General features: G+C 71.9%; 54 protein-coding genes (1 of these 54 running past the window's edge). 39 read left to right on the forward strand and 15 right to left on the reverse strand.

Going from position 1 to position 56,615, the window contains the following annotated elements:
- The 5 genes from pgl to tkt form a co-directional block, all read right to left on the reverse strand.
- Nucleotides 1–711, reverse strand: a 711-nt coding sequence (gene pgl / locus KME79_RS29450) for a 6-phosphogluconolactonase (protein WP_219547666.1), incomplete at its 3' end; no start/stop codon positions are given.
- 10 nt (nt 712–721) lie between these two features.
- Nucleotides 722–1,633, reverse strand: a complete 912-nt coding sequence (locus tag KME79_RS29455; protein ID WP_372452490.1) for a glucose-6-phosphate dehydrogenase assembly protein OpcA — start codon at nt 1,631–1,633, stop codon at nt 722–724.
- A 43-nt stretch (nt 1,634–1,676) separates the two neighbouring features.
- The gene (gene zwf, locus KME79_RS29460; protein ID WP_246640637.1) at nt 1,677–3,278 is read right to left on the reverse strand and encodes a glucose-6-phosphate dehydrogenase; all 1,602 of its coding nucleotides are present in this window, start codon (nt 3,276–3,278) and stop codon (nt 1,677–1,679) included.
- A gap of 65 nt (nt 3,279–3,343) precedes the next feature.
- Nucleotides 3,344–4,435: a transaldolase gene (gene tal / locus KME79_RS29465; RefSeq protein ID WP_219547668.1), complete on the reverse strand. Its 1,092-nt coding sequence runs from the start codon at nt 4,433–4,435 to the stop codon at nt 3,344–3,346.
- Nucleotides 4,436–4,440: 5 nt separating this feature from the next.
- The gene (gene tkt, locus KME79_RS29470; protein ID WP_246640642.1) at nt 4,441–6,471 is read right to left on the reverse strand and encodes a transketolase; all 2,031 of its coding nucleotides are present in this window, start codon (nt 6,469–6,471) and stop codon (nt 4,441–4,443) included.
- 336 nt (nt 6,472–6,807) lie between these two features.
- On the opposite strand from tkt, the gene KME79_RS29475 reads away from it, so the two are divergent.
- On the forward strand, nt 6,808–7,779 hold the full coding sequence (locus KME79_RS29475) for a heme o synthase (protein WP_246640638.1): 972 nt from the start codon (nt 6,808–6,810) through the stop codon (nt 7,777–7,779).
- Nucleotides 7,780–7,844: 65 nt separating this feature from the next.
- Complete coding sequence (locus KME79_RS29480) at nt 7,845–9,008, forward strand: PrsW family intramembrane metalloprotease (protein WP_219547672.1); 1,164 nt, start codon at nt 7,845–7,847, stop codon at nt 9,006–9,008.
- A gap of 135 nt (nt 9,009–9,143) precedes the next feature.
- On the opposite strand, the gene KME79_RS29485 is transcribed toward KME79_RS29480, so the two are convergent.
- A complete protein-coding gene (locus tag KME79_RS29485; RefSeq protein WP_308249094.1) occupies nt 9,144–10,130 on the reverse strand; it encodes a COX15/CtaA family protein in 987 nt (328 codons plus the stop codon).
- 90 nt (nt 10,131–10,220) lie between these two features.
- Here KME79_RS29485 and KME79_RS29490 point away from each other — a divergent pair, with 90 nt between their 5' ends.
- Genes KME79_RS29490 through KME79_RS29525 form a run of 8 tightly spaced genes read left to right on the forward strand, consistent with a single transcriptional unit; the run spans nt 10,221 to nt 17,506 of the window.
- Nucleotides 10,221–11,369 carry an NAD(P)/FAD-dependent oxidoreductase gene (locus tag KME79_RS29490; RefSeq protein WP_219547676.1) on the forward strand — a complete coding sequence of 383 codons (1,149 nt, stop codon included), beginning with the start codon at nt 10,221–10,223 and terminating at the stop codon, nt 11,367–11,369.
- On the forward strand, nt 11,366–11,608 hold the full coding sequence (locus KME79_RS29495; protein WP_148031286.1) for a (2Fe-2S)-binding protein: 243 nt from the start codon (nt 11,366–11,368) through the stop codon (nt 11,606–11,608). The genes KME79_RS29490 and KME79_RS29495 overlap by 4 nt, the downstream gene beginning before the upstream one ends.
- Nucleotides 11,605–12,957 (forward strand): FAD/NAD(P)-dependent oxidoreductase, encoded by a 1,353-nt coding sequence (locus tag KME79_RS29500; protein ID WP_219547678.1) that lies wholly within the window; start codon nt 11,605–11,607, stop codon nt 12,955–12,957. Before KME79_RS29495 ends, KME79_RS29500 begins: the two co-directional genes overlap by 4 nt.
- Nucleotides 12,950–13,843, forward strand: coding sequence for a dihydrodipicolinate synthase family protein (locus KME79_RS29505; protein WP_148031288.1), 894 nt, complete (start codon nt 12,950–12,952; stop codon nt 13,841–13,843). The genes KME79_RS29500 and KME79_RS29505 overlap by 8 nt, the downstream gene beginning before the upstream one ends.
- The gene (locus KME79_RS29510; RefSeq protein ID WP_219547680.1) at nt 13,840–14,841 is read left to right on the forward strand and encodes a proline racemase family protein; all 1,002 of its coding nucleotides are present in this window, start codon (nt 13,840–13,842) and stop codon (nt 14,839–14,841) included. Before KME79_RS29505 ends, KME79_RS29510 begins: the two co-directional genes overlap by 4 nt.
- Complete coding sequence (locus KME79_RS29515) at nt 14,838–15,839, forward strand: proline racemase family protein (RefSeq protein ID WP_308249095.1); 1,002 nt, start codon at nt 14,838–14,840, stop codon at nt 15,837–15,839. The genes KME79_RS29510 and KME79_RS29515 overlap by 4 nt, the downstream gene beginning before the upstream one ends.
- A complete protein-coding gene (locus tag KME79_RS29520) occupies nt 15,836–16,816 on the forward strand; it encodes an ornithine cyclodeaminase family protein (protein ID WP_219547682.1) in 981 nt (326 codons plus the stop codon). The genes KME79_RS29515 and KME79_RS29520 overlap by 4 nt, the downstream gene beginning before the upstream one ends.
- Before the next feature lie 15 nt (nt 16,817–16,831).
- On the forward strand, nt 16,832–17,506 hold the full coding sequence (locus KME79_RS29525) for a GntR family transcriptional regulator (protein ID WP_148031291.1): 675 nt from the start codon (nt 16,832–16,834) through the stop codon (nt 17,504–17,506).
- Here the strand turns inward: KME79_RS29525 and KME79_RS29530 are convergent.
- Nucleotides 17,503–18,414 carry an EamA family transporter gene (locus KME79_RS29530; protein ID WP_308249096.1) on the reverse strand — a complete coding sequence of 304 codons (912 nt, stop codon included), beginning with the start codon at nt 18,412–18,414 and terminating at the stop codon, nt 17,503–17,505. The two genes, KME79_RS29525 and KME79_RS29530, sit on opposite strands and share 4 nt — an antisense overlap.
- Nucleotides 18,415–18,523: 109 nt before the next feature.
- On the opposite strand from KME79_RS29530, the gene KME79_RS29535 reads away from it, so the two are divergent.
- Nucleotides 18,524–19,723, forward strand: coding sequence for an MFS transporter (locus tag KME79_RS29535; protein ID WP_219547686.1), 1,200 nt, complete (start codon nt 18,524–18,526; stop codon nt 19,721–19,723).
- Here the strand turns inward: KME79_RS29535 and KME79_RS29540 are convergent, their stop codons facing one another.
- Nucleotides 19,724–20,449 (reverse strand): ABC transporter permease, encoded by a 726-nt coding sequence (locus KME79_RS29540; RefSeq protein WP_219547778.1) that lies wholly within the window; start codon nt 20,447–20,449, stop codon nt 19,724–19,726.
- Between the two features lie 53 nt (nt 20,450–20,502).
- Complete coding sequence (locus KME79_RS29545; protein ID WP_148031294.1) at nt 20,503–21,411, reverse strand: ABC transporter ATP-binding protein; 909 nt, start codon at nt 21,409–21,411, stop codon at nt 20,503–20,505.
- 196 nt (nt 21,412–21,607) lie between these two features.
- Between KME79_RS29545 and KME79_RS29550 the strand changes: the two genes are divergently transcribed.
- From KME79_RS29550 to KME79_RS29595, 10 genes are all read left to right on the forward strand, one after another.
- Nucleotides 21,608–22,831 (forward strand): multidrug effflux MFS transporter, encoded by a 1,224-nt coding sequence (locus KME79_RS29550; RefSeq protein WP_219547688.1) that lies wholly within the window; start codon nt 21,608–21,610, stop codon nt 22,829–22,831.
- Between the two features lie 91 nt (nt 22,832–22,922).
- The gene (locus tag KME79_RS29555; protein ID WP_148031296.1) at nt 22,923–23,642 is read left to right on the forward strand and encodes a helix-turn-helix transcriptional regulator; all 720 of its coding nucleotides are present in this window, start codon (nt 22,923–22,925) and stop codon (nt 23,640–23,642) included.
- A complete protein-coding gene (sufB, locus tag KME79_RS29560; RefSeq protein ID WP_148031297.1) occupies nt 23,639–25,051 on the forward strand; it encodes a Fe-S cluster assembly protein SufB in 1,413 nt (470 codons plus the stop codon). The genes KME79_RS29555 and sufB overlap by 4 nt, the downstream gene beginning before the upstream one ends.
- Entirely contained in the window at nt 25,051–26,172 is a 1,122-nt protein-coding gene (gene sufD, locus KME79_RS29565) for a Fe-S cluster assembly protein SufD (protein ID WP_148031298.1), read from the forward strand. Before sufB ends, sufD begins: the two co-directional genes overlap by 1 nt.
- Entirely contained in the window at nt 26,169–26,486 is a 318-nt protein-coding gene (locus KME79_RS29570) for a non-heme iron oxygenase ferredoxin subunit (RefSeq protein WP_148031299.1), read from the forward strand. The genes sufD and KME79_RS29570 overlap by 4 nt, the downstream gene beginning before the upstream one ends.
- Before the next feature lie 3 nt (nt 26,487–26,489).
- A complete protein-coding gene (sufC, locus tag KME79_RS29575) occupies nt 26,490–27,236 on the forward strand; it encodes a Fe-S cluster assembly ATPase SufC (protein WP_148031300.1) in 747 nt (248 codons plus the stop codon).
- Nucleotides 27,233–28,495, forward strand: a complete 1,263-nt coding sequence (locus KME79_RS29580) for a cysteine desulfurase (RefSeq protein ID WP_148031301.1) — start codon at nt 27,233–27,235, stop codon at nt 28,493–28,495. Before sufC ends, KME79_RS29580 begins: the two co-directional genes overlap by 4 nt.
- A 2-nt stretch (nt 28,496–28,497) precedes the next feature.
- A complete protein-coding gene (gene sufU, locus KME79_RS29585; protein ID WP_148031302.1) occupies nt 28,498–28,938 on the forward strand; it encodes a Fe-S cluster assembly sulfur transfer protein SufU in 441 nt (146 codons plus the stop codon).
- A complete protein-coding gene (locus KME79_RS29590) occupies nt 28,935–29,294 on the forward strand; it encodes a metal-sulfur cluster assembly factor (protein WP_148031303.1) in 360 nt (119 codons plus the stop codon). The genes sufU and KME79_RS29590 overlap by 4 nt, the downstream gene beginning before the upstream one ends.
- A 303-nt stretch (nt 29,295–29,597) precedes the next feature.
- Entirely contained in the window at nt 29,598–31,415 is a 1,818-nt protein-coding gene (locus tag KME79_RS29595) for a DEAD/DEAH box helicase (RefSeq protein ID WP_219547690.1), read from the forward strand.
- A gap of 708 nt (nt 31,416–32,123) precedes the next feature.
- Here KME79_RS29595 and KME79_RS29600 read toward each other — a convergent pair.
- Complete coding sequence (locus KME79_RS29600) at nt 32,124–33,053, reverse strand: RNA polymerase sigma-70 factor (RefSeq protein WP_219547692.1); 930 nt, start codon at nt 33,051–33,053, stop codon at nt 32,124–32,126.
- On the reverse strand, nt 33,050–33,961 hold the full coding sequence (locus tag KME79_RS29605) for an NAD-dependent epimerase/dehydratase family protein (RefSeq protein ID WP_219547694.1): 912 nt from the start codon (nt 33,959–33,961) through the stop codon (nt 33,050–33,052). Before KME79_RS29605 ends, KME79_RS29600 begins: the two co-directional genes overlap by 4 nt.
- Nucleotides 33,962–34,108: 147 nt before the next feature.
- On the opposite strand from KME79_RS29605, the gene KME79_RS29610 reads away from it, so the two are divergent.
- The 3 genes from KME79_RS29610 (at nt 34,109) to hisG (ending at nt 36,182) form a co-directional block, all read left to right on the forward strand.
- Nucleotides 34,109–34,876, forward strand: a complete 768-nt coding sequence (locus KME79_RS29610) for an SDR family oxidoreductase (protein WP_219547696.1) — start codon at nt 34,109–34,111, stop codon at nt 34,874–34,876.
- Nucleotides 34,877–35,010: 134 nt separating this feature from the next.
- Complete coding sequence (locus KME79_RS29615; protein WP_148031308.1) at nt 35,011–35,274, forward strand: phosphoribosyl-ATP diphosphatase; 264 nt, start codon at nt 35,011–35,013, stop codon at nt 35,272–35,274.
- A 62-nt stretch (nt 35,275–35,336) separates the two neighbouring features.
- Nucleotides 35,337–36,182: an ATP phosphoribosyltransferase gene (hisG, locus tag KME79_RS29620; RefSeq protein ID WP_148031309.1), complete on the forward strand. Its 846-nt coding sequence runs from the start codon at nt 35,337–35,339 to the stop codon at nt 36,180–36,182.
- 73 nt (nt 36,183–36,255) lie between these two features.
- Here the strand turns inward: hisG and KME79_RS29625 are convergent, their stop codons facing one another.
- Together KME79_RS29625 and KME79_RS29630 are read right to left on the reverse strand one after the other, a co-directional pair.
- Nucleotides 36,256–37,545 carry an aminotransferase class V-fold PLP-dependent enzyme gene (locus KME79_RS29625; RefSeq protein WP_219547698.1) on the reverse strand — a complete coding sequence of 430 codons (1,290 nt, stop codon included), beginning with the start codon at nt 37,543–37,545 and terminating at the stop codon, nt 36,256–36,258.
- 9 nt (nt 37,546–37,554) lie between these two features.
- Nucleotides 37,555–38,604, reverse strand: a complete 1,050-nt coding sequence (locus KME79_RS29630; RefSeq protein ID WP_271275617.1) for an EAL domain-containing protein — start codon at nt 38,602–38,604, stop codon at nt 37,555–37,557.
- Nucleotides 38,605–38,723: 119 nt separating this feature from the next.
- Between KME79_RS29630 and KME79_RS29635 the strand changes: the two genes are divergently transcribed.
- Nucleotides 38,724–39,371, forward strand: coding sequence for an acVLRF1 family peptidyl-tRNA hydrolase (locus KME79_RS29635; RefSeq protein WP_219547700.1), 648 nt, complete (start codon nt 38,724–38,726; stop codon nt 39,369–39,371).
- 19 nt (nt 39,372–39,390) lie between these two features.
- Here KME79_RS29635 and KME79_RS29640 read toward each other — a convergent pair whose 3' ends face one another.
- On the reverse strand, nt 39,391–40,209 hold the full coding sequence (locus KME79_RS29640) for an NAD(P)H-binding protein (RefSeq protein WP_219547707.1): 819 nt from the start codon (nt 40,207–40,209) through the stop codon (nt 39,391–39,393).
- A 97-nt stretch (nt 40,210–40,306) separates the two neighbouring features.
- Here KME79_RS29640 and KME79_RS29645 point away from each other — a divergent pair, with 97 nt between their 5' ends.
- The 12 genes from KME79_RS29645 to KME79_RS29700 all read left to right on the forward strand — a co-directional run bounded on the left by KME79_RS29645 (nt 40,307) and on the right by KME79_RS29700 (nt 54,235).
- Nucleotides 40,307–40,873, forward strand: coding sequence for a TetR/AcrR family transcriptional regulator (locus tag KME79_RS29645; RefSeq protein WP_219547709.1), 567 nt, complete (start codon nt 40,307–40,309; stop codon nt 40,871–40,873).
- A gap of 93 nt (nt 40,874–40,966) precedes the next feature.
- Nucleotides 40,967–41,992, forward strand: coding sequence for a LacI family DNA-binding transcriptional regulator (locus KME79_RS29650; RefSeq protein WP_219547711.1), 1,026 nt, complete (start codon nt 40,967–40,969; stop codon nt 41,990–41,992).
- Nucleotides 41,993–42,048: 56 nt separating this feature from the next.
- The gene (locus tag KME79_RS46565) at nt 42,049–42,249 is read left to right on the forward strand and encodes a DUF1961 family protein (RefSeq protein WP_281429528.1); all 201 of its coding nucleotides are present in this window, start codon (nt 42,049–42,051) and stop codon (nt 42,247–42,249) included.
- Between the two features lie 231 nt (nt 42,250–42,480).
- Nucleotides 42,481–43,095 (forward strand): YesL family protein, encoded by a 615-nt coding sequence (locus tag KME79_RS29660; protein ID WP_246640639.1) that lies wholly within the window; start codon nt 42,481–42,483, stop codon nt 43,093–43,095.
- A gap of 56 nt (nt 43,096–43,151) precedes the next feature.
- Nucleotides 43,152–44,651 carry an extracellular solute-binding protein gene (locus tag KME79_RS29665; protein ID WP_308249097.1) on the forward strand — a complete coding sequence of 500 codons (1,500 nt, stop codon included), beginning with the start codon at nt 43,152–43,154 and terminating at the stop codon, nt 44,649–44,651.
- A 74-nt stretch (nt 44,652–44,725) separates the two neighbouring features.
- A complete protein-coding gene (locus tag KME79_RS29670) occupies nt 44,726–45,703 on the forward strand; it encodes an ABC transporter permease (RefSeq protein WP_308249098.1) in 978 nt (325 codons plus the stop codon).
- 13 nt (nt 45,704–45,716) lie between these two features.
- The gene (locus tag KME79_RS29675; protein WP_219547717.1) at nt 45,717–46,628 is read left to right on the forward strand and encodes a carbohydrate ABC transporter permease; all 912 of its coding nucleotides are present in this window, start codon (nt 45,717–45,719) and stop codon (nt 46,626–46,628) included.
- Between the two features lie 5 nt (nt 46,629–46,633).
- A complete protein-coding gene (locus KME79_RS29680; protein WP_219547719.1) occupies nt 46,634–49,255 on the forward strand; it encodes an exo-rhamnogalacturonan lyase family protein in 2,622 nt (873 codons plus the stop codon).
- Between the two features lie 122 nt (nt 49,256–49,377).
- A complete protein-coding gene (locus tag KME79_RS29685) occupies nt 49,378–50,976 on the forward strand; it encodes an ABC-F family ATP-binding cassette domain-containing protein (protein WP_219547720.1) in 1,599 nt (532 codons plus the stop codon).
- Nucleotides 50,977–51,089: 113 nt separating this feature from the next.
- Nucleotides 51,090–51,305, forward strand: a complete 216-nt coding sequence (locus tag KME79_RS29690) for a helix-turn-helix domain-containing protein (RefSeq protein WP_020547488.1) — start codon at nt 51,090–51,092, stop codon at nt 51,303–51,305.
- Nucleotides 51,306–51,424: 119 nt separating this feature from the next.
- Nucleotides 51,425–52,258 (forward strand): enoyl-CoA hydratase/isomerase family protein, encoded by an 834-nt coding sequence (locus KME79_RS29695; RefSeq protein WP_219547721.1) that lies wholly within the window; start codon nt 51,425–51,427, stop codon nt 52,256–52,258.
- A gap of 90 nt (nt 52,259–52,348) precedes the next feature.
- Nucleotides 52,349–54,235: an ABC transporter ATP-binding protein gene (locus KME79_RS29700; RefSeq protein ID WP_148031318.1), complete on the forward strand. Its 1,887-nt coding sequence runs from the start codon at nt 52,349–52,351 to the stop codon at nt 54,233–54,235.
- Here the strand turns inward: KME79_RS29700 and KME79_RS29705 are convergent.
- Nucleotides 54,207–55,088: a sulfotransferase family protein gene (locus KME79_RS29705; protein WP_219547722.1), complete on the reverse strand. Its 882-nt coding sequence runs from the start codon at nt 55,086–55,088 to the stop codon at nt 54,207–54,209. The genes KME79_RS29700 and KME79_RS29705 overlap by 29 nt on opposite strands.
- 51 nt (nt 55,089–55,139) lie before the next feature.
- On the opposite strand from KME79_RS29705, the gene KME79_RS29710 reads away from it, so the two are divergent.
- Entirely contained in the window at nt 55,140–56,033 is an 894-nt protein-coding gene (locus KME79_RS29710; protein ID WP_246640640.1) for a S66 peptidase family protein, read from the forward strand.
- Between the two features lie 40 nt (nt 56,034–56,073).
- A protein-coding gene (locus KME79_RS29715) for a DUF1444 domain-containing protein (RefSeq protein WP_148031320.1) crosses the window boundary here: on the forward strand, nt 56,074–56,615 show its 5' portion. It continues 316 nt past the right edge of the window; the window shows 542 of its 858 coding nt (coding positions 1–542); its start codon is at nt 56,074–56,076; its stop codon lies off the right edge, out of view.

The raw sequence follows: 56,615 nt of genomic DNA on the forward strand, positions 1-56,615 counted from the left end.
CAGGCCGGGCGGGATCTTGCTGGCCGCCGCACCCTGTTCCTGCTGCACCGGGCCGGACTCCTCCAGGGCCAGGCGGACGGCGCCGGACTTCTCCTCGCCGGCCGCCACCACCCACACCTCGCGCGAGCCCTGGATCACCGGCAGCGTCAGCGTGATCCGGGTCGGCGGCGGCTTCGGGGCGCCGTGCACCGCCACCGCCGGGCGGGTGTCGTAGAGCGCCGGCATCCCGGGGAACAGCGACGCGACGTGCGCGTCGGGGCCCATGCCCAGCAGCATCACGTCGAAGCTGGGCGCCGGCCCGTGGTCCTCGGGCCGGGCGGCCTTGGCCAGCTCGGTGGCGTAGGCGTCGGCCGACTCCTCCGCCGACAGGCCCGAGTCGGGCCCGGCCATCACATGGACCCGCGACGGGTCGACGTCGACGTGGTCGAGCAGCGCCTGCCGGGCGCCCGTCTCGTTGCGCTCGGGGTCGCCCGACGGCAGGAACCGCTCGTCGCCCCACCAGATGTCGAGACGCCGCCAGTCGACGGCGTCTCTGGCGGGGGTGTCGCGGATGGCGGCCAGCGTGGCGATGCCGACGGTGCCGCCGGTCAGCACCAGGGACGCGGAGCCCTTCGCGGACTGCGCGTCGACCAGCCGGGTGATGATCCGCGCGGCCACGGCCTTGGCCAGCACGTCGGCGTCGCGGTGCACGACAACAGTGGGAACGCTCACCCGTATCACCTTAGTGTGCGTACGTCCGGGCCAGGCGCTTGACGGCCAGCTCGTAGGTCTCGTCGGAGTCGAGCCGGCGCAGCTCCTCGGCGAGCAGTTCGGACAGGTGGCGCCGGGTCAGGGCCACGTTCCGGTCGGGCTGGCCGGGACGCGACAGGGTGGCCACCCGGGCGTCGTCGCGCGTCACCGACAGCTCGCCGTCGTCGAGCGTGAGCCGGACCTCGGTGAGCCCGGGCCCGTCGGACTCGGCGGTGCCGACCGGCACGTCGAGCCGCTCCGCCAGCCAGGCGGCCAGCAGCGGCGCGCTCGGGTTGTCGGCGGAGGCCGCCACCTGCCCGCCGTACACCTTGCCCACCGGCTGGTCGAACGCGGCCGCCAGCAGGCTGCGCCACGGCGTCAGCCGCGCCCACGCCAGGTCGGTGTCGCCGGCCGAGTAGCCCTTGGCCCTGGCCAGCAGGGCGGCGACCCCGTCGGGGGCGGACCTGGCGTCGGTGAGCCGCCGCTGGGCGAGCGTCCCGATCGAGTCCTCCGACGGCACGTCGGGCGCCCGGCCGGGCCACCAGGCGACCACCGGCGTGTCGGGCAGCAGCAGCGGGCTCACCACCGAGTCGGCGTGGTCGGTCAGCTCCCCGTACAGTCGCAGCACCACCGTCTCGCCCGGCGCGGACTCGCCGATGCGCAGCTCGGCGTCGAGCCGGTTGGCCTCCTCGGTCTCCCTGTTGATCACCACGATGATGCGGGACGGGTGCTCGCGCGCCGCCTCGGTGGCCGCGCGCACCGAGTCGTACTGGTCGCGCTCCTCGCACACCACCACCAGCGTCAGCACCATGCCGACCGCGGGCGCGCCCATCTGGTGGCGCAGCTGCGTGAGCTGGCTGGAGATCTTCCCCGCCGTCGTGTCGGCCAGCATGAAAGTGGTCACGACGCCTCCCGCGCCGGTCTCGTGCCGCGTCCAACGCCTGTCACTAGAGCCTCCTCCACACGCGCCCGTCGCGGGCCATCATCTCGTCGGCCGACGGCGGCCCCCACGACCCGGAGGGGTAGGGCTCCGGCTGCCCCTGGGTGGCCCAGAACTCCTCGATCGGATCGAGGATCGTCCACGACAGCTCCACCTCGCGCTGGTGCGGGAAGAGCGGCGGGTCGCCGATCATCACGTCGAGCAGCAGCCGCTCGTACGCCTCGGGCGACGTCTCCAGGAACGACTCGCCGTAGGCGAAGTCCATGGACACGTCGCGCACCTCCATCGCGGTGCCCGGCACCTTCGAGCCGAACCGCACCGTGATGCCCTCGTCCGGCTGCACCCGCACCACCAGCGCGTTCTGCCCCAATATCTCGGTGTCGTCCTTGCTGAACGGCAGGTGCGGAGCCCGCTGGAACACCACCGCCACCTCGGTCACCCGGCGGCCCAGCCGCTTGCCGGTGCGCAGGTAGAACGGCACGCCGGCCCAGCGCCGGTTGGCGATCTCCAGCTTGACCGCGGCGTACGTCTCGGTCATCGAGTCGGACGAGATGCCGTCCTCCTGGAGGTAGCCGGCCACCTTCTGGCCGCCCTGCCAGCCCGCGGCGTACTGGCCGCGCGCCGTGTTGAGCGCCAGGTCGGACGGCAGCCGCACGGCCCTGAGCACCTTCTCCTTCTCGCGGCGCAGCGCCTTGGCGTCGAAGGAGGTCGGATCCTCCATCGCCACCAGCGCCAGCAGCTGCAGCAGGTGGTTCTGGATCACGTCGCGGGCCGCGCCGATGCCGTCGTAGTAGCCGGCCCGGCCGCCGATGCCGATGTCCTCGGCCATCGTGATCTGCACGTGGTCGACGAAGCTGCGGTTCCAGATCGGTTCGTACAGGTTGTTGGCGAACCGCAGCGCCATGATGTTCTGGACGGTCTCCTTGCCCAGATAGTGGTCGATCCGGAAGATCGAGCTCTCCGGGAAGGCCGACGTGGTGATCTCGTTCAGCTCGTGCGCCGACTTCAGGTCGTGGCCGAACGGCTTCTCGATCACCACCCGCCGCCACGAGCCGTCGGGCGCCTGCGCCAGCCCCGTCCGCTTGAGCTGCTCCACCACCACGGGGAAGAACTTCGGCGGCACCGAGAGGTAGAACGCGTAGTTGCCGCCCGTGCCGCGCAGCTCGTCGATCTCCCGCAGCGCCATCGCCAGCGCGTCGAACGCGCCGTCGTCGGAGAACTCGCCCGGCACGAAATGGATGCCCTCGCGCAGCTGCCGCCAGACCTCCTCACGGAACGGGGTCCGGGCGTGCGTCTTCACCGCGTCATGCGTCAGCTGGGCGAAATCCTGGTCCTGCCAATCACGCCGGGCGAACCCGACCAGCGAGAAACCGGGCGGCAGCAGCCCTCGGTTGCCCAGGTCGTAGATGGCCGGCAGCAGCTTGCGTTTGGCCAGGTCACCCGTCACGCCGAACAGCACCATCACACACGGGCCCGCCACCCGCGGCAGCCGCTTGTCACGCGGGTCGCGCAGCGGGTTGGCGGCCGCCACCTCGATCGTCGTCGAGGTGCCGGCGACGGCGGCCGCGACCGCGAGCGCCTCCTCCGGGGGCCCTGCCGGGTCACTCATCTCAAACCTCCTGTGCGGGTGCGCCGCGGCGGAGGAGCCGGGCTCCTCGCCGCGGCGCCGGCGGTCTAGGGGACCAGGTTCTTGCGTACGCTGTCGAGCAGTTCGTTCCAGGACGCCTCGAACTTCTGCACACCCTCATCCTCCAGCACCCGCACCACGTCGTCGTAGTCGATGCCGGCGTCCTTGAGCTCGGCCATGGTGTTCCAGGCCTGCTCGTAGAAGGGACGCACACTGTCACCGCCGACGTCGCCGTGGTCGGCGGTCGCGTCGAGCGTCTTCTCCGGCATGGTGTTGACCGTGCCGGGCGCCACCAGCTGGTCGACGTACATGGTGTCGGCGTAGTCGGGGTTCTTGACGCCGGTCGAGGCCCACAGCGGGCGCTGCGGCCGGGCGCCGGCGGCGCGCAGGCGCTGCCAGCGGTCGGTGTTCATGATCTCCTCGAACGCGGCGTAGGCCAGGCGCGCGTTGGCGACGGCGGCCTTGCCCTTCAGCTCGGGCCTGCCGAGCTTGTCGAGGCGGCCGTCGATCTCGGTGTCGACGCGGCTGACGAAGAACGACGCCACCGACTCGATCGTCGCTAGGTTGAGCCCCTTGGCCTGGGCGGCCTCCAGACCGGCCAGCCAGGCGTCCATCACGGCGCGGTAGCGTTCCAGGGAGAAGATCAGCGTGACGTTGACGCTGATGCCCTCGCCGATCGCCTGCGTGATCGCCGGCAGGCCTTCGAGGGTCGCCGGGATCTTGATGAACAGGTTGGGCCGGTCGACCAGCCACCACAGCGCCCTCGCCTCGGCGACCGTCTTCTCGGTGTCGCGCGCCAGGCGCGGGTCGACCTCCAGCGACACCCGCCCGTCGACGCCCGAGGTCGAGTCGTACACCGGGCGCAGCACGTCGGCGGCCCACCGGATGTCGTAGGTGGTGATGGCGCGCACCGCCTCGCCGATGTCGACGCCGCGCACCGCCAGGTCGTGCATCTGCGTGTCGTACGCGTCGCCCTTGCTCAGCGCGCTGGCGAAGATCGTCGGGTTGGACGTCACCCCGACGATGTTCTTCTCGCGGATCAGCTGCTCCAGGTTGCCCGTGCGCAGGCGCTCGCGGCTGATGTCGTCGAGCCAGATGGCCACGCCCTGGCCCGACAGCTTCTTCAGGATCTCGCTCATGTCACTCAGTTTCCCGTCGTCTCGCCCTTGTCCTGGCCCAGCTTGGCCAGGGACGCCCTGGCCGCCGCGGCCACGCGCTCCGCCGTCAGCCCGAACTGCTCGTACAACGTCCTGTACGGCGCGGAGGCGCCGAAGTGTTCGAGGCTCACGACCTCGCCGCACTCTCCGACGAACTCGTGCCAGCCGAGGGCGATGCCCGCCTCGACCGCGACCCGAGCCCGGATCGACGACGGCAGGACGGTCTGCCTGTATGCGGAGTCCTGCCCCTTGAACCACTCGACACACGGCATCGACACGACCCGTGCCGGAATGCCCTGCGACTCCAGCAGCTCGCGGCCGTGGATCGCGATCTCCACCTCGCTGCCGGTCGCGATCAGGATGACCTTGGGCTGGCCGTCGGAGGCCTCGCGCAGGACGTAGCCGCCGTGGGCCACGCCGTCGGCGCTGGCGCCCTCCAGGACCGGCAGGTTCTGCCGGGTCAGCGCGAGCGCCGCGGGCCGGTCGGTGTGCTCCAGCACCGCCTTCCAGGCCGCGGCCGTCTCGTTGGCGTCGGCCGGGCGCACCACGTCCAGGCCGGGGATGGCGCGCAGCGACCACAGGTGTTCGATCGGCTGGTGGGTCGGGCCGTCCTCGCCCAGGCCGATGGAGTCGTGCGTCCACACGTACACGACCGGCAGCTTCATCAGCGCGGCCAGCCGCACCGACGGGCGCATGTAGTCGGAGAACACCAGGAACGTGCCGCCGTAGGGGCGGGTGCCGCCGTGCAGCGCGATGCCGTTGAGAATGGCGCCCATGGCGTGCTCGCGGATGCCGAAGTGGAGCGTGCGGCCGTAGCGGTTGCCGGGGAACTCCTTGGTCTGGAACTCCTCGGGGATGAAGGACGGCTCGCCCTTCATCGTGGTGTTGTTGGACTCGGCCAGGTCGGCCGAGCCGCCCCACAGCTCGGGCAGCACCGGCGCGAGCGCGCTCAGCACCTCGCCGGAGGCCTTGCGGGTGGAGATCGAGCCGCCCACGTCGAACGACGGCAGCGCGCCCGCCCAGCCGGCGGGCAGCTCACGGTGGGAGATGCGGTCGAGCTCCGCGGCCCGCTCCGGGTGGGCCGAGCGCCAGCGCCGGTAGCCGTGCTCCCACTCGGCGTGCTCGTGACGGCCGCGGGTGGCCACCTCGCGGGCGTGCTGGAGCACCTCGGCGGGCACGTCGAAGGTCTTGGCGGGGTCCATGCCGAGCACCTGCTTGGTGGCGGCGACCTCCTCGGCGCCGAGCGCCGAGCCGTGGATCTTGCCGGTGTTCTGCTTGTTGGGTGAGGGCCAGCCGATGATCGTGCGCAGCCGGACGAACGAGGGACGGTCGGTCTCGGCCTTGGCCGCCTCCAGCGCCTCGTGCAGCGCCTGCACGTCCTCGGCGTAGTCGCCGGACTGGGTCCAGTCGACGCTCAGGGTGTGCCAGCCGTAGGCCTCGTAGCGCTTGACCACGTCCTCGGACTTGGCGATGAGGGTGTCGTCCTCGATGGAGATGCGGTTGTCGTCCCAGATGACGATGAGGTTGCCCAGCTTCTGGTGGCCGGCGAGCGAGCTGGCCTCGTGGCTGATGCCCTCCTCGATGTCGCCGTCGCTGACGACGCACCAGATGTGGTGGTCGAACGGCGACCGGCCCGGCTCGGCGTCCGGGTCGAACAGGCCGCGCTCGCGGCGGGCCGCCATCGCCATGCCCACGGCGTTGCCCAGGCCCTGGCCCAGCGGACCCGTCGTGGTCTCCACGCCGGCGGTGTGGCCGTGCTCCGGGTGACCGGGCGTGAGGCTGTCCCACTGGCGCAGCCGCCGCAGGTCGTCCAGCGTGAGCCCGTAGCCCGACAGGTAGAGCTGGATGTACAGCGTCAGGCTGGTGTGCCCGGCGGAGAGCACGAAGCGGTCGCGGCCGATCCAGTTGGGGTCGGTCGGGTCGTGCCGCATCGCACGCTGGAAGAGCAGGTATGCGGCGGGAGCCAGACTCATCGCGGTGCCTGGGTGTCCCGAGCCCGCCTTCTCCACTGCGTCCATCGCCAGCGCTCGGACCACGTCGACAGCTTGCTTGTCGAGGTCGGTCCACTCAAGGGCTGGCACGAGTTCGGTGCTCAAGCTCGATCTCCGGAATCTCTTCGTCTGCTGATGGTGCCTGTTGGCAAAATCCCGCCCACACGGGACCCTAACCGAGTGGAGACGGCCATCGATTCCCTATCCACCCGAGCGTGTCCGCGAACAGGCCCACGCACCCCCTTGGCCGGACCGCCCATCCCTGCGACTACAGTTTGCTTGTTCCCAGGGACGCCCCGGCTGCCCTCACGAATCCGCTTCAATCCGAGGTTACGCGTTGACTCCGCACGTGCTGGAAGCGCCTTGACGGTGCTGACGAACAGGCAGGCGAGCAGGCCGCACGACGCCCCCGGCCACCGGGAGACCACCCCGGCGCATCCCGCGCCGCGGTCGATCGGTGAGGTCGTCATGGCCTACGTAGCCCTCACCAAGCCGCGCGTCATCGAGCTGCTGCTGATCTCGACGCTGCCCGTGATGTTCCTGGCGGCCGGCGGCCTGCCGCCGCTGTGGACGGCGGTGTCGGTCATGGTGTTCGGCACGCTCTCGGCGGGCAGCGCCAACGCGCTCAACTGCTACATCGACCGCGACATCGACCAGAAGATGCGCCGCACCCGGCGCCGGCCGCTGGCCAGGCACCAGGTGTCGCCGCGGGCCGCGCTGGTCTTCGGCATCGTGCTGGGCGTGCTGTCCACCGCGGGGCTGTGGCTGACGACCAACTGGCTCGCGGCCGCGCTGTCGACCGCCGCGATCCTCTACTACGTGCTGGTCTACTCGCTGATCCTCAAGCGGCGCACCGCGCAGAACATCGTGTGGGGCGGCATCGCGGGCTGCATGCCGGTGCTGATCGGCTGGGCGGGCATCACCGAGCGGCTCGACTGGGCGCCGCTGGTGCTCTTCGGCGTGGTGTTCTTCTGGACGCCGCCGCACACCTGGACCCTGGCCATGCGCTACAAGGAGGACTACGCGGCGGCCAAGGTCCCGATGCTGCCCGTGGTCGCCACCGAGCGCCGGGTGATCCTGGAGTCGATCGCCTACACCTGGGCGACCGTGCTGTGCTCGCTGGCCCTGTGGCCGGTCGCCGGCACCACGCTGTTCTACCCGGCGGTGGCCGCCGTGCTGGGCGCGCTGTGCCTGTGGGAGGTGCACGCCCTGCTGACCCGGCTCAACGCCGGCAAGACCGGGGTCGACCTGCGGCCGATGCGGTTCTTCCACTGGTCGAACGCCTACCTGGCGCTGCTGTTCCTGGCCGTCGCCATCGACCCGTTGCTGTCCTGATCCCTTGCCGCCTGTAACCGAATCGCAGGTAGGACATCACATTCCTGATCGGTTACAGTCACCGTATGCCGTCCCATGATCCACGCTGGGTGTTCAAGGACCGCCCGTCGTCAGCGTTGATCATCGGGCTGGTCCTCACCGGCATCTGCACGCTCGTGTCGTTCTCCTTCGACGTGCTCAACGGCGAGCCGGTGCAGTTCTTCATCGCGCTGGCCCTGGCTCTGGCGCCGGTGCCGCTGCTGCTGGCCGCCGTGCTCGCGCTCGACCGGATGGAGCCGGAGCCGCGCAGCAACCTGATCTTCGCCTTCGCCTGGGGGGCGGGCGTGGCCGTGCTGGTCGCGGGCGTGGTCAACTCGCTCAACCTGCACTACATCATGGACACCGTCAACCTGTCGGAGGCCAGCGCCCGCAACATCGCGGCCACCTTCGGCGCCCCCGTCGTCGAGGAGACGATGAAAGGGCTCGTCCTGCTCGGGATGCTGCGCTTCCGCAGGTTCGAGCTCGACGGGCTCACCGACGGCATCATCTACGCCAGCATGGTCGGGCTCGGCTTCGCCATGAGCGAGAACGTCAGCTACTACCTGGCCGCGCTCAACTCCGAGGCCGGCGGGGTGGGGCTGGCCGTCACCGTGGTGCTGCGCGGCATCCTGTCGCCGTTCGCGCACCCGCTGTTCACCTCGATGATCGGGGTGGCGGTCGCCTTCGCGGCGCAGCGGCACGGGCCGGAGCGGACCTTCTCCATCATGGCCGGCTGGTCGGGCGCGATGATCCTGCACGGCCTCTGGAACGGGCTCGTCTCGTACGGCGGCTTCACCGGGCTGGTCGTCGCCTACCTGGTGCTGATGGTGGTGCTCGTGGTGCTGATCGGCGTCGTGGTCCGCGACCGGCGCCGCATCGTCGCGCTCATCCAGCTCTACCTGCCCCCGTACGAGCCGACCAAGCTGGTGACCAGGGACGACATCCACATGCTGTCGGCGCTGCCCCGGCGCAGGCACGCCCGTCAGTGGGCCCGCGTGTACGGCGGCAGGAAAGGGCTGCGCGCGATGAGCGACTACCAGCTCGCCGCGACCGAGCTGGGGCTGCTGCACGAGCGCGCCGCCCGGCGCATGGTGGACGAGCAGACCTTCCACGAGGAGCAGCGGGCCCTGCTGGAGTGCATGAGCACCGCCCGCGCCGAGTTCCCGGTGCCGCCCGCGCCCGCCGGCACGGCCGGTTACGCGCCCGGCTGAGTTCCGAGAGGGGCGGACGAATGCCGCGAAAGGCGCCTCGCGGCGGTGGGGGAGTGGCGGACTTCTCACCCCAAAGCCTGACAGACAGGCACGGGTCGCGGAGGACGACCGGGTGGGGGAGTGGCCGGGGCCCGATCAGGCGGGGGCGGCGGCCTCGGCGACGGGCCGGGCGGCGGGCTCGTCCAGCGGGTCGTGCGTGCGCAGCGTGGTGACCACCCAGAGCGCGCAGATCCACACCAGGGTCGAGCCGAGCACGTGCAGCGTCACCAGGGCGGCGGGCACGCCCAGGAAGTACTGGACGTAGCCGATCACGCCCTGCAGCAGCTCCACCGCCAGCAGCGTCCACGCCGCCCGGCGGGCCCGCAGGGGCGCGCCGGTCACGCGCAGCGCGAACGCCAGCGCGAACGTGAGCCCGACCACCAGGTAGGCGACGTCGGCGTGCAGCCGCGCCACGGTCTCGATGTCGAAGCCGAACCGCGAGGCCACCACGTCACCCGAGTGCGGCCCCGTACCCGTCACCACCACGCCCGCGACCACCAGCACGAACACCGCCGCCACCAGGACCTGCCCGAGCCGCCGGAGGTCGCGGTGGACCACCGGGCGGGCCGGCGCGTCACCCTCGCCGGCGCGCGCGTAGAGCGCCCAGCAGGCGGCGGTCAGGCCGATCGACAGCAGGAAGTGCATGCTCACCGTGATCGGGTTGAGCATGGTGCCGACCACCACGCCGCCCCACAGCGCCTGCGCGGCGATGCCCACCGGCTGCAGCCAGGCCAGCCGCACCAGCGACTCGCGCCGCGGCGACAGGCGCATCGCCGCGACGACGCAGGCCAGGCCCACCACCAGCACCAGGAACGTCACCAGCCGGTTGCCGAACTCGATGGCCATGTTGAGGGGGTCGACCTCGGGGTGCGCGACCGGGACGAAGCTGTCGGGGGTGCAGCGCGGCCAGGTCGGGCAGCCCAGGCCCGAGCCGGTGACGCGCACCACCGCGCCGCTCACGGTGATGCCGGCGTTGACCACCACGGAAGCCAGCGCCCAGCCCCGCACGGCCGCGGGTGTCGGCGCCCAGAAGGAGAACAGGCGCCGTACGAGGGGGGAGTGATGGTCCGTGGGTAGCTTCACGTCATCGATGGTACGGGCCCCATGGGCCGGTCCTTTCACCGCCTTTTCAACCTCCGGCGTATGTGACATATTACTGAAGGGAGGTGGGCGATGTCCGACGTCATCGTGGTCGGCGCGGGGGTCGTCGGAGCCGCGTGCGCCTACTACGCCGCCCGCGCCGGGCTCGACGTGACCGTCCTCGACCGCGGCCCCGTGGCCGGCGGCACCACCGGGGCGGGCGAGGGCAACGTGCTCGTCTCCGACAAGGAGCCAGGCCCCGAGCTGGAGCTCGCCCTGCTGTCCAGCCGCCTGTGGCGGGAGCTGGCCGCGACGGGCGGCGGCTTCGAGTACGAGCCCAAGGGCGGCCTGGTCGTCGCCGAGACGCCCGACGTCCAGGAACGGCTGGTGGAACTGGCCGCCGAGCAGGACGTGCCGCACGAGGTCGTGCCCGCGGACGGGCTGCGCGCGCTGGAGCCCGAGCTGGCCGGCGGGCTGGCCGGCGGCGTCCACTACCCGCAGGACGCGCAGGTCCAGCCCATGCTGGCCGCCGCCCGGCTGCTCCGGCACGGCGCCGACAGCTTCGGCCGCGGCGCGCTGAAGGTGCGGCTCGGCGTCACCGTCACCGGCTTCACCCGCTCCGGCGACCGCGTCACCGGCGTGCGCACCAGCGAGGGCGACATGCTGGCCGGGGCCGTGGTCAACGCCGCCGGCACCTGGGGCGGCGAACTGGCCGCCCGCGCGGGGGTGACGCTGCCCATTCTGCCCAGGCGCGGGTTCATCCTCGTCACCGAACCGCTGCCCCGGCCGCTCATCCGGCACAAGGTCTACACCGCCGCGTACGTCACCAACGTCGCCAGCGACTCCGCCGGGCTGGAGACCTCGGCCGTCGTCGAGGGCACCCCGGCGGGCACCGTGCTCATCGGGGCCAGCAGGGAGCGGGTCGGGTTCGACCGGACCACCTCGCTGCCGGTGCTGTCGCGGCTGGCGGCCCAGGCCGTCGCCCTGTTCCCGGCGCTGCGTGAGGTGCGCGCCATCCGGTCCTACTGCGGGTTCCGCCCGTACTGCCCCGACCACCTGCCCGTGATCGGCGCCGACCCGCGCGCGCCCGGGCTGCACCACGCCTGCGGCCACGAGGGCGCCGGCATCGGCCTGGCGCCCGCCACCGGCCACCTGCTCGCCCAGGTGCTCACCGGCCGCCGGCCCGACCTGGACCTGTGGCCGTTCCGTCCTGACCGCTTCCGCTCCGGGGAGGACCGTTGACCTTCGAGATCACCGTCGACGGGCGGCCCGTGCCGGCGCGGCCCGGCCAGACGATCGGCGCGGCCCTGCACGCGGCGGGCATCCGCGCCTGGCGCACCACCCGCGTGGGCGGCCGGCCGCGGGGTCTCTTCTGCGGGATCGGGATCTGCTTCGACTGCCTGATCAGCGTCAACGGCGGGCCCGTGGAGCGCGCCTGCCTGGCCGAGGCCCGTCCGGGGGACGAGGTGACCACCTCATGACCGTCTACGATCTCGCCGTCGTCGGCGGCGGCCCCGCCGGGGTGGCGGGGGCGCTGACGGCGGCGCAGCGGGGGCTGCGGGTGGTGCTCGTCGACTCCGGGGTACGGCCCGGGGGCCAGTATTTCCGGCACCGGGACGTACCGGACGAGCCCGCGACCAAGGGCTTCGAGCGGTTCGCCCGCCAGGTGCGGGCCCTGGAGGACCGCGCCGACGTCATGACGCGACGGCAGGTGTGGGCCGTCACCCGGGAGGACGACGGGTTCACCGTCCACTGCCTGGGCGGGGCCGCCGTCCGGAGCCGTCGGCTGCTGATCGCCACCGGGGCGCACGACAGGCCGCTGCCGTTCCCCGGATGGGACCTGCCCGGGGTGCTCACGGCGGGCGGGGCGCAGGCGCTGCTCAAAGGCCACGGAGTGGTGGCGGGCAGGCGGGTCGTGGTGGCGGGGACCGGGCCGTTCCTGCTGCCCGTCGCGGCGGGCCTGGCCGCGGCGGGGGCCGAGGTTCCCGGCGTGTACGAGGCCAACGGCGGGCTCGGCCTGGCCCGGCACCCCCTGCTCGCCCTGGACAAGGCCGGCGAGGCCGCCGGATACCTGGCGGCGCTGGCCCGTCGCCGCGTCCCGTACCGGACCCGGCACGCGGTGGTGGCCGCCCACGGTGACCGGGAGCTGGAGGCCGTCACCGTCGCCCGCCTGGACCGCGACTGGAACGTGCTGTCGGCCCGCCGCGTCCCCTGCGACACGCTCGCCACCGGCTACGGGTTCGTCCCGCAGCTCGACCTCGGGGTCCAGCTCGGCTGCGCCACCCGCCCGGACGCCGACGGCACCCCGGTGCTCTCCGTCGACGCCGCCCAGCGCACCACCGTCCCCGGCGTCTGGGCCGCGGGCGAGCCCACCGGCGTCGGCGGCCGCCACCTGGCCGAGATCGAAGGCCGCGTCGCGGGCCTGTCCATCGCGGCAGCCCGCGGGACCGCCCCGGCGACACGCGCCGCCGGCGTGCCGGACGTCCTGCTGAGGAGACGGACGCGGATGCGCGCGTTCGCCGCCGCGCTGCTGGCCGCCTACCCCGTCAAGGACGGATGGCGCGGCTGGCTGCGGGACGACACGGTCGTGTGCCGGTGCGAGGAGGTGCCGCTGGCCGGGATCCGCGAGGCGCGCGAGCTGGGGGCCACCGACGCGCGCTCCGCCAAGCTGCTGTCCCGGGCCGGCATGGGCTGGTGCCAGGGACGCGTCTGCGCCTACCCCGTCGCCTGCCTCGCCGGCGGCGGCCAGGCCGCGCCCCGCCGCCCCATCGCCCAGCCCGTCACCCTGGCCGACCTCGCCGAACTCACCCTGGAGGAACCCCATGACTGAACGCACCCGCCCCTGGCACGGCATCATGGTCGCCACCACGCTCCCGCTGCACGACGACCTGTCCGTCGACTACGACGGCTACGCCGCGCACTGCCGCTGGCTGGTGGAGAGCGGCTGCGACGGCGTCGTCCCCAACGGCTCGCTCGGCGAGTACCAGACCCTCACCCCCGAGGAGCGCGCCAGGGTCCTGGAGACCGCCGTCGAGGCGGTCGGCGGCGACCGCGTGATGGCCGGCGTCGGCGCGTACGGCGCGGCCGAGTCGCGGCGGTGGGCCGAGAAGGCCGCCGAGCTGGGCTGCGGGTCGGTGCTGCTGCTGCCGCCGAACGCCTACCGGGCCGAGGAGCGGGCCGTCTTCGCGCACTATCGTGAGGTGGCCGGAGCCGGGGTGCCCGTCGTCGCGTACAACAACCCCTACGACACCAAGGTCGACCTGACCCCGGCGCTGCTGGCCAGGCTGCACGAGGAAGGGCTGATCGTGGCGGTCAAGGAGTTCACCGGCGACCCGCGGCGCGCCTACGAGCTGGCCGAGCTGGCCCCGGGCCTCGACCTGCTCATCGGCTCCGACGACGTGCTGCTGGAGCTGGCGCTGGCCGGGGCCAAGGGCTGGATCGCGGGCTACCCGAACGCGCTGCCCGTCTCCAACGTCGCCCTCTACCAGGCCGCCACGGCGCACGACCTGGCGACGGCGCTGCCGCTCTACAAGCAGCTGCACGCGCTGCTGCGCTGGGACTCCAAGACCGAGTTCGTCCAGGCCATCAAGCTCTCCATGGACCTGGCCGGCCGCCGCGGCGGCCCGTGCCGCCAGCCCCGGCAGCCGCTCACCGCCGAGCAGGAGGCGGCCGTCCGCGCCGTCACCGAGAAGGCGCTCGCGGAGGGCCTGCGATGAGGACCAGGCGGGTCTTCCACGCCGTCGACTCGCACACCGAGGGCATGCCGACCCGGGTCATCACCGGCGGCGTCGGGGTCGTCCCCGGCGCCACCATGGCCGAGCGGCGGGTCCACTTCCGCGACCACCTCGACCACGTACGCAAGCTGCTGATGAACGAGCCGCGCGGCCACGCCGCCATGAGCGGCGCCATCCTGCAGCCGCCCACCCGGCCCGACGCCGACTGGGGCGTGCTGTTCATCGAGGTGTCCGGGCTGCTGCCGATGTGTGGCCACGGCACCATCGGCGTGGCCACCGTGCTCGTCGAGACCGGCATGGTCGAGGTCACCGAGCCCGTCACCACCGTCCGGCTGGAGGTCCCGGCCGGGCTGGTGGAGGTGGACGTGGCGGTCCAGGACGGCATGGCGATGTCCGTGACGCTGCGCAACGTCCCGTCCTACGCCGACCGGCTCGACGCCGTCGTGGAGGTCCCCGGGTACGGGGAGATCCGCTACGACCTGGCGTACGGCGGCAACTTCTACGCCATCGCCGACCTCGACGCGTACGGGCTGCCGTTCGACCGCAAGGCCGGCGGGGAGATCCTCGCCGCCGGGCTGGCCACCATGGAGGCGATCAACGCCGCCGCCGAGCCGGTGCACCCGGAGGACGACCGCATCCGCGGCTGCCACCACGTCTACTTCGCCGCCCCCGGCTCCGACGCCCGCCACTCGCGGCACGCCATGGCCATCCACCCCGGCTGGTTCGACCGCTCGCCCTGCGGCACCGGCACCAGCGCCCGGATGGCCCAGTTGCACGCCCGCGGCGAGCTGCCGATCGGCCGCGACTTCGTCAACGAGTCGTTCATCGGCACCCGGTTCGTGGGCAGGCTGCTGGAGGAGACCAGCGTCGGCGGCAGGACCGCCGTGGTGCCGTCCATCACCGGCCGCGCCTGGATCACCGGCACCGCCCAGTACTTCCTGGACCCGCGTGACCCCTTCCCGGAGGGCTTCGAGCTGTGACCATCCCCACGACCATCCCCACGACCATCCCGACAACCGTCACCACGGTCGACTACCACACGGCCGGCGAGCCGTTCCGGATCGTCACCGGCGGCGTCCCCGACATCCCGGGCGCCACCGTGCTGGAACGCCGCGCCAACGCCGCGTCCGCCGACCACCTCCGCAGGCTGCTCTGCCACGAGCCGCGCGGCCACGCCGACATGTACGGCTGCTTCCTCGTACCGCCCGACGACCCCGGCGCGCACCTCGGCGTGCTGTTCTGGCACAAGGACGGCTACTCCACCGCGTGCGGCCACGGCACGATCGCGCTCGGCGTGCACGCCGTGCGCGAGGGCCTGGTCGAGGCCGCCCCCGACGGCGAGACGGACGTGGTCATCGACGTGCCCTCCGGCCGCGTCACGGCGCGGGTGCGCAGCGCCGGCGGCCGCGTCACCGCCGTCACCTTCGTCAACGTCCCCTCGTACGTGGTCGCGCGCGGCGTCGAGGCCGCCGGCGTGCAGGTCGACCTCGCGTACGGGGGAGCGATCTACGCCTCGGTGCCGGCCGCGGCCGTGGGGCTGAAGGTCGGGCCGGAGCACCTGACGGAGCTGATCGCCTGGGGACGGCGCATCAAGGCGGACCTGGCCGGGCACCCGGCGGCCCGCCACCCGGGCGACGACCGGCTGTCCGGCGTGTACGGGGTCATCTTCCACGAGGAGCTGGACGGGGAGCCCGGGTACGCGCGCCAGCGCAACGTGACGGTGTTCGCCGACGGGGAGGTCGACCGGTCGCCGTGCGGGTCGGGCACCGCCGCCCGGCTGGCGCTGCTGCACGAGGACGGGCTGCGCGACCCGCTCGTGCACGAGAGCGTCGTCGGCACGACGTTCCTGGGACGGGTGACCGGCGTGACCGGCGCCGGGGTGATCCCCGAGATCGAGGGCATGGCCTATCGCACCGGGCGGCACTCCTTCGAGCTCGACCCCGACGACCCGCTCGGCACCGGGTTCACGCTGCGATGAGCGGGCTGCCCTACCTCGACGCGGACGCCGTGGCCCGGCTGGTGCCCGCCGCGCGTGCCGTACAGCTGCTGGAGGACGCGCTGCGCGCCGGGCTCGACCCCGAGGAGACGCCGCGGCGGCCCGTCGTCGAGCTGCCCGCCGGGCAGCTCCTGCTCATGCCCGCCGCCTTCGGGCGCTACGCCGGCGTGAAGGCGGCCACCGTCGCGCCCGGCAACGCCGCCCGCGGGCTGCCCCGCATCCAGGGCACCTACCTGCTGTACGACGGCGAGACCCTGACGCCGCTGGCCGCCATGGACGGCATCGCGCTCACCTCCCTGCGCACCCCGGCCGTCTCCGCGCTGGCGGTCCGCCACCTGGCCGCCCCCGGCGCGGGTGACCTGGTGGTGTTCGGCACCGGCCCGCAGGCGTGGGGCCACGTCCTGGCGTTCGGCGAGGTCCGCCCGCTGCGCCGGGTCACCGTCGTCGGCCGCGACCCGGCCCGCGTGCAGGCCTTCGCGGCTCGCTGCGCGGACCTCGGCCTGGAAACGGCCGCACTCACCGCCCGCCCGCAGGAGCCGGGCTCCCCGGCACGGGTGACGGACGAGGTGGCGGAGGCTGTCCGGGGCGCCGATCTCATCGCCTGCTGCACGACCGCCAGGGAGCCGCTGTTCCCCGGCGGGCTGGTCCGCGACGGCGCCACCGTCGTCGCCATCGGCTCGCACGAGCCGGACGCGCGGGAGCTCGACGGCGACCTGATGGCCCGCTCCACGGTGGTCGTGGAGGCCAGGACCGCCGCGCTCGCCGAAGCAGGCGATGTCGTCATCCCGATCAGCCACGGTACGATCACCACCCACCATCTCGCCGGCGACCTCGCCGACCTGGTAGCCGGCCGGGTGGCCGCCGGGGCCGGGCCGCGCGTGTTCAAGGGCACCGGCATGGCATGGGAGGACCTGGTGGTCGCGGCCGCCGCGTACGAAGCCTGGCATGGTGAGACCTGAGCGAAGGGAAGGGCGATGGCTGCCGAGGACCGGCTCGACCTGCCGATGGTGGGCGAGCGGCAGAGCCTGCGCGAGCAGGTGGCGCAGGCGCTCAGGGCGGCGCTGATCACCGGCGAGATGCGGCCGGGGGTGGTCTACTCGGCGCCGGTGCTGGCGGCCCAGTTCGGCGTCTCCGCCACGCCGGTCCGCGAGGCCATGCTCGACCTGGCCAAGGCGGGCCTGGTGGAGGCCGTGCGCAACAAGGGCTTCCGGGTGACCGAGCTGTCCGAGCGCGACCTGGACGAGCTGACCGAGATCCGCGAGCTCATCGAGGTGCCGACGGTCGCCCGGATGGCCGACGCCGGCCGGGCCGCCGACTTCGAGCGGCTCCGCCCGGCCGCCGAGGAGATCCTCGCCGCCGCCCAGCGGGGCGACCTGCTCGCCTACGTCGACGCCGACCTGCGCTTCCACCTGGAGCTGCTCGGCCTGTCCGGCAACGGCCACCTGGTCGAGGTGGTCAAGGACCTGCGCACCCGCGCCCGCCTCTACGGCCTGTCACAGCTGTCGGAGCGCGGCATGCTGGCCGACTCCGCCAGGGAGCACCTCGCGCTGCTCGACGCGCTCAAGGGCGGCGACGAGCGAGCCGCCGAGCACATCATGAGCGAGCACATCCGGCACGTCAGGGGCATCTGGGCGGCCCGCGAGGGCTAGCGCCGCCGCACCGCCCTGGTGGTGCCGAGGCTGGCCGCGACGATGCACACCACAGCCACCCACTGCTGGACGTGCAGCACCTCGCTGAGCACCAGCACGCCGATCAGCGCGGCCGCGGCGGGCTCCAGGCTCATCAGGATGCCGAACACGTGCTTCGGCATCCGGCGCAGCGCGTTCAGCTCCAGCGAGTACGGGATCACCGACGACAGCAGCCCCACGCCCAGCCCGATCAGCAGCAGCTCGGGCCGGAGCAGGTCGGCCCCGCCGGAGACGACCCCCACCGGCGCGACGACCACGGCCGAGACCACCATCGCGAACGCCAGCCCTGTCGTGCCGGGGAAGCGGCTCCCGGCCGCCGCCGACAGCAGGATGTAGGCCGCCCAGCAGGCGCCCGCCGCCAGCGCGAACGCGATGCCCACCCAGCTCGCCGACGCCGACTCGCCCCAGGGCGCGAGCAGCACCACCCCGGTCCCGGCCAGCCCCACCCAGACCAGGTCCAGCCGCCGCCGGGAGGCGGCCACCGCCACGCCCAGCGGGCCGAGGAACTCGATGGCGACCGCGACCCCCATCGGCAGCCGCGCCAGGGCCTCGTAGAAGGTCAGGTTCATCAGCGCGAGCGTCACGCCGAACCCGATCCCCACGGCCCAGTCGCGCCACGCCATGCCCTTCAGCCTCGGCCGCGCCACCGCGCCGATGATCAGCGCGCCCATGGCGATGCGCAGGAACACCACCGCGCTCGGCGGCAGCGCCGTGAACAGCTGCTTGGCGAACCCGGCCCCGAGCTGCACCGAGAAGATCGCCAGCAGCACCAGCCCGGACGGCGGGATGGAGTCGGCGGCGGTGCGCAGCAGGTTCCCCGGCCGGGGCAGGCCGCGGTCGACCGGGTCGTCAAGGGTGAAGGCGGGCACGGAACTCCTCGTATCGGACACAACGCCCTGAAGCGTACCGACCTCGCCCGACATTCCTGTCAGAGGGTGTTTTACTGATCAATATCCCCTCAAACGGATGCAGGAGCACATGAGCGCCTCAGCCCCGCCCGTCACCCTCACCCTGCCGCCGGCCGCGCTCGCCGCCGCCTCGTTCGTCAGCAGCTTCGACCGCCTGGTCGTGACGCCGCTCCTGGTGCTCATCGCGGCCGAGCTGGAGGTCCCGCTGGCCACCGCGGTGGCCGTGGCCAGCGGCTACTACCTCGCCTACGGGGTGTCGCAGCCGGTCTGGGGGGTGCTGTCGGACCGGTTCGGGCGGGTGCGGGTGATGCGGCTGGCCCTGCTCGGCGCCGGGCTCGCGGGCCTGGCCTCGGCGGCCATGCCGGCGCTGCCCGCGCTCATCGTCGCCCGGGTCGCCGCGGGCGCCTGCTTCGGCGCGGTCATCCCCACGTCGCTGACGTACGTGGGGGACACGTTCCAGGTGTCGGTACGGCAGCGCGCCCTGTCCGACCTGATGGGCCTGATGGCGCTGGGCACCGCGCTGGCCACCGGGCTCGGCGGCGTGCTGGGCGACCTGGCCGGCTGGCGGGCGGCGTTCACCGTGCCCGCGGTGTGCGCGCTGGCCTGCGCCGTGGCGCTGCGGACGCTGCCCGAGCCGCCGCGCGCCGAGATCGGCGGCCTGGGCAGGCACGTCGGCGCGGTGCTGCGCCGCCCGTGGGCCCTGCTGGTGTTCGCGCTGGCGTTCGTCGAGGGCGCGGTGCTGCTCGGCATGCTGACGTTCCTGGCCACGGTCCTGCAGCACCAGGGCGTCTCCTCCGCGCTGGCCGGCCTGGCCGCGGCCGCCTACGGCCTGGGCGTCTACCTGTTCTCCCAGGTGGTCAAGCGGCTGGCGGGAGGCCGGCCGGTGTGGTCGCTCATCCTGATCGGCGGGGCCCAGATGTGCGCCGGGTACGCGATCGTGGCCGTGGAGGCGAACCTCGGCACGGTCGCGCTGACCGCGCTGCTGCTCGGGGGAGGCTGGTCGTTCATGCACTCGTCGTTGCAGACCTGGGCCACCTCGGTGGTGCCGCAGGCGCGCGGCACGACGGTCGCGTTCTTCGCGTCGTGCCTGTTCATGGGCAGCGCCGTCGCCTCGTGGGCAGCAGGTCCGCTCGCCGGGAGCGGATCGTACGGGCTGCTGTTCGGCCTGGCCGCGGCCGTCGCCGCGCCGCTCACGGTGGTCGCCGCGGTCAGCCGCCGCCGTTACGGCGCGCGCGCTCCCGAGGAGGACGCCGCGCCCCGCCCCGAATGATCACTCCCAGCGGAAGGTCCTGGCGGCCAGCACGAGGGAGACGACGGCCCACGCGGCCAGCACCGCCACCGCGGCCACCGGCAGCGCGCCGCCGCCGAGCACGGTGCGCAGGCCGCCTGTCAGCGCCGAGATCGGCAGCAGCTCCAGCACGGGCCGCACCGACTCGGGGAACTTCGCCAGCGGGAACACCACCCCGCCCGCCGCCAGCAGCAGCAGGTAGACCAGGTTGGCCGCGGCCAGCGTCGCCTCGGCCCGCAGCAGGCCGGCCATGAGCAGCCCCAGCCCGCTGAAGGCGGCGGTGCCCAGCAGCACCAGCAGCGCGCAGCCCAGCACCGCGGCCACCGGCGAGCCCTGCGGGCTCCAGCCCAGCGACAGCGCCACCGCGACGAGCACCACCACCTGGACGGCCTCCACCGCGAGCACCGCCACCGTCTTGGCCAGCATCAGCCCGCTCCTGGACAGCGGGGTCGCGCCCAGCCGCTTCAGCACCCCGTAGCGCCGCTCGAACCCGGTCGCGATCGCCTGGCCGGTGAACGCCGTCGACATCACCGCCAGCGCCAGCACACCCGGCGCCAGGAAGTCGACCCGGCTGCCGCCGCCCACGTCGATCAGCGGCGCCACCGAGAAGCCGACCAGCAGCAGCACCGGGATGATCATGGTGAGCAGGAGCTGCTCGCCGTTGCGCAGCATGCCGCGGATCTCGGCCCCCGCCTGCGCCAGCACCATCCGCGGGAACGGCGCCGCCCCCGGTGCGGGCGTGAAGTCGAGTGTGGGTGTCGTCACCGCAGCTCCCTGCCCGTCAGCTCCAGGAACACGTCTTCCAGCGTGCGCCGCTCGATGCGCAGGTCGTCGGCCGTCACGCCCTCCGCCGCGCACCAGGCGGTCACGGTGGCCAGCAGCCCGGGGTCGACCTGGCCCTCGACGATGTAGTGGCCGGACGGCGACTCCTTGGCCGCGCTGCCGATCGGCAGCGCGTTGAGCAGCTCCTCCAGCGCCAGCCCCGGGCGGGCGCGGAACCGGAGCTGCCGCTCGGCCCCCGTCAGCGCGGCCGGGCTGCCCTCGGCCACCACCCGGCCCCTGTCGATGATCACCACGTGGTCGGCCAGCCGCTCCGCCTCGTCCATGTGGTGGGTGGTCAGCACCACCGACACCCCGGCGGCGCGCAGCTCGCCCACCAGCTCCCAGCAGGCATGCCGCGCCTGCGGGTCGAGCCCCGCCGTGGGCTCGTCGAGGAACACCAGCTCGGGCCTGCCGATGACGGCCGCGGCCAGCGACAGCCGCTGCTGCTGCCCGCCCGACAGGCGCCGGAACGGGGTCCGTACGTGATCGGAGAGGCCCAGCCTGGACAGCAGGGCGCCCGGATCCAGCGGCCGGGCGTGGAAGCGCGAGACCAGCCGGAGCCACTCGCCGCAGCGCGCGGCGGGCGGCACGCCGCCCGACTGCGGCATGACGCCGACCCGGGGGCGCAGCGCGGCCGAGGCGGGCGGCAGGCCCAGGACCCGCACCGTGCCGCCGTCGGCGGTGCGGAACCCCTCGCAGATCTCCACCGTCGAGGTCTTGCCCGCGCCGTTGGGGCCGAGGACGGCCGTCACCGCGCCGCGGGCGGCGCTCAGCGTGAGCCCGTCGATCGCGGCGGTGCTTCCGTACCGCTTCACGAGGTCGACGATCTCGACGGCTGGGGATGTCATGAGCACGAGTCTAGGGACCGCCGGGGGTGGTTCGCCGGTCAGCCCCGCGTCGGCTTGTCAGGGAGGTTTCACCTAAGAACCATACGTTTACCGGAAATTTCCGGAAACCGGGAATGAGTATTACCAGAAACGGGTTTAGTCCTCTCGGTTCATGTCCGCATCTCACAATCCGGCCCGCATGGAGAGGTAAACGCGCATGTCCGTGGCAGAAGCCGCGCAACCGGTCGTCCAGGAGAGCCGCCGCCGCGCGGGGCTCCTGCTCTTCATCCTCGGCGCGCTCTCCGCGATCGGGCCCCTGTCCATCGACATGTACCTGCCCGCGCTGCCCGCCATCACCGAGGAGATGCTCAGCGTCCCCGCCCAGGTCCAGCTCACGCTGACGGCCTGCCTCGTCGGCGTGTCCGTCGGTCAGGTGGTGGCCGGGCCGCTCAGCGACGTGCGCGGCCGGCGGGTGCCGCTGATCGTCGGCGTGGGCGGGTTCATGGTGGCCTCGCTCCTGTGCGCGTTCGCCCCGTCCGTGCCCGTGCTCATCGCGCTGCGGCTGGTGCAGGGCATGCTCGGCGGCGCGGCCCTGGTCATCGTGCGCGCCGTGGTGCGCGACCTGTACGACGGCGCGGCCATCGCCCGCATCTTCGCCAGCCTCATGCTGGTCAGCGGCCTGGCGCCGATCCTGGCGCCGATCGCCGGGGCGCAACTGCTGGAGTTCACCTCGTGGCGGGGCGTGTTCGTGGCGCTGAGCCTGGCCGGGCTCGTGCTGATGCTGGCCGTGCTGGCCGGGGTGCGCGAGACGCTCCCGGCCGACCAGCGGGAGAGCGGCGGGTTCAGGCACACCCTGCGCAGCTTCCGGCGCCTGCTGCGCGACCGGCCGTTCATGGGCAGCGCGCTGACCGCCGGGCTCGCGTTCGGCGCCATGTTCGCCTACATCTCCGGCTCGCCGTTCGTCCTCCAGGACGTGTACGGAGCCTCGCCGCAGCAGTACTCGCTCATCTTCGGGCTCAACGCGTTCGGCCTGATCGCCATGTCGCAGGTCGGCGGGCGCCTGGCCGGGCGGGTGCCGCAGGTCCGGCTCATCCTCGCCGGTCTGGGCGTCGCCCTGGCCGGTGGGGCGCTCCTGCTGCTGGCCGTCGTCATCGGGCTCGGGCTGACCGGGGTCGTGGCCGGGCTGTTCGTCATCATGTGCGGCCAGGGCCTGATCCTGCCGGGCACCGGCGCGCTGGCCCTGGCCGGCCAGCCGCCGCAGGTGGCCGGAGCGGCCTCGGCGCTGCTCGGCGTGCTGCAGTTCGCGCTGGGCGCGGTCGCGGCGCCGTTCGTCGGGCTGTTCGGCGCGGACACGGCGCTGCCCATGGCCGTCGTCATGACCGGTCTGTTCGCCTGTTCCGCCGTGGTCTTCGCGATCATGGCCCCGAAGTCTGTTAGGTAAGCCTTACCTGAGTGAGAAATTGCATTGACCCGCTGCTCGGAACCGTTTGTGGACCGGGAAGGAATTAGGGCACACTGATGTTGTGAAAAACGTGCCCTTGATAGAGCCAGGCAGCGAGCGCAGCACCCGTGCGCGCGTCGCCCGGCTCATTCTGGAGCACGGGCCCATCGCCGCGTCGGCGCTGGGCGAGCGGCTCGGGCTCACGCCCGCGGCCGTCCGCCGCCACCTCGACGCGCTGCTCGCCGACGGGATGATCGAACCCCGTACGGTGCGGCCGCGCGGTCAGCGGGGGCGCGGGCGTCCGGCCAAGCTGTTCGCCATCACCGACGCGGGGCGCAGCGCCTTCGAGCACGCCTATGACGACCTGGCCGGGAGCGCGCTGCGTTTCCTGGCCGCGCGTCTGGGGGAGGAGGCGGTGGCCGACTTCGCCCGCACACAGGTCTCAGGCCTGCTGCGGCGGCTGGAGCCGGTCATGCGGCAGGTGCCACCCGACCAGCGCGTCCAGGTGCTGGCCCAGGCTCTGTCCGCGGAGGGCTACGCCGCCTCGGCCACCAAGGCCAAGTCGGGCGGCGACCAGCTCTGCCAGCACCACTGCCCGGTGGCCCACGCGGCCGCGGAGTTCCCGCAGCTGTGCGAGGCCGAGACGGAGGCGTTCGCGCAGCTGCTCGGCACCCCCGTGCAGCGGCTGGCCACGATCGCGCACGGCGACGGGGTCTGCACCACGCACGTGAGCCCCCAGACGCTGGGGGTCCCACATAGAGCAACTGCCGAGAAAAGCACTCGCGAGAAGAGCAAGGAGACCGGAGGGTGACTGTCACCGACCGCCCGGAGCTGGAAGGCCTCGGGAATTACAAGTTCGGCTGGGCCGACCCCGACGCCGCCGGCGCGGCGGCCAAGCGAGGCCTGTCCGAGGAGGTCGTACGCGACATCTCCACGCTGAAGAACGAGCCGGAATGGATGCTCGACCTTCGCCTGAAGGGCCTCCGCCTGTTCGACAGGAAGCCGCTGCCGACGTGGGGCTCCGACCTCACCAGCATCGACTTCGACAACATCAAGTACTTCGTGCGTTCGACGGAGAAGCAGGCGACGTCCTGGGACGAGCTGCCCGCCGACATCAAGAACACCTACGACAAGCTCGGCATCCCCGAGGCGGAGAAGCAGCGCCTCATCGCCGGCGTCGCCGCCCAGTACGAATCCGAGGTCGTCTACCACAAGATCCGTGAGGACCTCGAGGAGAAGGGCGTCATCTTCGTCGACACCGACACGGGCCTGAAGGAGCACGAGGAGCTCTTCAAGGAGTACTTCGGCTCCGTCATCCCGGTCGGCGACAACAAGTTCGCCGCGCTCAACACCTCCGTGTGGTCCGGTGGCTCGTTCATCTACGTGCCGCCGAACGTCGAGGTCGAGATCCCGCTGCAGGCCTACTTCCGGATCAACACCGAGAACATGGGCCAGTTCGAGCGGACCCTGATCATCGTCGACGAGAACAGCTACGTCCACTACGTCGAGGGCTGCACCGCGCCGATCTACTCGTCCGACTCGCTCCACTCCGCGGTCGTCGAGATCATCGTGAAGAAGAACGCCCGCTGCCGTTACACGACCATCCAGAACTGGTCCAACAACGTCTACAACCTGGTCACCAAGCGCGCCGTCGCCTACGAGGGCGCGACCATGGAGTGGATCGACGGCAACATCGGCTCCAAGGTCACGATGAAGTACCCCGCCGTCTACCTCATGGGCGAGCACGCCAAGGGCGAGACCCTGAGCGTCGCGTTCGCGGGCGAGGGCCAGCACCAGGACGCCGGGTCCAAGATGGTCCACCTCGCCCCGCACACCAGCTCCACCGTCATCTCCAAGTCGGTGGCGCGCGGCGGCGGACGCACCTCCTACCGCGGTCTCGTGCAGATCGAGGAGGGCGCCCACGGCAGCGCCAGCACCGTCAAGTGCGACGCCCTGCTCGTCGACCAGATCAGCCGCTCCGACACCTACCCGTACGTCGACGTCCGCGAGGACGACGTCTCGATGGGCCACGAGGCCACGGTCTCCAAGGTCAGCGAGGACCAGCTGTTCTACCTCATGAGCCGCGGGCTCGACGAGGACGAGGCGATGGCGATGATCGTGCGCGGCTTCGTCGAGCCGATCGCGCGCGAGCTGCCCATGGAGTACGCACTCGAGCTCAACCGGCTGATCGAGCTGCAGATGGAAGGAGCCGTCGGCTGATGGGCCTGAACGAGAAGCCCCTGTCGACCCTGCACGAGAAGGCGTCGTACGACCTGGCCGACTTCGAGGTGCCGGCCGGGCGCGAGGAGGCGTGGCGCTTCACCCCGCTCTCGCGCCTGAAGGGCCTGCACGACGGCAAGGCCGTGGCCGAGGGCCACGTCAAGGTCGACGTGGACGCCGCGCCCGAGGTCACCGTCGAGACCGTGGGCCGCGACGACCCGCGGCTCGGCAAGGTCTACGTGCCCGCCGACCGGGTCAGCGCGCAGGCGTTCAACGCCTTCGAGAAGGCGACCGTGCTCACGGTGGCGCGCGAGGCCGTCACGTCCAAGCCGACCGTCGTCACGCTCACCGGCGCGGGCGACGGCGCCGCGTACGGTCACCTGCTGGTCCAGGTCGAGCCGATGGCCGAGGCCGTGATCGTGCTCGACCACCAGGGCAGCGCGGTCTACGCCGACAACGTGGAGTTCGCCGTAGGCGACGGCGCCACGCTGCGCGTGGTCAGCCTGCAGGACTGGCAGGACGACGCCGTCCACGTCAGCCACCACCACGCCAGGCTCGGCAGGGACGCCACCTTCCGCAGCTTCGTGGTGACGCTCGGCGGCGACCTGGTCCGGCTGTCGCCCAGCGTGTCCTACGACGGGCCCGGCGGCGACGCCGACCTCACCGGCGTCTACTTCGTCGACGCCGGTCAGCACCTGGAGCACCGCCTCCTGGTCGACCACTCGCAGCCCAACTGCAAGAGCAACGTCGACTACCGCGGCGCCCTCCAGGGCGAGGACGCGCACGCCGTCTGGATCGGCGACGTGATCATCCGGGTCGCGGCCGAGGGCACCGACACCTACGAGCTCAACCGCAACCTCATCCTCACCGACGGCGCCCGCGCCGACTCGGTGCCCAACCTGGAGATCCTCACCGGCGAGGTGGCCGGCGCGGGGCACGCCTCCACGTCCGGCCGGCTCGACGACGAGCACCTGTTCTACCTCCAGGCCCGGGGCATCCCGTACGACGAGGCGCGCCGCCTGGTCATCAGGGGCTTCCTCGGCCAGCTCGTCGAGAAGATCCAGATCCAGGAGATCCGCGACCGCGTCATGGCGGCGCTGGAGGCGGAGCTCGCCCGATGAGTTTCGAGAAGGTCTGCCAGATCGGCGACATCCCCGACGGTGGCGTCATCGCCGTCGAGCTCGGCGAGACGCCGGTGGCGCTGGTGCGCAAGGGCGGCGACGTGTTCGCCCTGCACGATGTCTGCTCCCACGCCGAGGTGCGGCTCAGCGAGGGTGACGTCTACGACGGCACGCTCGAGTGCTGGCTGCACGGCTCGTGCTTCGACATCCGCACCGGCAAGCCCACCGGCCCGCCCGCCACCAAGCCCGTGAACGTCTACACAGTCAAGATCGACGGCGACGACGTGCTCGTCTCGCTCTCGAAGGAGTCCTAAGCAATGTCCACCCTTGAGATCCGTGACCTGCAGGTCGCCGTCGAGGACAAGGAAATCCTGCGCGGCGTCAACCTGACCGTGAAGTCGGGCGAGACCCACGCCATCATGGGCCCCAACGGCTCCGGCAAGTCCACGCTCGCCTACGCGATCGCCGGTCATCCGAAGTACACGATCACCGGCGGTCAGGTGCTGCTCGACGGCGTCGACCTGCTGGAGCTGTCGGTCGACGAGCGGGCCCGCGCGGGCCTGTTCCTGGCCATGCAGTACCCCGTCGAGGTCCCCGGCGTGTCGGTGTCCAACTTCCTGCGCTCCGCTGTCACCTCCGTCCGCGGCGAGGCGCCCAAGCTGCGCCAGTTCGCCAAGGACCTGAAGAACGGCATGGACGCGCTCGCCATCGACGGCTCCTTCGCCCAGCGCAACCTCAACGAGGGCTTCTCCGGCGGCGAGAAGAAGCGCCACGAGATCCTCCAGCTGGAGCTGCTCAAGCCGAAGATCGCGGTGCTCGACGAGACCGACTCCGGACTCGACGTCGACGCGCTGCGCGTGGTGTCGGAGGGCATCAACCGCTTCCGCGAGTCCGGCGAGACCGGCGTCCTGCTGATCACGCACTACACTCGCATCCTGCGCTATGTGAAGCCCGACTTCGTGCACGTCTTCGCCAACGGCAAGATCGTCGAGGAGGGCGGGCCGGAGCTGGCGGACAAGCTCGAGTCCGAGGGCTACGAGCAGTACACGAAGGCATCTGCATGACTCAGACCAGCTTTGACGTGGAGAGGATCAGGAAGGACTTCCCGGTTCTCTCCCGCGAGCTGCCCGGCGGGCGCCCGCTCGTCTATCTCGACTCGGGCAACTCTTCCCAGAAGCCCACACAGGTCATCGAGACCATGCGCGAGCACCTGGCGCTGCACTACAGCAACGTGGGGCGTGCCATGCACGCCCTGGGCGCCGAGTCCACCGAGGCCTACGAGAGCGCCCGCGACAAGATCGCCGCTTTCGTCGGCGCTCCCTCGCGTGACGAGGTCGTCTTCACCAAGAACGCCTCCGAGGCGCTCAACCTGGTCGCCTACTCCTTCGGCAACCCGGCCAACACCGACGACCGCTTCCGGCTCGGCCCCGGTGACGAGATCGTCATCTCCGAGATGGAGCACCACTCCAACATCGTGCCGTGGCAGCTGCTCGCGCAGCGCACCGGCGCGACGCTGAGGTGGTTCGGCGTCACCGACGAGGGCCGGCTCGACCTGTCCGGGCTCGACGACCTGGTCACCGAGCGGACGAAGATCATTTCGATCGCTCACCAGTCGAACGTCCTCGGCACCGTCAACCCGGTCGCCGACGTGCTGGCCCGCGCCCGGCAGGCCGGCGCGCTGGTGATGCTCGACGCCTCCCAGTCGGTGCCCCACCACCCGGTGGACGTGGCCGCGCTGGGCGTCGACTTCGTCGCCTTCACGGGCCACAAGATGGTCGGCCCCTCCGGCATCGGCGTGCTGTGGGGCCGGGGCGAGCTGCTCGAGGCCATGCCCCCGTTCCTGGGCGGCGGGGAGATGATCGAGGCGGTCTGGATGGACCGCTCGACCTACGCCCCCATCCCGCACAAGTTCGAGGCCGGCACGCCGCCGATCGTCGAGGCCATCGGCCTCGGCGCGGCCGTCGACTACCTCAGCGGGGTCGGCATGGCGGCCGTCGAGGCCCACGAGCGCGAGCTCGCCGCGTACGGCCTCGACGCGCTGCGCGAGCTGCCGGGGCTGCGGCTGATCGGCCCCGACTCGCTGGAGATGCGCGGCGGCACGCTCGCGTTCACGCTGGACGGCATACACCCGCACGACGTGGGGCAGATCCTCGACGACGCGTTCGGCGTCGCGGTGCGCGTCGGTCACCACTGCGCGCGCCCGCTGCACCTGCGGTTCGGAATACCGGCGACCACGCGGGCGTCGTTCTATCTGTACAACACCACGGGCGAGATCGACGCCCTGGTGCGCGGCCTCCACCACGTCCAGAAAGTGTTCGCATAGCGATGATCGGCGAGTCGATGTACCAGGAGCTGATCCTGGAGCACTACAAGCACCCGCAGGGGCGGGGGCTGCGCGAGCCGTACGACGCCGAGGTTCACCACGTGAACCCGACGTGCGGCGACGAGATCACGCTGCGGGTCAGGGTGGGCGAGGCCGGCAAGATCGAAGACGTCTCCTACGACGGTCAGGGCTGCTCCATCAGCCAGGCCGCGGCCTCGGTGCTGCACGAGCTGACGACCGGCTCGACCGTACGGGAGACCCTGTCCGTGGTGGACGAGTTCACCCGCCTCATGCAGGGCAGGGGGCAGGTGGAGCCCGACGAGGACGTGCTCGGCGACGCGGTGGCGTTCGCCGGGGTGGCCAAATTCCCCGCGCGCGTCAAGTGCGCGCTGCTGTCATGGATGGCCTACAAGGACGCTGTGGTGAGGAGTGCTGCACAATGAGCAAGCCTGTCGAGACCCCGACCGGCTTCGACGGTGACGCGACCGTCGAGGAATTGATGGAGGCGCTCAAGGACGTCGTCGACCCCGAGCTCGGCATCAACGTCGTCGACCTCGGCCTGATCTACGGCCTCAACCTCGACCCGGGCCAGGACGGCAAGCCCGTCGCCACCATCGACATGACCCTGACCAGCGCGGCCTGCCCGCTGACCGACGTCATCGAGGACCAGGCGCACTCCGCGCTCGACGGCATGGTCTCCGATGTGAAGATCAACTGGGTCTGGCTGCCGCCGTGGGGCCCTGACAAGATCACCGACGAGGGCCGCGACCAGCTTCGTATGCTAGGCTTCAACGTCTGATCTTTCTGCTGGAGGCTGGCGCCTCGGCGCCGGCCGCTTCAGCATGCCGGAGGTCCCCGGAAAGTCCGGAGATCCTCCTCGGGAATAAGCGTGATCTCTCCCGTGTTGGCACCCAAGGACACCTGACGCCTCATCGCGCGTCCCGCGCCGCCTGCGGCCGGCGCCCTCAGGTGCGCCTTCCCCCAAGCTCCGCCCCGATGGCGGGCGCACTGCAATGTGTACGGCAATGTCGCCGTACGTCCTGGCTCGTCCTTTCGCAGAAGTGACGTGCCACTTCGACTGAAAGGCACGAATTTCGTGACCATGCTTGACGCTGTCCTGCCCGAGACGACCCCCGAGCAGGGCCCGTCCGAGTTCGAGCTGCTCGGCCTGCCCAAGCCGCTCGTGAACGGCCTGGCCAGGCAGGGCATCGGCTCCCCGTTCCCCATCCAGAGCGCGGCCATCCCGGACGTGCTCGCCGGCGCCGACGTGCTCGGCCGCGGCCAGACCGGCTCCGGCAAGACCCTCGCCTTCGGCCTCCCCATGATGGCCCGCATCTCCGGCGTCAAGCCGGCCCCCGGACGCCCCCGCGCGATGGTCCTCGTCCCCACCCGCGAGCTCGCCCTCCAGGTGCACGACGCCCTCGAACCCCTCGGCCGCGGCCTCGGCCTGCGCATGAAGGTCGTCGTCGGCGGCATGTCCATGGGCAAGCAGATCGAGGCGCTGCGCCGCGGCGTCGACGTCGTCATCGCCACCCCCGGCCGGCTCGGCGACCTGATCCGGCAGGGCGAGTGCTCGCTGGAGGACATCGAGATCAGCGTCCTTGACGAGGCCGACCACATGTGCGACCTCGGCTTCTTCCCGGTGGTGACGGAGCTGCTCGCGCAGACCCCGCCCGGCGGGCAGCGGCTGCTGTTCTCCGCCACCCTCGACGGCGACGTCGACAAGCTCGTCCAGCGCTTCCTCAAGGACCCCATCAGCCACTCCGTCGCACCGGCCACCTCGCCCGTCGACACGATGGAGCACCACGTGCTGCAGGTGACCCGCGACGACAAGTTCGACATCACCGCCGAGATCGCCAACCGCGAGGGCCGCACGATCATCTTCGTGCGCACCCAGCACGGCGTCGACCGCCTCTGCAAGCAGCTGGCCAGGGTCGGCGTCAAGGCGGGCGGCCTGCACGGCGGCAAGCGCCAGAACCAGCGCACCCGCATCCTGGCCGAGTTCCGCGAGGGCTCCGTCAACGTGCTCGTCTGCACCGACGTCGCCGCCCGCGGCATCCACGTCGACAACATCAGCCTGGTGCTGCACGTCGACCCGCCCCAGGACAGCAAGAGCTACCTGCACCGGGGCGGCCGCACGGCCCGCGCCGGCGAGAAGGGCACCGTCGTCACGCTGGTGCTGCCGAACGAGCGCCGCTCCACCGAGTCGCTGACCCGGCGGGCCGGCATCCACCCGTTCCGCCTCAAGGCGACCCCCGGCCACCCCCGGGTGGCGGAGGTCACCGGCGCCCGCGTGCCGAGCGGCGAGTCGATCCCCGTGTGGGAGCCGGACGTCCGCAAGCCCCTGCGCCCGCGCCGCGACAACCACAACGGCCGCTCCCGCCGTCCCCGTCGCGACTTCGACGGCGAGCGTCGTCCCAGGCGTCACGAGGACGGTTTCTCCGGCCCCCGGCGTCACGAGGACGGCTTCTCGGGTCAGCGCCGCCACGAAGGCGAGCGGCCGTTCGGCGGCCCGCGCCGCCACGACGGCGGAGACGCGCAGCCGCGCAGCTTCGGTGAGGACCGCCGCGACCGCCCCTTCCGCGAGGGCGACCGTCCCCGTGGCGGTGGCTACCGTGACGACCGCCCCAGCGGTGGTTACCGCGACGACCGTCCCGCCCGCGACGGTGACCGTCCCCGTGGCGGCGGTTACCGTGACGACCGCGGGACGCGAGGCGGCGGGTTCCGTCCCGACGACCGCGGCAACCGCTACTCCGCCGACCGCGGCCGCCCCTCCACGGGTGACCGCGACCGCGGCGGATACCGCTCCGACGACCGTCCCCGCGACGGCTACCGTCCCGGCAACTTCCGCTCGGACGACCGCGGCACCAGGGGCGGCGGCTACCGCCGCGGCAGCTCCGGCCGGAGCTTCGACCGCTGACCCACACCGCCCGTGACGGGTTCCGTCCATCCGGCGGGGCACGCAAGGCCGGCGCCATACGAACACCCCTGCTCCGTTCAGTCGAACGGCGCGGGGGTGTTCGTGTGTGCGGAGGTGTGGGTCAGTGGTGTGTACGGCGGGTCCTGGGGTGATGTGTTCGGTGAGGCGCGCACGACCGCAAGTCATGCGAGCGCCCCCGTTTCCGTTCAGTCGAACGGTGCGGGGGTGTTCGTGTGTTCGGAGGTGTGGGTCAGTGGCGTGTACGGCGAGGCTTGCACGACGGGGGTCTGCAGGAGCGGCATTCGAGTTCCCGCTCCGTTCGTCCGAAGGGGTGCTCGCAGGTGCGGACGGTGGTCATGCCGGTCCGGCGTCGGCGGTGCGGGGGTGGGGGAGGCGAGACGGCGGGCCGTGAGGGCGATCGCGGGCTGGGGCGCCGGTGTGGGTGCGGAGCGGGTGCCGTTTGTTCGCGGGGTACTGGTCGGAGGGGGGCGCGGGGCGGCTGGTCGGCGCTGGGCAGGGGTGTTATGGCCGGGGTAGGAGGCGGTGGGGCATGTTGATCGCGCTCGCGCGCTGCGAGCCGGGTGTTGTGGCCGGGGTGTGGGGCGGCGGGTTGTGTTGTTCGCGCTCGCGAGCTGCGAGCCGGGTGTTATGGCTGGGGTGTGGGGCGGTGGGGGGTGTTGTTCGCGCTCGCGAGCTGCGGACCGGGTGTCATGGCTGGGGTGTGGGGCGGCGGGCTTGGTTGGCTTCGCGGACGATGGCCCAGGCGTCCGCGACCGGGCCCAGGTGGCGGAGCTTGTCGGGGTTGATCACTGCGCGGATCGTCTGGACGCGGCCGGAGAGGATGTCGAGGGTCAGGGTGTTGACGATCCTGCCGTCCCGGTCGCGGAAGATCGCGCCCGGCTGGCCGTTGACCTCGTGCGGCTGCACCACGCCGCCGATGCGGACGAACGGCCCGGCGATCCCGGCCAGGACCCTGGCCACCTTGCCGGCGCCGAAGACGCCCGTGCCCCACAGCGGGGCGTTGCCGCCGCTGTCGCCGACCATCCGCACGTCGGCGGCGAGCAGGTCGCGCAGCCTGTCGACGTCCCCGTCACGGAAGGCGTCGAAGAACCGTCCGGCGAGCTCGTCCCGCTCGCGGCGGTCGGTCTCGAACCGGGCGCGTCCCGCCTCCATGTGACGGCGCGCCCGCACGGCGAGCTGGCGGCAGGCCGTCTCCGAGCGCCCCACCGCCGCGGCGACCTCGCCGAAGCCGAACCCGAACACCTCCCGCAGCACGAAGACCGCCCGCTCCAGCGGGCTGAGCCGCTCCAGCAGCAGCAGGGCCGCCATCGACAGCGAGTCGGCCAGCTCCGCCGACCGCTCCGGATCCTCGTAGGGGTCGGCCAGCAGCGGCTCGGGGAACCACCGGCCGGTGTACTGCTCCCGCCGGACGCGGGCCGAGCGCAGCACGTCGATCGCGATCCTGGACACCGTGGCCGCCAGGAACGCCTTGGCCGACGCCGGACGCCCGGGGTAGGCGTCGTAGCGCAGCCAGGCCTCCTGGACCGCGTCCTCGGCCTCGCCCACGCTGCCCAGGATCCGATAGGCGATCGAGAACAGCAGCGGCCGCAGCTCCTGGAACTCCTCCGCCCTGGTCACGCCAGCTCCTCCTTGAAGCCCTGGCGCCAGGAAGGGTGGCGCAGCCGCCAGCCGAGCTCCCGCTTGGCCTTGGCGTTGGAGAAGCCGCGCCCCTCGGTCATCATCGCCACCGCGGTCCTCCCGGCCAGCGGCCTGGCCAGCCAGACCGGGATCCGCATCGGCGGCCTGGCCCCCGCGCACGCGGCCAGGTAGGGCAGCCACTCGCGCGCCGGGGCCGGCTCGTCGTCGACGATGTTGAACACGCCCCTCGCCCGCTGTTCCACGGCCAGGACGGTGGCCTCGGCCGCGTCGTCGAGATGCACCCACGAACTGTAGCCGCCGCCGTCGCCGATGACCGGGTACTGCCGCTTGCGCACCAGCTCGACCTGGGCGTCGGTGGCCCCGGGCCCGTAGAAGGCGCCGTAGCGCAGGACCGCGCCCCCGGCCGCGGCGACCACCTGTTCGAGGTGGCGGATCGCCGCCGCCCCCTGGCCCGTGCTCGTCGGGTCCAGCGGATCCTCCTCCGTCTTCACCCACCCGCCCGTACGGATGCCGTTCCACGAGGCGTAGCTCTGCGCGACGACATGGGAGACGCCGGTCGCCTCGGCGGCGGCCAGCAGGTGGTCCGTCCCCTCGGTGCGCAGCCGGTTGGTGGTGGCGAACCAGCGGTCGAAGTGCTTGATGTCGGGCTTGCCGCCGATGGCGGTCATCTGGTGCACGATCACGTCCGGCCGGGCCCTGGCCACCGCCTCGCCGACCGCTTCCGCGTCCAGCCCGTCCATCACGACCGCCTCGGCGCCGAGGCGCTCCAGGAGGCCCAGCTTGCCCGCGCCCGTCGTCGTCGCGGTCACCTGGTGGCCGCGCGCCACGAGCCGCCGCACCAGCCGCCGTCCCAGCACCCCGGCCCCGCCGGCCACGAACACCCGCATGACCATCACCTTTCCCCACGTCACTGGCTTTCTCCGCCACCCGGGACGAGACAGCACAGCCGTCTGTGACATCGGCCGTCCATGTCACAGCGCGGCCGGCCTGTCTCGTCCCGGGGCGGACAGACTCACTGAAACAGGAGCTTGGCCATGGACGAGCGGAACACACACCGGAAGATCGCCCTGATCACCGGGGCGAACAAGGGGATCGGCCGGGCGACCGCGGAGCGACTCGCCGAACTGGGCGTGACGGTCCTGATCGGCGCCAGGAACGCGCGGCGCGGCGAGGAGACCGCGGCGGCGGTGCGCGCGGGAGGCAGCGACGCGCACGCCGTCACCCTCGACGTCACCGACCTCGCCACCGTCGAGGCGGCCGCCGGATGGGTCGAGGAGCGGTTCGGCCGCCTCGACGTGCTGGTCAACAACGCCGCCATCACCGGCTCCGGCCAGGTCCCGCCCGAGGACGCCGTCGACCAGATCCCCAGCGGCGTCGACCTGGACATGGTCCGGTCGGTGTTCGAGACCAACGTCTTCGGGGTGATCGCGGTCACCAACGCCATGCTCCCGCTGCTGCGGCGGTCGCCGGCGCCGCGGATCGTCAACCTCAGCAGCGGCGGCGGGTCGCTGGCCGTCAACAGCGAGCCGGGCGGCCCGCTGAGCGGGCTGCCGCAGTCGGCCGCGTACTCGCCCTCCAAGACCGCGCTGAACGCGCTGACCGTGCAGTACGCCAACGAGCTGCGGAAGGACGGCATCCTGGTCAACGCCGCGGCCCCCGGCTACGTCGCCACGGACATCAACGACCACCGCGGGTTCCTCACCCCCGCGCAGGGCGCGACGGTCGTGGTACGACTGGCGACGCTGGACGCGGACGGGCCGACCGGTGGGTTCTTCAGCGAGGACGGCCCCGTGCCCTGGTGACTGCCGGTTGAACGGACCACCCCACCCGAGAGGCCGGGCGCGACGCGCCAGGGAACGCGCCCGGCCGCGGGTGAGTCCGGTGCCTGGCGCAGACTAGGCTTGAGTAGCATTCCTGCCGAACGACGAGAGAGATCATGAAGACCTTCGAAGAGCTGTTCGCCGAGCTGTCCGAGAAGGCGCAGACCCGGCCCGCGGGCTCGGGCACCGTGGCCGCGCTCGACGCCGGCGTCCATGCCATCGGCAAGAAGGTCGTCGAGGAGGCCGCCGAGAGCTGGATGGCCGCCGAGCACGAGTCGAACGACCGGGCCGCCGAGGAGATCTCGCAGCTCCTCTACCACGTGCAGGTGCTGATGATCGCGAAGGGGATCGGGCTCGACGAGGTGTACAAGCATCTCTAGGGCGCCCCGCGCCCGCCTCCGCCCGTCCCGCACGTTTCGCGACCCATCCGAGGACCACTGACATGCTACGTCTGGCCGTACCCAACAAGGGCGCTCTCAGCGAGGCCGCCCAGACCATGCTCAAGGAGGCCGGCTACCGGCCCCGCAGAGACAGCAAGGAGCTGTTCGTCGTCGACGAGGCGAACGGCTGCGAGCTGTTCTTCCTGCGCCCCCGCGACATCGCCGTCTACGTCGGCGAGGGCACGCTCGACGCCGGCATCACCGGCAGGGACATGCTCATCGACTCCGGCGCGCCCGTCGAGGAGATCATGCCGCTCGGCTTCGGCGCCTCCACCTTCCGGCTGGCCGCCAAGGCCGGCACCCTGACCAGCGTGCACGACCTGCAGGGGCTGCGGGTGGCCACCTCCTACACCGGGCTGCTCGAGAAGTACCTGTCCGACCAGGGCGTCGACGCCCGCGTGATCAAGCTCGACGGCGCCGTCGAGACCGCCATAAGGCTGGGCGTCGCCGACGCGGTGGCCGACGTGGTCGAGACCGGCACCACCCTGCGCAACGTCGGGCTGGAGGTGTTCGGCGAGCCGATCATGCGCTCCGAAGGCGTGCTGATCAAGCGGAACGGCACCCCCGACTCGCCCGCCATGCAGCAGATCGTCCGCCGCATCCAGGGCGTGGTGCACGCCCGCGACTTCGTCATGATGGACTACGACATCCGCGCCGAGCGGATCGAGGAGGCCATCGCGCTCACGCCCGGCATGGAGGGGCCGACGGTCTCGCCGCTGCACCGCGAGGGCTGGGTGGCCGTCCGCGCGATGGTCCGCCGCCAGGGCCACCAGCAGGTCATGGACAAACTGTGGGACCTCGGCGCCCGCGCCATCCTCGTCACCGACATCTACGCCTGCCGGCTCTAGTAGCGCAACCCGTGGTCGAAGCGGCGGGCCGGGCGAAACGCGTGCCCGAGGCGGGAACCCTCACGGGAGGACGTCAGGCGAGTCCTTTCACCGCTTCGACGGCGTGGTCGACCTGCTCGGGCGTGGTGACGATGCTGGTGCCGAAACGCAGCAGCGACGGCCTGTACGGGGTGGTGGAGGCGATGACCTTGCGCCCGTGCAGGCGGGACACCGCCTGGGCCGCGTCCATGCCGTCGATCGAGCAGCACACGAGCCCCGCCGAGAGGCCGGGGGAGTCGGGGGTGGCCAGCCGGACGTGCGGGAGCGCGCTCAGGCCGCTCTTGAGCCGGGTGGCCAGCTCCTGGGTGCGCCGCTGGATGCGGTCCTTGCCGATCGCCTTCTGGAAGTTGAACGCCTGTGTCATCGCCCACCGGTGCTCGAACGCCTTGTAGCCGCCCGGCGTGGCCAGGTCGGCCGTGGTCTCGGCCGGCCCCTCGCCGCGCTGCCAGGCCACGAACGAGGACCGCCCGAAGCCGGGGATGACCGGGGCGAGCGCGTCCCAGGCCCGGCCCCACAGGATGCCGGTGCCGCGCGGCCCGAACAGCCACTTGTGCGTGCCGCTGGCCATGAAGTCGCAGCCCAGGTCGCCCATCTCGTCGGCCATCGCGCCGAACCCGTGCACGCCGTCGACGCACAGCAGCGCCCTGTCGGCCTCGTCGCGACCCCGGTTGGCCTCGGCCAGCATGTCGGCGATGGCCCGGATCGGCAGCCGCACCCCCGTGCTGGAGTGCACCCACGTCACCGCCACCACGCGGGTGCGCGGCCCCAGGCCGTCCTTGATCGCCTCGACGATCCTGGCCTCCGACGCCTGGGCGGGGTCGTCGTACAGCCTGACCCTGCGCACCTTCGCGCCGGTGCGGTCGGCGAGCAGCCGCACCCCCTCGTGAGTGGCGAGGAAGTCGTGCTCGGTGGTGAGCACGTCCTGGCCGTCCTTGAGACGCATGCCGGAGTAGAGCAGGCCCAGGCCCATCGTGGTGCTGTCGGTGAGCGCGAGCTGCCGGGCGTCGGCGCCGACGAAGCGCGCGGCCGTCTCCCGTATGGTGGCGTCAGGAGAGGCGTTGCCGGCGGGCAGGTAGTGCGGGTCGGCGTCCAGGCCCGCGCGGTGCCGCTCGATCGCCGCCCGCACCGGGGCCGGCGCGGGGGCCAGCACGAACGCCGCGAACTGCCCGTACGCCGGATCGAGCGTGAACTGCGCGCGCACCGACTCCCAGTCGTCCGCGTCGAAGGCCGGAGACGGCTCGGGGGCGGGGGAGGAGGTGCAGGCCGCCACCCCGGCGAGCATCCCCGCGCCGAGCACCGCCCGTCTGTTCAGCTGCCGCGTCACGCTCCCTTCCTATCCCGGGACGCGCCGATCTGCCCAGAGCGCCGGGCGAGTCGTTACCTGCCTGATCAGGTCCGAGATCCGGACGATGCCGAGGCAGCGGTTCACCTCGTCGGTGACCACCAGGTCGTCGTAGACGCGGCCGGTGTCCCGGCCGGCCGCCTGCATCGCCGCCACCGCCGGAGTGGTCCGCGGCACCGTGCGGGGCGGATCGGCCAGCCGCCGCGCCGGTTTCGACCCGTACAGCGCGTGCCCGTACCGGGAGGCGATCGAGAGCAGGAACCGGCCGCGGTCCAGGCTGCCCAGCGGACGCTGGTACTCGTCCACCAGGACCACGCTGGTGATCGTCGGCTCGCGCCCGAACGCCTCCACCGCCTGCTCCGCCTTCGCCGCCTCGGGCAGCGTCACCGCCGGCAGCAGCAGCTCCTGCACGCGCGGGCCGAGCGTCGCCTCCGGCTGGTCGTCGGCCGTGCCCAGCGGCACCCGTACCAGCCCGTCGGGGCCGGGCGACAGCAGCGGCCCGGTCGCCATCCGCGCGCCCCACGAGCGCGCCGCGGCCAGCTGCGCCTCGTCCTCGATCGCGGGCGCCAGCACGTGCGCGCCCACGCCGCGCGCCAGCGTCACCACCGCGCGCGCCGCCGCCACCGCCCGGTGGTCGCGGGGCGCCCGCGCGATCAGCTCCGGCGCGATCCCCACCAGGTACGGGGACGCGTCCGCGATCAAATCGAGCGGCACGTGCTCGGTCCCGGCGCCGCCGAATCCGAGCAGGTAGCCGTGGGCCCGCAGCCCGTCGAGCGCCACCCTGAGCAGCCGGCGCTCCTGCGGCGCGCACGGGCCGCTCAGCAGCAGGATCAGCTCGCGCGGATGCCGGCCGGCGCGGCGCAGCGCCTCGTGCAGCGGGGCCATCGCCACCGCGCCCGACAGCACCACCTGGACCGGGACGTCCAGGACCATCGGCAGCGGCGCGGCCCGCAGATTCCCCGACGGGTCGAGCATCGCCGGCCGGGCGATCACCGAACCCGTGTCGAGATCCACAAGAGGGCCTGTGAGCAGGGAGGACACGTAGCGATGATGGGCTGGTCCGGGACCCCGCGACAGTCTCCCGCGGTGGAATTCACCGACATTTCCCCGGAGATTCCCCGGCCGGTGAACGCGCGCCGCCGGTCGGTTAGCCTTCCGGCATGAACGCGCGACCGGCGAAGGGCGGCGGCCGGTGGGTCTCCGTGCCTCCTGAGCGGCTGAATCCGTGGATCGACGGGTTCGCCGCCCGCCACGGGCCCTTCGAGGCCGCCGGCGACGACCGCCTGGTGCGGCTGACGGCGCGCGACGGGGCGGTGGCCGAGCTGCACGTGCCCTTCCCGCCGATGCGTCCGGGCCCGCCGCACGTCACCCGGCTCGTCGAGCACTCCCGCGCCGCCCGTCGGGTGGGGGTCGTGCTGGTGCGGCTCGGAGGATACGCGGCCGGGGTGTTCGACGGGACCGCGCTGGTCGCGTCCAAGGTCGGGTCGCGGCTGGTGCAGGGGCGCACGGCGGCGGGCGGCTGGTCGCAGCAGCGCTTCGCCCGCCGCAGGTCCAACCAGGCGGGCAAGGCCTTCGAGGCGGCCGCAGAGACGGCTCTGCGGGTCCTGACGCCGCACGAGCTGGACGCCGTCGTGCTGGGCGGCGACCGCAGAGCGGTGGACGCCCTGCGCGCCGACCCGCGCCTGGCACCGCTGCTGGCCCTGGAGACCGAGCCGTTCCTGACGGTCCCCGACCCGAAGCTGGCGGTGCTCAAGGAGACCCCGGCCCAGTTCCGGGCCGTCCGCGTGCGCGTCACCGACCCCGTGTGACCGCGCCCGGCGGAGGAGGTCAGGCGCCGAAGGCGTGGGCGTGCTCGGCGAGGAAGGCCGTCAGGGGGCGCGGCGGGCGGCCGGTGAGGTCCTCGACCGCGGAGGTGACGGAGGCCCAGTCCTCCGTCTCCATCTCCCGCATCATCGTGGCCACCTCCGTGGCGGCGCGCTGCGGCACCCCCTGGGCGGCCAGGTGGGCGGCCATGGCGGGGACCGGGAGGTCGACGTAGGTCACCGGCCGGCCGATCGCCGCCGTGACCGCCGCGGCGATCTCGTCGTGGGTGTGCGCCTCGGGCCCGGTGAGCGTGTACGTGGCGCTCGGGCCCACCGGCGCGGTCAGCAGGGCGGCCGCCGCCGCGGCGATGTCCCGGGCGTCGATGTAGCTGACCTTGGCCGCGCCGTACGAGCCGTGGATGCGGCCGTCGCGCACCTCGCCCGGCAGGTTCTGCATGAACCCGCCGGGCCGCAGGATCGCGTGCGGCAGGCCGGACGCGCGCAGGTGCTCGTCGATGCGGCCGTGCGGGTCCTGCCCGAGCCTGCCGCCCGGCCTGGCGTGGCGTACGGAGACCGTCACCACCTGCGCCACCCCGGCCTCCCGCGCCAGGTCGACGACCGCGCGGTGGGCGTCCACCACGCCGGGCCAGAGCGAGCTGTTGAGGAACAGCCGGTCGCCGGGCGACAGGTGGGCGGCGATCGACTCGGGCCGTTCCAGGTCGCCCGGCACGTACGGACCGCCGAGACCGGCGGGCTCGCGGGTGACGGCGGCGACCTCGCCGGGCGGGAGCAGGGCGACGAGCGCCCGGCCTATGGAGCCGGTGGCGCCGGTGACCACGATCATGGACTTCCCCTAAGTGGATGACATCATTCCGGTTAGGTGGACCGTACAGGAAGCGGAATCTCATCGTCCACTTAATCGGAGCGGTACGATTTCCTCCGTGCGGGCGGACGCCAGGCGGAACCTGGGCAAGATCGTGGAGGCCGCGGCGGCCGTCATGGCCGAGCGGGGCCCCGCCGCGCCCATGGAGCTCATCGCCCGCCGCGCGGGCGTCGGCGTCGGCACGCTCTACCGGCGCTTCCCCGATCGGGCCGCGCTGCTCGCCGCCATGGGGGAGCACTACGTGCACTCGCTGGGCGAGGCCCTCGACCGCGCCGTGGCCGAGGAGCGCGACGCCTGGAGCGCGCTGCGGGCGTTCGTGCTGTGGGCGGGCGACTCGGGGCGGGGCGTGCTCGCCGCCGTGCTGGCCGGGGTGCCCGAGGAGGCGACGGTCGGGCCGGGGTTCGAGGAGACCCGTCAGCGCTGGCTGGAACGTTTCACCGCGCTCGTCCGGCAGGCCCAGGCCGACGGCCGGATGCGCGCCGACGTGGGGGTGGACGACGTGGTGGCGCTGCTCAACCTGTTCGCCTGCCATCCCGGCTCGCTGCCCGCGCACGTCGCGGCCCGGCCCACCTGGTTCCTCGGGCTGATGCTGGACGGGATGGCGGCCGGGGCCGCGCAGGGCTGATCACGGGATCGCCACGTCTTTGAGACGATTCAAAAAAATCTTCAAGGCCGCTATGATGAACCCGTTAACAGCGGCACGGCCTCGTGAGGATCAATGGGGACCAGGAGCATCAAGGAGGTCGCGCAGCTGGCGCGGGTCTCGGTCGGCACCGTGAGCAACGTGCTCAACCGCCCCGAGATCGTCTCGCCCGCCACGCGTGAGCGGGTCTTCGAGGCCATCCGCGAGCTGGGGTTCGTCCGCAACGAGGTGGCCCGTCACCTGCGGGTCGGGCGCAGCCGCACGGTCGGGCTGGTCGTCCTCGACGTCTCCAACCCGTTCTTCGCCGACGTCGCCCAGGGCGCCGAGGCGGTGGCCGACGAGCACGACACGATGATGATGCTCTGCAACAGCGCCGCCGACCCCGACCGCGAGCGCCGCCACCTCGACCAGCTGGAGCAGCAGCGGGTGCTGGGCGTCCTGATCACCCCGGTCGACGCCGCCAGCCCGCGCCTGGCCCAGCTCACCGCCAGGGGCACGCCCGTGGTGCTGGTCGACAGCGCCGCCACCGGCATGCAGTGCTCGGTCGCCGTCGACGACCGGCTCGGCGGCCAGGTGGCCGCCGCCCACCTGATCGAGCGCGGCCACCGGCGCATCGCGTTCGTCGGCGGGCCGCTGTCGATCAAACAGGTCGCCGACCGCCACGCCGGGGCCTCCGCCGCCGTGTCCGCGTCCGCCGGGGAAGGCGCCGAGCTCGTCGACTTCGAGACCACGGCGCTGGGCGTGGCCGCAGGGCGGGCCGCCGGGGAGCGCCTGGCCGCGCTGCCGGGGGCCGAGCGGCCGACCGCCGCCTTATGCGCCAACGACCTGCTCGCCCTCGGGTTCCTGCAGGCCATGTCGCTGCGGGGGCTCAAGGTGCCCGACGACGTGGCGATCGTCGGCTACGACGACATCGACTTCGCCGCCGCCGCGGCGGTGCCGCTGTCGTCGGTGCGCCAGCCGCGTGAGCTGCTCGGCCGTACCGCCATCGAGCTGCTGCTGGAGGAGGTCTCCTCACCGGACGAGCACCGTCACAGGCAGGTGATCTTCCAGCCCGACCTGGTCGTCCGCGAGTCGAGCAAGGCGATCCGCAGAGACGCCTGAGCGCGCTCCACCGTCCGGGGAAGCGGACGCGTGCCTGGAGTGTGCGTCTGGGCAGGATGCGGCTGGAGAGCTGCCGTCCGACGGCCTGGTGTTCCGGTGCCTGGCCGGCGTGCGGAGGGACGGTCCGAGCCGGCGATCGGGAAAGATCGTTGCACAGCTGCAATCTGCGCGAGAGTCATGGCTTCCACCTGGTCGCGCAGGGGGTGGACCCGCTGACGGCGGTGCTCGACGCGGTGGGCGTGCAGGCGGCGGGGTGACCTTCTCGGTCCTCGTTCCGCTGGACCGGCGGCGCGGACGGGTGGGGTTCAGGGAGGTGGCGGAATCCGGGGGTGGCGACGCATTGACTTTGAGTCGATTCAACACTACTTTCGCAGCAACCGACCGCCGTTCACCCCCGCGTAACGGGACGGGAACCAGCATGCAACGGCTCCTGTCCCCGGGTCCGCGCACACGCCACGAGAAGGTGCTGCCGGATGAGCCATCCCGCCATGTCAATCAGGTTGCAGGCCGCCTGTTCCGAGGTGGTCTGGGCGGCCAGGCTGAACGTGCTGTGGATCGTCTTCACGCTACTCGGCGGCGTCGTGCTCGGGCTCGGGCCCGCCACCGTGGCCGCGTACACGCTGGCCCGGAGGCACGCTCGTGGTGAATCGATTCATGCGCTGCCCGAGTTCTGGCGCGTCTACCGGCGCGAGTTCGTCCGCGCGTCCCTGCTCGTCCTGCCCCTGGCGGTGGTCGTCACCGTCCTCGTCGGCAACCTCCTCTACTTCGCCGCACTCGGGCCCGGCGCCAGGGCGTGGCAGGTGGCCACCCTCGTGGCTCTCGTGGCGCTCGCCTGCGTCGGGTCCTACCTGGGGCCGCTCTACGCGCACTACGACCTGCCGCTGCCGGCCTACCTGCCGAAGGCCTCACTGCTGGCGCTGACCCGGCCGGCCTCGTCCGTGCTCCTGCTGTTCGTGCTCGCCGCGATCGTCTTCGCGACGGTGGCGGCCCCCCTCCTCGCGCTCCTCCTCAGCGTCGGCGCGTGGATCTGCCTCAACACGTGGCTGTGCCTGCGGTTCTTCGAGGAGAACGAGGCGCGCCTGCACTCGAAAGGGAACCGATGACCGCATCCCGTCGTCGCCGGCTGGCCGCCGGTGCGTTAACGCTAACAGCAGCTCTCGTGGCGTCCGCCTGCTCCAGCGGCGCCGGTGAGGGGGCGGCGGAAAGCGACACGCTGACCATGATGGTCCCGCTGTTCCAGACCGCCCCCGACCCCAAGGGGGAGATCCACCAGGCGGTCGAGAAGCTGATCGGCAAGAAGCTGCAGATCACCTGGGTGCCCAACGCCGACTACAACGAGAAGACCAACATCACGCTCGCGTCCGCCTCCCTGCCGGACGTGATGGTCATCCAGGACAACAAGGGCGCGTCCTTCGTCAAGGCCGCCAAAGCGGGGGCGTTCTGGGACCTGACCGACAAGCTCGACAAGTACCCGAACCTCAAGCCGAAGTCGCAGCAGGTCTGGATGAACTCCAAGACCGACGGCCGCAACTACGGCATCTACCGGGTCCGCCCGCTGCTCCGCTCGGCCGTCATCCTGCGCAAGGACTGGCTGGAGAAGCTCGACCTGGAGCTGCCCAAGACCACCGACGACCTGTACGAGATCGCCAAGGCGTTCACCGAGAAGGACCCGGACGGCAACGGCAAGAAGGACACCTACGGCCTCATCCTGCCGAAGTGGCCCGCCCCCGTGTTCTCCGCGTCCAGCCCGTACAACGCCATCGACGTCTGGTTCGGCACCCCCAACAACTACGGCGTGCGCGACGGCAAGCTGGTGCCCGAGTTCGACGTGCCGGAGTTCTGGGAGGCCCAGAAGTACACGAAGAAGTTCATCGACGAGGGCCTGGTCAACCCCGACTGGGCGACCCTCGACACCGGCAAGTGGAACGACCCGTTCCTGCAGGGCAAGGGCGGCATCATCATCGACGTCAACGTCCGGGCCGGCGAGCTCTTCGACAAGTTCAAGGAGCTGGACCCGGAGACGTACGACCAGAAGGTCGCGATGGCGGGCAACCTGACGCGGCCCGACGGGCAGAAGTTCTCCCTGCCGTTCACCGGCTTCAACGGCATCGTGGCCATCTCCAAGCAGCGCGTGCAGACCGTGGAGCAGCTCGACGACGTGCTGACGACGCTGGACAAGCTGGCGTCCAAGGAAGGCTCGATCCTGGTCAACAACGGGATCGAGGGCCGCAACTTCAAGGTCGAGAACGGCTTCGCCGTCAAGGTCAATGAAGAGGACCCGGCGATCAAGGTCATCAACAACGACGTCCAGTTCGGCTTCATCCAGCTCGGCATGACCTCCAGCGTCGGCGTGGCCGGGGAGGCGTACGAGTGGATGCGCCCCAGCCAGGCCGAGCAGGAGTGGCTCAAGCAGCGCGACGAGCTCATGGAGCTCGACCTGCAGACCGCGGTGCACGACCCGTCGCTGCCGGTGATCTCGCAGACGGCGGTCGACCAGGGCCCGACCCTGAACCCGATCCCGACCGACGCCCGCATCAAGTATCTGGCGGGTGACCTGAGCGAGGAGCAGTTCAAGGCGGAGATCAAGCGCTGGTACGACAGCGGCGGCACCCAGATCCTCACCGAGCTCCAGGCGGGGATCTCCAAGGTAGGCGGCTGACGGTTCGGCCGGGAGGCCCGGGGACACCCGGGCCTCTCCTTTCGACATTCGGAAAGTTCGGAAAGGAGGCCGCCGTGGCCACCGATCTGGCGTCGCCCGTCACCGAGGCGGCCCCCAGGAGCAGGCGGGACGGGTCCGGCAAGGTGCCGGTCCGCACGGCGCTGCGGCGCTACCGCTGGCTGTACGTGATGCTCATCCCCGGCCTGGTCTACTTCGCGATCTTCAGATACCTGCCGATGTACGGCCTGACTATCGCGTTCCAGGACTTCCTGCCGTTCTCCGGCTACGCGGGCAGCCCCTGGGTCGGTCTCAAGCACTTCGAGACGCTGTTCACCGGGCCCGACTTCGGCCGGCTGCTCTTCAACACCCTGTTCCTCGCGCTGCTGACCGCGGTCTTCGTCTTCCCGGCGCCGATCATCATCGCGCTGCTGCTGAACGAGCTGCGGGTCAGCGTCTACAAGCGCTACGTGCAGTCGCTGATCTACATCCCGCACTTCCTGTCCTGGACGATCGTCTTCTCGCTGACGTACCTGCTGTTCGCGGTGGACTTCGGCGTCATCGCCGGCTGGATCCACAGCCTGAGCGGCGGCGGTCCCCAGATCGACTACATGGCCCGGCCCGAGTGGTTCCGGCCGCTGGTCATCCTGCAGCTGCTCTGGAAGACGTCCGGCTGGGGGACGATCATCTACCTCGCCGCGCTGGCCGGCGTGGACACGAACCTGTACGAGGCGGCGCGCATGGACGGCGCCGGCCGGTGGCGCCAGTTCTGGCACGTCACGCTGCCCGCGATCCGCCCCACGATCGTGGTCATGGCGATCCTGACCTCCGGCAACCTCCTCGACCAGAGCTTCGAGCAGATCTGGCTGCTCACCAACTCGCTGAACCGCTCCACCGCCGAGGTGTTCGACACCTTCGTCTACTACGTCGGCATCCAGGGCGCCGGCTACAGCTACGCCACGGCGGTCGGCCTGTTCAAGGGGATCGCCGGCGTCGTCCTGATCTTCGGCGCCAACTGGCTGGCCAAGCGCATGGGCCAGCGGGGACTGTTCTGAGGAGCCCGTGGACATGTCTGCCAACACCTCGACCGACCGGCCCGCGGGCACGTCGATCAAGCACTACGGCTCGCTCGGCAGCCGGGTGTTCGACACGCTGAACGTCATCCTGCTCGGCGGGCTCGCGCTGATCACCGTGCTCCCGCTGCTCTACGTGCTCGCCGGGTCGTTCGCGACCGAGTCGGAGATCTCCACCCGGCCGTTCTTCCTGTGGCCGGAGAAGTTCGTCACCAGCACGTACGAGTACGTCTTCGCCAACGACACCATGCTGCGGGCGCTGCTCACCACGGTCGTGGTGACGGCGGTGGGCACGGTGGTGCAGGTCGCGCTGACCTTCACCATGGCCTACCCGCTGTCGAAGAAGTATCTGCCCGGCCGGGCCCTGGTGCTCAACCTGGTGGTGTTCACGCTCGTCTTCGGCGGCGGGATCGTGCCGACCTTCCTGGTGGTGCGCGACCTGGGGCTGCTGGACAGCTACTGGGCGCTCATCCTGCCGCTGGCCATCAACCCGTTCTACCTGATCATCGTCAAGTCGTTCTTCCAGGAGCTGCCGCAGGCCCTGGAGGAGGCGGCGCGCATCGACGGCTGCAACGAGATGGGGGTGTTCTTCAAGATCGTCCTGCCGCTGTCGAAGCCGATCATCGCCACGTTCTCGCTGTTCTACGCGGTGGGCATCTGGAACGACTACATGTCGCCGCTGCTGTACATCAACGACAACGACAAATGGACCCTGCAGGTGCTCGTCAGGCAGCTCACCAGCCCCGACGCGGCCAACGCCATCAGCGCCCTGGACACGGTCTTCTTCCCGGCCAAGGGCCTGATGTTCGCCGTGGTGGTCATCGCCACGCTGCCGATCCTGCTCTTCTACCCGTTCCTGCAGAAGCACTTCGCCAAGGGCGTGCTGATCGGGTCGGTGAAGGAGTGACCGAGGTGGAGACCACCCTGCGCTGGCTGGACCGTCCGGGCGGGCAGGGGGTGACCTGGGGCGTCCCGTGGCCGCGCGGCACGGTCGCGGCCGGCGCGCCGTTCGGGCTGACCGGCCCTGGCGGTGCGGAGCTGCCGGTGCAGAGCTGGACCACGGCCACCTGGCCTGACGGCTCGGTCAAGTGGTCCGCGCACGCTGCCGTCCCCGGGGACCCCGGCGAGGGCGCGTACCGGCTCGTACCCGGAAGGAACCCCGCGGCGCCGCGCGTGCCCGTCACCGTCGCCCGCGAGGGCGGCCTGCTCCGGGTGAGCACCGGGACGGTCACCTGGACGATCGCGGAGGAGGGGGACACCCTGGTGCGGTCCGCGCACCGCGACGGCCGGGAGATCCTCCGCGACGTCCGCCTGGTCAGCCTGCGCCAGGACGGTCCCACCCCCGACGAGGGCGGCGCCGTCCGGCGGGAGAGCGTCACCGGACGGGTCGAGCGGGTCACGGTCGAACAGGACGGCCCGGTGCGCGCGGTGATCAGGGCGGAGGGCCGGCACGGCGACTGGCTGCCCTTCACCGTCCGCCTGTACTTCTACGCCGGGGCCGAGGACGTGCGGATCGCGCACACGTTCGTCTGGGACGGCGACCCGGGCCGGGACTTCCTGGCCGGGCTGGGCCTGCGCGCCGGCGTGGTGATGCGGGACGAGCCGCACGACCGGCACGTCCGGCTGGCCGGCTCCGGCGGCTTCCTCACCGAGGCCGTGCGCGGCCTGACCGGCCTGCGCCGCGACCCCGGCGAGGACGTGCGGCGCGCCCAGGTCGAGGGCCGCCCGTGCGGGCCCATCGGCAACCCCGAGGTGGCCGGCCGGCTCCACCTCATCCCCGCCTGGAACGACTACACGCTCGACCAGAACTCCGCCGACGGCTACCTGCTGCGCAAGCGCACCGCCGAGGGCCACGCCTGGGTGACGATCCCGTCCGGCACCCGCTCGGCCGGGTACGGCTACGTCGGAGGGATCAGCGGCGGCCTCGGCTTCGGGCTGCGCGACTTCTGGCGTCTGCACCCCACCAGGCTCGACGTCCGCGACGCCGCCACCGGCCTGGCCACCGCCACCGTCTGGCTCTGGTCCCCGTCCGCGCCGGCCATGGACCTGCGGTTCTGGCACGACGGCCTGGGCCAGGACACCTTCGCCGAGCAGCTCGAAGGACTGGAGATCACGTACGAGGACCACGAACCCGGCTTCGGCGACCCGTACGGCATCGCCCGCACCCACGAGCTGACCCTGCGCGTGTACGGGGCCACGCCCGCGCACCCGGACCTGGCCGCGCACGCGGCCGCGATGAACGAGCCGCCGCTGCTGGTCGCGAGCCCGGAGCGGATCAGGGCGGCGGGCGTGTTCGGCGACTGGGCGCCGCCCGACCGCGCCACCCCCGCCCGCGCCGCGATCGAGGACCGCCTGGACTTCCTGTTCGACCTGTACGCGCGCGAGCGCGAGCAGCGCCGCTGGTACGGGTTCTGGGACTACGGCGACGTCATGCACACCTACGACGCCGACCGGCACACCTGGCGCTACGACGTCGGCGGCTACGCCTGGGACAACTCCGAGCTGTCGCCCGACCTGTGGCTGTGGTACCAGTTCCTGCGCACCGGGCGGGCCGACGTGTTCCGCTTCGCCGAGGCCATGACCCGCCACACCGGCGAGGTCGACGTCTACCATCTGGGCCGGTGGAAGGGCCTGGGCAGCCGGCACAACGTGCAGCACTGGGGGTGCAGCTGCAAGCAGTTGCGGATCTCCAGCGCCGCCTACCGCCGTTTCCTCTACTACCTGACCGCCGACGAGCGCACCGGCGACCTGCTCGACGAGGTGGCCGAAGCTGAGGAGGCGTACGCGGCGCTCGACCCGCTGCGCAAGGTCCGTGAGGACGACTACACGCCGGACCCGTCGGCGCTGTCGGTCGGGCTCGGCGCCGACTGGGGCGCGCTCGCCGCCGCCTGGCTGACCCGCTGGGAGCGCTACGGCGACGGGCGGGCCAGGGACAAGCTGATGCGCACCATGGCCGGCATCGGCGCGCTGCCCAACGGGTTCCTCACCGGCGAGGCCCGCCTCGACCTGGCCACCGGCCGGTTCGACACCTCGCGCGACACCGTCTCGGTCTCGCACCTGTCGGCGGTCTTCGGCCTGCCCGAGGTGTGCTCCGAACTGCTCTCGCTCGGCCTGGACGTGCCCGGATTCGAACGGGCGTGGCTCGACTACTGCCGCCTCTACCTCGCCACGCCCGAGGCGCAGGCCGCCGAGACCGGCCGCCCGCTGACCGGGATCTCGCTGATCCAGGCGCACAGCCGCCTGGCCGCCTACGCCGCCGCCCGGCTCGACGACGCGGACCTGGCCGCGCTGGCCTGGCGCAGGTTCTTCCACGACGAGGGCGACCAGCTCAACAGCAACCCCTTGCAACGTGAACCCGACTGGCGGCTGACCCGGGTCGAGGGGCCGCACGTGCCCGCCGCCCTCTGGGACGCGCCGTTCGTCAGCACCAACGACGCCGCCCAGTACGGCCTCGCCGCGATCCAGAACCTGGCCCTGATCGCCCGGCACCTGCCGGAATCGAACGACGGCCCCCCGGCGTTCCCTCGTACGTGACGCTTCGAGCGAAGGCGGAGCTCCAGGCACGGGCCCTACACTGATCCGTATGCACACTCCCGATTGACCGGCGTCGCTCGCCCTCATCCCTCGTTTCCTAGCTCGGGAGTGCTTCGTCAATCATGATCATTGCCACTGACATCGAACTGCGTGCGGGCTCGCGCCTCCTCATCGAGAACGCCTCCTTCCGGGTCAACCCCGGCGACAAGATCGGGCTCGTCGGGCGCAACGGCGCCGGCAAGACGACGCTGACCAAGGTGGTGGCAGGCGAGGCGCTGCCCGCCGCCGGCACCGTCACCCGCACCGGCAGCGTCGGCTACCTGCCGCAGGACCCCCGCACGGGCGACCTGGAGGTGCTGGCCCGCGACCGCGTCCTGTCGGCCAGGGGCCTGGACGAGGTGCTGCGCAAGCTGCGCGAGGCCGAGGCCGGCATGTCCTCCGCCGACGAGCGCACCCGCGAGAAGGCCGTCAGGCAGTACGGCCGCCTGGAGGACCAGATGCACGTGCTCGGCGGCTACGCCGCGGAGTCGGAGGCGGCCTCCATCGCCTCCAGCCTCGGCCTGGCCGACCGGGTGCTCGGGCAGCCGCTGAAAACGCTTTCTGGCGGCCAGCGCAGGCGGGTGGAATTGGCGAGAATTCTTTTCAGCGGGGCGGAAACTCTCCTTCTCGACGAGCCGACAAACCACCTAGATGCGGACTCAATCGGGTGGCTTCGTGATTTTTTGCGCTCTCATCAGGGCGGCTTGGTGATCATCAGCCACGATGTCCAGCTTCTTGAAGCCACGGTCAACAAGGTGCTCCACCTCGACGCCAACCGGTGCGTCGTCGATCACTACAACGTCGGCTGGAAGGCCTACCTCGCCCAGCGCGAGACCGACGAGAAGCGCCGCAAGCGCGAGCGCGCCAACGCCGAGAAGCAGGCCGGCGCGCTCCTCTCACAGGCCGACAAGATGCGCGCCAAGGCCACCAAGGCGAAGGCCGCGCAGGACATGATGCGCCGCGCGCACCGCCTGCTGGCCTCCACCGAGGAGGAGCGCGTGAGCGACAAGGTCGCCCGGCTGCGCTTCCCCGATCCCCAGCCGTGCGGCCGCACCCCGCTGATGGCGGAGGGCCTGTCCAAGTCCTACGGGTCCCTGGAGGTCTTCACCGACGTCGACGTGGCCATCGACCGAGGTCACCGGGTGGTCATCCTCGGGCTCAACGGCGCCGGCAAGACCACGCTGCTGCGCCTGCTGGGCGGGGTGGAGCGGCCCGACACCGGGGAGATCCGGCCCGGCCACGGGCTGAAGATCGGCTATTACGCCCAGGAACACGAGACGCTCGACAGTGACAGAACCGTCCTGGAGAACATGCGTTCGGCAGGCGGAACGTTCACTGACACCGAGCTGCGCAAGGTCCTCGGCTCGTTCCTGTTCACCGGGGACGACGCCGACAAGCCCGCCGGAGTCCTGTCCGGAGGCGAGAAGACCCGCCTGGCGCTGGCCACGCTGGTGCTGTCGAGCGCGAATGTCCTGCTGCTCGACGAGCCGACGAACAACCTCGATCCGGTCAGTCGTGAGCAGGTTCTCAACGCTCTGAGGTCGTATTCAGGAGCGATCGTGCTGGTGACCCATGACGAGGGTGCCGTTGACGCCCTGTCACCGGATAGGGTGATCTTGCTGCCAGACGGAACTGAAGACGCGTGGAGCGAGGAATTTTCCGATCTTGTGGCACTTGCCTGATCTTAATTTGGGTGGGTACGGATCTTTTCCCGTGGAGTAGGTAGCCGATCCCGCTGAAATGACTGATCATGGCGGAGTAACGCTGCGGAAGTCCGGCACTACAGGAGGTACTCGTGGCCGAGACACTGAAGAAGGGCACCCGGGTGACGGGGGCCGATCGCGAGAAACTGGCCGGCGATCTGAAGAAGCGCTATGCCGCGGGCGAGAGCATCCGCGCCCTGGCGGCTTCGACCGGCCGGTCCTACGGGTTCATCCACCGCATCCTCAGCGAGTCCGGGGTGACTCTGCGCGGACGCGGAGGGGCGACCCGGGGCAAGTCCAAGCGCTGACGGCCGCCTCGGAACGCGCGACCGCAGCCGCTCGTCCCTAGTCAGCCTGCCGTCGCGCCCGGGCCAGAATCTCATTCTGTAAGCTCGGGCGCGACGGTACAGCGAGGAGGGCAGCGGTGATGGGCGACGCGAAGGCGCCACAGCAGCGCGGGGGGTACGCGGAGGAGGTTTCCGCCGAGGAGCTGGCGGAGATCGGCCTGCGCTACGAGGTGGACGGTGAGATAGCCACGGTCACTCTGAACCGGCCGGACAAGCGGAACGCGCAGACGTCCGCGACCTGGTCGGCTCTTGCACGCATCGGCGCCGGCCTGCCGGAGCAGGTGCGCGTGGTCGTGGTGAAAGGTGAGGGACCGTCCTTCTCGGCAGGCATCGACCTGCGGATGTTCACGAAAGAAGGGGTGCCGGGGCAGGGCTCGTTCGGCTCGGCCGGCAGGCAGGACGACAGCTCGCTCAAGCGACTGGTCGACCAGGCTCAGCAGGGTTTCCTGTGGCTGCGCCGCCCCGAGATCGTCTCCATCGCGGCCGTGCAGGGTCACGCGATCGGTGCGGGCTTCCAGCTCGCGCTCTCCTGCGACCTGCGGATCGTGGCCGACGATGTCAAGTTCTGCATGAAAGAGCCCGCGCTCGGGCTGGTGCCCGATCTGACCGGCACCAAGCCCCTGGTGGAGCTGGTGGGCCTGGCCAAGGCGATCGACATCTGCCTGACGGCCAGGATCGTGGAAGCCGACGAAGCCTTCCGCATCGGCCTGGCCGAACACGTGGTCGCGGGGGGCGACCTCGGCAAGGCCGTGGCCGACAAGGCCGCGCAACTGCTGTCGACCAACCGGGACGCGGCGGCTGCGACCAAGCGGCTCCTTCAGGGCGCGTCCGCGCGCACCCTGGAGGAGCAGAGAGCCGCGGAGGGCGCCGAGCAGGCCGAACGCCTCAGGGCCCTCTTCAACGCCCAGTCATGACGGGGCGGGGCGGTTTCGCCAGAAGCTGATAAGGGAATCGACGGACGGCCCCGCGACGCTTAGCTGGGGGAGTGAGAGGATTTCCCCTGGATGGCGATGATGGGAGGGGGTTTCGGCCCCCAAGTGTGGGCGTCGCTGCGGCGGGACGGCTCGGTGACCAAGCAGCGGCTCGCGCCCGGCACGGTGCGGCGGATCGCCGGGTACGCCCGCCCCTACCGGCGGCAGATCGCGGCGTTCCTGCTGCTGGTGGTGGCGGGCGCGGTCGTCGTCGTGGCCAACCCGCTGCTCATGAAGGCCATCATCGACGACGGCATCCTGCCGAAGCGGACCGGAGTGGTGATCGGCCTGGCGGTGGCGATCGCCACGCTGGCGGTCGTCGACGCCGGGCTGACCCTGGCGCAACGGTGGTTCTCCGCCCGCATCGGCGAGGGCCTGATCTACGACCTGCGCACCGAGGTCTTCGACCACGTGCAGCGGATGCCGGTGGCGTTCTTCACCCGGGCCCAGACCGGCGCGCTGGTGTCACGGCTCAACACCGACGTGATCGGCGCCCAGCGGGCGCTGACCAGCACGCTGTCGTCCGTGGTGTCCAACATCGTCAGCCTCGTCCTGGTGCTCGCCGCCATGCTCGTGCTGTCGTGGCAGGTGACGCTGGTCGCCCTGGTGCTGCTGCCGATCTTCATCGTGCCCGCCAAGTGGGTCGGCCGCCGCATGTCGGCGCTGACCCGCGAGCAGATGCAGCTCGACGCCGAGATGAGCAGCGTCACCACCGAACGGTTCAACGTGGCCGGCGCGATGGTGGCCAAGCTCTACGGCCGGCCCGAGGACGACGCCGCCGTCTTCGGTGAGCGCGCCGCCCGGGTGCGCGACATCGGGGTGCGGGTCGGCATGTACGCCGCCGTCTTCCGGGTCGCGCTCGGCCTGGTCGCCGCCCTGGCGACGGCGCTGGTGTACGGGATCGGCGGCGTGCTGGCCGTGGGCGACGTGTTCGAGCTGGGCACGCTCGTCGCCCTGGCCGCGCTGCTCATGCGCCTGTACGGGCCGCTCACGTCGCTGTCGAACGTGCACGTCGACGTGATGACGGCCCTGGTGAGCTTCGACCGGGTCTTCGAGATCCTCGACCTGAAGCCGATGGTGGCCGAGCGGCCCGGCGCCCGTCCGGTGCCGGACGGCCCGGTCACGATCGAGTTCGACGACGTGAGCTTCCGCTACCCGTCGGCGGATGAGGTGTCGCTGGCGTCCCTGGAGTCGGTCGCCAAGCAGGACACCGGCCCGTCGGCGCAGGTGCTCGACGGCGTGACCTTCACCGCCGAGCCCGGCAGGCTCATCGCCCTGGTCGGCCACTCCGGCGCCGGCAAGACCACGATCACCTCGCTCGTCTCCCGGCTCTACGACGTCACCGGCGGAGCCGTCCGGATCAACGGCCTGGACGTGCGCGACGCCACGCTCGCCTCGCTGCGCGACACCGTGGGCGTGGTCATGCAGGACCCCCACCTGTTCCACGACACGATCGGGGCCAACCTGCTCTACGCCCGCCCGGGCGCGAGCGAGGAGGAGATGTGGGCGGCGCTGCGGGCCGCGCAGATCGGCGAGCTGGTCGAGGCGCTGCCCGACCAGCTGGAGACCGTGGTCGGCGAGCGCGGTTACCGGCTGTCCGGCGGCGAGAAGCAGCGCCTGGCGCTGGCCCGGCTGCTGCTCAAGGCGCCGCGCGTGGTCGTGCTCGACGAGGCGACCGCCCACCTGGACTCGGAGTCGGAGGCGGCCGTGCAGCAGGCGCTCAAGACCGCGCTGACGGGCCGCACCTCGCTGGTGATCGCGCACCGGCTCTCCACGATCAGGGAGGCCGACGAGATCCTGGTCGTGAACGCCGGCCGCGTCGCCGAGCGCGGCCGCCACGAGGAGCTGCTGGCCCGCGGCGGGCTGTACGCCGAGCTCTACCGCACCCAGTTCAGCTCGTCAGGTAGCCCAGCCGGGTGAGCTCCTGGCGGGCCACCTTCTCCACCAGCTCGGCGTCCTCCGCCCGCAGGCGGGCGCGCCAGCCGCCCACCCGGGGCGCGGGCCCGTACAGGGCGACCTTCGGCACCCGGGTGTCCAGGAACTCCGACAGCCTGGCCGCCTCCTGCGCGGGTCTGAGCGCCAGGTCCTCGTAGCGGACCGTGATGAGCTGGTCCTCCGGCAGCTCCTGGCGGAGGGTCGCGTTCAGCCGCACCGCGCTGCGCCAGCGCAGCGCGCTCTTGCCCGCCACCGGCATGGTCTTCCAGCGGTCGCGGTGCTCGTCGCGGTTGACGCCGAGGAACGCGTTGGGGAACTCGGTGTCGATCGGGAACATCACGGGCTTGAACCAGGCCAGGCAGGCGGGGTCGTCCAGCATGTCGGCGGTGACGTCGCGGCCGTCGCGGATGAGCTGCACGAACCGCGCGTCGGGGAAGGCGCGCAGCAGCACCGGCACGGAGTAGAGCAGGTCGGGGCTGGCGTCGCCGAACCTGGTGACCTCGCCGGTCGCCACGCACGGGCCGGTGCTGGTCACGCCGCCCGCCTCCCGGCAGGCGTCGGAGCACAGCCCGCACGAGCCGTTCAGCACCTGCCACGACTCGGCCAGCGCGTCGCGCAGCACCCGCACCGCGCCGGAGGTGCGGCCGATCGACGGCCGGCGGGCGAAGGCGTACACCACGTGCGCCACGCACGCGCGACCCGTCGTCAGGTGGAACCCGGGCGCCCGTTTGAGGGCGCGGGCCAGCAGGTCCGTGCCCGAGTGCGGGGCGCCGACCAGGAACACCGGCCTGCGGACCTTGATGCCGTTGACCACGAGGATGTGGGGCGGAAGTCGCATACGAGAGGTAAGTGTGACACCGTTTTCCGGGTGATAGAGACAACCGGATTCTTGCACCATGACGCCACCGTCGCCGTCGTGTCCCCGTCGGGCCCGGCGGACGCCGCCGTGCTGAAGCGGGGGGTCGAGCGCCTGGAGGGGCTCGGCATGAAAGTCATCGTCGGCCCGCACGCGCTCGACCGCCAGGATCTGCCCTACCTGGCCGGTGAGGACGCGGCGCGGGCGGCCGACCTGCAGGCGGCGTGGTGCGATCCGGCGGTGTCCGCGGTGTTCTGCGCCAGGGGCGGCTACGGCGCGGCCCGGCTGCTCGGCCTGATCGACTGGGACGCGATGCGGGCCGCCGGGCCGAAGGTGCTCATCGGCTCCAGCGACATCACCGCGCTGCACCAGGCGTTCGCCGTGGAGCTGGGCCTGCCCACGCTGCACGGGCCGATGCCCGGCAACGTGCTGATCGGCGGCGAGCAGGGCCCCGAGCCGGTCACCTGGGACGCGATGCTCGCGGCCCTGTCCGGCGCCGCCGCGCCGGTCACGGGCGATCGGGTGCTGGTGCCCGGCCGGGCCGAAGGGGTGCTGACCGGCGGTAACCTGTCGCTGCTGGCCTCGCTGTGCGGCACGCGCCACCAGCCGTCGTTCGACGGCCGGATCGCGTTCCTCGAAGACATCGGCGAGGAGCCCTACCGCGTCGACCGCATGCTCACCCAGCTCCTGCAGGCCGGCGCGTTCGCGGGCGTGCGGGGGATCGCGCTCGGGTCCTGGGTCGACTGCGGCGATCCCTACCCGGTGCTCCGTGACCGCCTGGAGCCGCTCGGGGTGCCGGTCGTCGCGGGGCTTCCCGTAGGGCATGGATCGCCCCAGTTGAGTGTGTGGCTTGGGGCTCTTGGGGCTATTGATACCGAATCGTGCTCCCTGACCGGCCCCTACTGGAACGAGGACCAGGCAAGGTAGGAAAAGAAGGGGACAAAACCGACAGAAAGGGACACGGCGCGTGCCATCCTTCCAACAGGAGCCCTCGCGACGATCGGTGGAGGACGTCGACCTCGACTCGCTGCTCGCCCTCGTCACCGAGTCCCTCGGCTACACCTGCGTGTTCGCGGCCGACGGCGCCTCCCTGACCATGCGCGGCCCCCGGGAGATCCGGGTCAGGCTGACCGGGTTGCGCAGGGAGGCGGTCCGCCGGGCCCGCGAGGACTGGCCGACGCTCGTCTCCGAGCACCTGGCGCACGCCGTGGCGGGCGGCCCGCTCGACTACTGCGACCTGGAACAGGTCCGGCCGCTGCTGACCACCCGCGTGGAGCCGGCCGGCGAGGTGGCCGACCCCGCCCGGGTGGTGGGCCGCCACCTCAACGGCGACCTGGTCGAACTGCTCGCCGTCGGCGACCGCCCGGTACGGCCGGAGGAGGCCGGCTGCTGGCCGGTGCCGGCCGCGCGGGCGCTGGAGCTGGCCGTGTCCAACGTGCGGCTCGGCGTGCGGCTGACGACCGAGTCCGTCGAGCTGTCGGGCACCCCGGTCACCCGGCTCACCGCGGC

The organism is Nonomuraea harbinensis (assembly GCF_019396385.1).
Taxonomy (GTDB): Bacteria; Actinomycetota; Actinomycetes; order Streptosporangiales; family Streptosporangiaceae; genus Nonomuraea; species Nonomuraea ferruginea.

What these genes read in the sequence shown, in the direction of transcription:
- KME79_RS29500 (WP_219547678.1), top strand. Translation starts at nt 11,605, where the DNA reads ATGACCGTCTACGATCTCGCCGTCGTCGGCGGCGGCCCCGCCGGGGTG.
- KME79_RS29590 (WP_148031303.1), top strand. Translation starts at nt 28,935, where the DNA reads ATGAGCAAGCCTGTCGAGACCCCGACCGGCTTCGACGGTGACGCGACC.
- KME79_RS29520 (WP_219547682.1), top strand. Translation starts at nt 15,836, where the DNA reads ATGAGCGGGCTGCCCTACCTCGACGCGGACGCCGTGGCCCGGCTGGTG.
- tkt (WP_246640642.1), bottom strand. Translation starts at nt 6,471, where the DNA reads ATGGACGCAGTGGAGAAGGCGGGCTCGGGACACCCAGGCACCGCGATG.
- KME79_RS29580 (WP_148031301.1), top strand. Translation starts at nt 27,233, where the DNA reads ATGACTCAGACCAGCTTTGACGTGGAGAGGATCAGGAAGGACTTCCCG.
- KME79_RS29480 (WP_219547672.1), top strand. Translation starts at nt 7,845, where the DNA reads ATGCCGTCCCATGATCCACGCTGGGTGTTCAAGGACCGCCCGTCGTCA.
- KME79_RS29615 (WP_148031308.1), top strand. Translation starts at nt 35,011, where the DNA reads ATGAAGACCTTCGAAGAGCTGTTCGCCGAGCTGTCCGAGAAGGCGCAG.
- KME79_RS29525 (WP_148031291.1), top strand. Translation starts at nt 16,832, where the DNA reads ATGGCTGCCGAGGACCGGCTCGACCTGCCGATGGTGGGCGAGCGGCAG.
- KME79_RS29550 (WP_219547688.1), top strand. Translation starts at nt 21,608, where the DNA reads ATGTCCGTGGCAGAAGCCGCGCAACCGGTCGTCCAGGAGAGCCGCCGC.
- KME79_RS29685 (WP_219547720.1), top strand. Translation starts at nt 49,378, where the DNA reads ATGATCATTGCCACTGACATCGAACTGCGTGCGGGCTCGCGCCTCCTC.
- sufD (WP_148031298.1), top strand. Translation starts at nt 25,051, where the DNA reads ATGGGCCTGAACGAGAAGCCCCTGTCGACCCTGCACGAGAAGGCGTCG.
- KME79_RS29610 (WP_219547696.1), top strand. Translation starts at nt 34,109, where the DNA reads ATGGACGAGCGGAACACACACCGGAAGATCGCCCTGATCACCGGGGCG.
- tal (WP_219547668.1), bottom strand. Translation starts at nt 4,435, where the DNA reads ATGAGCGAGATCCTGAAGAAGCTGTCGGGCCAGGGCGTGGCCATCTGG.
- KME79_RS29695 (WP_219547721.1), top strand. Translation starts at nt 51,425, where the DNA reads ATGGGCGACGCGAAGGCGCCACAGCAGCGCGGGGGGTACGCGGAGGAG.
- KME79_RS29650 (WP_219547711.1), top strand. Translation starts at nt 40,967, where the DNA reads ATGGGGACCAGGAGCATCAAGGAGGTCGCGCAGCTGGCGCGGGTCTCG.
- KME79_RS29535 (WP_219547686.1), top strand. Translation starts at nt 18,524, where the DNA reads ATGAGCGCCTCAGCCCCGCCCGTCACCCTCACCCTGCCGCCGGCCGCG.
- sufC (WP_148031300.1), top strand. Translation starts at nt 26,490, where the DNA reads ATGTCCACCCTTGAGATCCGTGACCTGCAGGTCGCCGTCGAGGACAAG.
- KME79_RS29540 (WP_219547778.1), bottom strand. Translation starts at nt 20,449, where the DNA reads ATGGTGCTGGCGCAGGCGGGGGCCGAGATCCGCGGCATGCTGCGCAAC.
- KME79_RS29490 (WP_219547676.1), top strand. Translation starts at nt 10,221, where the DNA reads ATGTCCGACGTCATCGTGGTCGGCGCGGGGGTCGTCGGAGCCGCGTGC.
- KME79_RS29605 (WP_219547694.1), bottom strand. Translation starts at nt 33,961, where the DNA reads ATGCGGGTGTTCGTGGCCGGCGGGGCCGGGGTGCTGGGACGGCGGCTG.
- KME79_RS29675 (WP_219547717.1), top strand. Translation starts at nt 45,717, where the DNA reads ATGTCTGCCAACACCTCGACCGACCGGCCCGCGGGCACGTCGATCAAG.
- KME79_RS29545 (WP_148031294.1), bottom strand. Translation starts at nt 21,411, where the DNA reads ATGACATCCCCAGCCGTCGAGATCGTCGACCTCGTGAAGCGGTACGGA.
- KME79_RS29595 (WP_219547690.1), top strand. Translation starts at nt 29,598, where the DNA reads ATGCTTGACGCTGTCCTGCCCGAGACGACCCCCGAGCAGGGCCCGTCC.
- KME79_RS29635 (WP_219547700.1), top strand. Translation starts at nt 38,724, where the DNA reads ATGAACGCGCGACCGGCGAAGGGCGGCGGCCGGTGGGTCTCCGTGCCT.
- KME79_RS29660 (WP_246640639.1), top strand. Translation starts at nt 42,481, where the DNA reads ATGTCAATCAGGTTGCAGGCCGCCTGTTCCGAGGTGGTCTGGGCGGCC.
- KME79_RS46565 (WP_281429528.1), top strand. Translation starts at nt 42,049, where the DNA reads ATGCGGCTGGAGAGCTGCCGTCCGACGGCCTGGTGTTCCGGTGCCTGG.
- KME79_RS29510 (WP_219547680.1), top strand. Translation starts at nt 13,840, where the DNA reads ATGAGGACCAGGCGGGTCTTCCACGCCGTCGACTCGCACACCGAGGGC.
- sufU (WP_148031302.1), top strand. Translation starts at nt 28,498, where the DNA reads ATGATCGGCGAGTCGATGTACCAGGAGCTGATCCTGGAGCACTACAAG.
- KME79_RS29700 (WP_148031318.1), top strand. Translation starts at nt 52,349, where the DNA reads ATGGCGATGATGGGAGGGGGTTTCGGCCCCCAAGTGTGGGCGTCGCTG.
- zwf (WP_246640637.1), bottom strand. Translation starts at nt 3,278, where the DNA reads ATGAGTGACCCGGCAGGGCCCCCGGAGGAGGCGCTCGCGGTCGCGGCC.
- KME79_RS29570 (WP_148031299.1), top strand. Translation starts at nt 26,169, where the DNA reads ATGAGTTTCGAGAAGGTCTGCCAGATCGGCGACATCCCCGACGGTGGC.
- KME79_RS29705 (WP_219547722.1), bottom strand. Translation starts at nt 55,088, where the DNA reads ATGCGACTTCCGCCCCACATCCTCGTGGTCAACGGCATCAAGGTCCGC.
- KME79_RS29640 (WP_219547707.1), bottom strand. Translation starts at nt 40,209, where the DNA reads ATGATCGTGGTCACCGGCGCCACCGGCTCCATAGGCCGGGCGCTCGTC.
- KME79_RS29505 (WP_148031288.1), top strand. Translation starts at nt 12,950, where the DNA reads ATGACTGAACGCACCCGCCCCTGGCACGGCATCATGGTCGCCACCACG.
- hisG (WP_148031309.1), top strand. Translation starts at nt 35,337, where the DNA reads ATGCTACGTCTGGCCGTACCCAACAAGGGCGCTCTCAGCGAGGCCGCC.